This window comes from Streptomyces canus 299MFChir4.1 (assembly GCF_000383615.1).
In the GTDB taxonomy this organism is placed as follows: domain Bacteria; phylum Actinomycetota; class Actinomycetes; order Streptomycetales; family Streptomycetaceae; genus Streptomyces; species Streptomyces canus_C.
Genome location: NZ_KB911595.1, coordinates 113,426 through 171,096, shown reverse-complemented (window position 1 = coordinate 171,096; position 57,671 = coordinate 113,426). Strand labels below are relative to the sequence as shown.

The window sequence follows — 57,671 nt, the reverse complement described above, 5'->3', positions numbered from 1 at the left end:
TCCCACGGAGGAGTAGCGAGGAGCCGCGGTTGAAGGCCACCCGATCGGCGCATACCAGATGCATACGGGTGGCCGGGGCGCATTCGGGCAACCGTCGACGACCGCTGCCCGTGGAAGCCTTCTGCGGCCTACTGTTGAGATGTGCGCCTGCCGTGCCCAGCTGCGGTCGGGGCATCCCCTTGCTCCTCATGAGCCGGGGGAAGGGTTTCCAACGCGGCGCCGTCGAAGGTTTTGTCGGGCGAACGAGCCGCGTGGCGTGGGCACCGCCGGCTGTGAGAGGGACGGGAATGGAACCGACCGAGAGCGCCGCCCCGGACTCACGGCTGCGCCGGCTCACCGGCGCCTTGCGGGCGAGCCGGTGGGCCGGGCGGCCTTCGGAGCATCCGGGCGCGGAGGGCCGCGCCGCCGGACCGTACGCGGCCGGACAGTACAGCGCGGCCGGCGGCCCCGGCGCCGCACAGCTCACCGCCGAGCGCGCCCCCGGTGTGCCGGACCACGAGACCGAGCGGCACCTGTCCTGGCCCGCACTGCCCACGACGGTCGTCGCGGCGGCCGGATTCGTGCTGGGTGCGGGCTTCTACCGGGCCTTCACCGGCGGCCACGCGCTCTTCCCGTCCGGCACCGTCGGCTGGTCGCTGGCCGTGCTGACCGGTGTCATCGTCGGCCATCTGGTCGCCCTCGGCCGGGCCCGCTGGTGGGGCGGCACCGGCTCGGGCGCCGCCCTGACCCTCGCCGTCCTGCTGCTGTACGGCTGGGTGTCCGCCGGCATGGTCAGCCTCACCGTCGTGCTGCTGGTCGGCATAGCCAGGCGCCACCGCTGGCGGCAGGGCATCCTGCACGGCGCGGTGGACATCCTCGGCATAGCCGCCGGCGCCCTGGTCCTCGCCGCGTTCGGCCAGTCGCCCTCCGTCGAGACCCCCTGGAACCCCGACACCTGGACCTTCTACACCGGTCCCGAGGTGGTCATGGTCGCCGTGGCCTATCTCGCGGTCACCCGGGCCCTGGGCTGGTATCTGCACTCCTCCGGCCACGCCGGACTGCCCACCGTGGCCCGCACCGCCCTGGTCAGACAGGGCCTGGTCGCGGTCGCGCTGCTCGGCATCGCCCCGCTGGTCTGCGTGGTCGCCACCGCCAAGCCGGTGCTGCTCCCGCTGTTCTCGATCCCCCTCATCGCCCTCGACTCCACCCTGTGGATGGCCCGGGCCCGCGCCGAGGAGCAACTGCGTGACCCGCTGACCGGACTGCCCAACCGGCAGTGGCTCCTGGAGCGTATCTGGAGCGCCCTGGACGACGCCGAGCGCATCGATGCCCGGGCCGCCCTCATGCTCATCGACCTCGACCGTTTCCGCTCGGTCAACGACACCCTGGGCCACCTCGCCGGTGACCGGCTGCTCCTCCAGATCGCCGACCGGCTGCGGCTCGCGCTGCCGCGCGGGGCGGAGGCGGCGCGGCTCGGCGGCGACGAGTTCGCCGTCTTACTGCCGATAGCGGACTCCACGACCTCCGCGACCCGGGTCGCCCGCAACCTGGTCGCGGCCCTCAGCTCCCCGCTCGACCTCGACGGGCTCACCCTCGTCCTGGAGGCCAGTGCCGGGGTCGCCGTCTTCCCCGACCACGCCGTGGACGCCGAGGGGCTGCTGCGGCGGGCGGACGTGGCGATGTACCAGGCCAAGCGGGACCGTACGGGCGTAGAGGTCTACGAGTCCAAGCGGGACTCCAACACCCCCGACCGGCTCGGCCTCCTGGGCGATCTGCGCCGGGCCCTGGACGCGCACGAGGTGCAGCTGCACTACCAGCCCAAGGTGCGCTTCGACGGACAGGTCGCCGGCCTGGAGGCCCTGGTGCGCTGGGTGCACCCGGAGCGCGGGAAGGTGCCGCCGGACGAGTTCATCGCGATCGCCGAGTCGTCCGGGCTGATGCCCCACCTCACCGAGTACGTCCTCGACACGGCCCTCGCCCAGGTCGCCGAGTGGCGGGCGCAGGGGCTGTACGTCCCGGTGGCGGTCAACGTCTCCCCGCGTGACGTGCACACCCCGGGCTTCGCCGGCTCGGTGGCCGCGCGCCTCGCCCGGCACGGCGTTCCCGCGGGCGCCCTTCAGCTGGAGATCACCGAACACGTCCTCCTGGAGGACCCCTCTCGGGCCGCGGACACCCTCGCCGCTCTGACCGGGCACGGCGTGAAGATGTCGCTGGACGACTTCGGCACCGGTTACTCCTCCCTGGTCCACCTCCGCCGCCTCCCCGTCAGCGAACTGAAGATCGACCGCTCCTTCGTGGCCAAGCTGGCCGTCGACACCGAGGACGCGGAGATCGTCCGCTGCACGGTGGACCTGGCCCACTCCCTGGGACTCCTGGTCGTGGCGGAAGGCGTGGAGGACGACGAGACCTGGGAGCGGCTGCGCGACATGGGCTGCGACGCCGTACAGGGCTGGCTGGTGGCGGCGGCGATGCCGCCGGAGGAGACCACGGCGTGGCTGCTGGCGCGCGGATCGCGGGGCTGGCAGCGGCCCAGGGCGGCGCTTCCGGCGGCGGAGTGACCTGTCCAGGCATCCCTTGGTGCGGTATCCGGGATCCTTTGGTGCGGTATGGGGAGCACCCGTTGCGGTCGGCTGCTCGAAACCGTTTAACGGCCATCCGGCCGGGACCCATAGGATTGGCCCCAAACCACACACACTCACCCCAGAGGATCGCTGCATGCCTGGCATCACGCGCGAGGAGGTCGCCCACCTCGCCCGGCTGGCGCGTCTGGAGCTGAAGCCCGAAGAGCTCGAGCACTTCGCGGGACAGCTGGACGACATCATCGGCGCGGTCGCACGCGTCAGTGAGGTCGCCGACCAAGACGTACCGCCGACCTCGCACCCGCTCCCGCTGACGAACGTCATGCGGGCGGACGAGGTCCGTCCGTCGCTCACCCCCGAGCAGGCGCTCTCCGGCGCCCCGGCCCAGGAGCAGCAGCGTTTCAAGGTGCCGCAGATCCTGGGGGAGGACTAACCGCCATGACGGACAACGTCACCATCATCAAGCTCACCGCCGCCGAGACCGCCGAGAAGATCGCTTCCGGTGAGCTCACGGCCGTGCAGGTCACCGAGGCCCACCTGGCCCGGATCGAGGCCGTCGACGAGAAGGTGCACGCCTTCCTGCACGTCGACCGCGAGGGCGCGCTCGCGCAGGCGCGCGCCGTCGACGAGAAGCGGGAGCGGGGCGAGAAGCTCGGCCCGCTCGCCGGCGTCCCGCTCGCGCTGAAGGACATCTTCACCACCGAGGGCATCCCGACGACCGTCGGCTCGAAGATCCTCGAAGGCTGGATCCCGCCGTACGACGCGACGCTGACCAAGCGGCTGAAGGCCGCCGACGTGGTCATCCTCGGCAAGACCAACATGGACGAGTTCGCCATGGGGTCCTCCACCGAGAACAGCGCCTACGGCCCGACCGGCAACCCCTGGGACCTCACCCGCATTCCCGGCGGCTCCGGCGGCGGTTCCTCCGCCGCGCTGGCCGCGCACATGGCACCCCTGGCCATCGGCACCGACACCGGCGGCTCCATCCGCCAGCCGGCCGCCGTCACCGGCACGGTCGGCGTCAAGCCGACGTACGGGGCGGTCTCCCGCTACGGCATGGTCGCGTTCTCCAGCTCCCTCGACCAGGGCGGCCCCTGCGCCCGTACGGTCCTGGACGCGGCGCTGCTGCACGAGGTGATCGCCGGGCACGACCCGCTGGACTCCACGTCGATCGACGCCCCGGTCCCGGCGGTCGTCGAGGCCGCCCGCAACGGCAGCGTCGCCGGCATGCGCGTCGGTGTCGTCAAGCAGTTCCGCGGCGAGGGCTACCAGGCCGGCGTCATCCAGCGCTTCGACGAGTCGGTCGCGCTCCTCAAGGAGCTGGGCGCCGAGATCGTCGAGCTGGACTGCCCGTCCTTCGACCTGGCGCTCTCCGCGTACTACCTGATCGCGCCCTCCGAGTGCTCCTCCAACCTCGCCCGCTTCGACGGCCTGCGCTACGGCCGGCGGATCGGCGACGACGGCACGCACTCCGCCGAGGAGGTCACCTCGCTGACCCGCGCGGAGGGCTTCGGCCCCGAGGTCAAGCGCCGGATCATGCTCGGCACGTACGCCCTGTCGAGCGGCTACTACGACGCCTACTACGGGTCCGCGCAGAAGGTCCGCACGCTCATCACGCGCGACTTCGAGAAGGCCTTCGAGCAGGTCGACGTGATCGTCTCCCCGACGACCCCGACCACCGCCTTCCCGATCGGCGAGCGCGCCGACGACCCGATGGCCATGTACCTGGCCGACCTGTGCACCATCCCGACCAACCTCGCGGGCAACGCGGCCATGTCGCTGCCGTGCGGCCTCGCCCCGGAGGACAACCTCCCGGTCGGTCTGCAGATCATCGCCCCGGCCCTGAAGGACGACCGGCTCTACAAGGTCGGCGCCGCCGTCGAGGCCGCCTTCGTGGAAAGGTGGGGCCACCCGCTCCTGGAGGAGGCACCGTCGCTGTGAGCAAGCTGACCAAGGCGAAGGACTTCAAGAAGTCCAAGTCCGGCACGTACCTGTCCATCGCCACCACGGCGTTCGGCGCCATCGGTGTCGCCAAGCGGCTCAGGAAGGCGCGCGCCGAGAGCGACACGCTGGTGCTGATCGACGCCACCGTGTCCGCCGTCGCCGTCGTCACCGGCCTCGCCATCCTGTACCGCGAACTGAAGCGGCTGGGCGACGACGACGTCCTGCTGGGCTGAGAGGGAAGTTACACCGTGACCACCACGACCGACCTGGTGTCGTACGAGGACGCACTCGCGTCGTACGACCCCGTCATGGGCCTTGAGGTCCATGTCGAACTCGGCACCAAGACCAAGATGTTCTGCGGCTGTTCGACCGAGCTCGGCCAGGACGCCAACACGCAGACCTGCCCCACCTGCCTCGGCCTGCCCGGCGCGCTCCCGGTCGTCAACGCGATCGGCATCGAGTCGGCGATCAAGATCGGTCTCGCGCTGAACTGCGAGATCGCCGAGTGGTGCCGCTTCGCCCGGAAGAACTACTTCTATCCGGACATGCCGAAGAACTTCCAGACCTCCCAGTACGACGAGCCGATCGCCTTCAACGGCTACCTCGACGTCCAGCTGGAGGACGGCGAGACCTTCCGTGTGGAGATCGAGCGGGCCCACATGGAGGAGGACACCGGCAAGTCGACCCACGTGGGCGGCGCGACGGGCCGTATCCACGGCGCCTCGCACTCGCTCCTGGACTACAACCGCGCCGGCATCCCGCTCATCGAGATCGTCACCAAGCCGATCGAGGGCGCGGGCGAGCGAGCTCCCGAGGTCGCGCGGGCGTACGTCCGTGAGCTGCGCGAGGTCATCAAGGCGCTCGGCGTCTCGGAAGCCCGCATGGAGATGGGGCAGATGCGCTGCGACGTGAACCTGTCGCTGCGCCCGCACGGCCGCGAGAAGTTCGGCACGCGGTCCGAGACGAAGAACGTCAACTCGCTCAGGTCCGTGGAGCGTGCGGCCCGCTTCGAGATCCAGCGGCACGCGGCCGTACTGAACTCCGGCGGGACGATCGTCCAGGAGACCCGGCACTTCCACGAGGACACGGGGTCCACGACCTCGGGCCGCGTGAAGGAGGAGGCCGAGGACTACCGGTACTTCCCGGAGCCGGACCTCGTTCCGGTGGCCCCCTCGCGCGAGTGGGTCGAGGAGATCCGGGCCGCTCTGCCCGAGCTGCCGCTGGTGCGCCGCAACCGGCTCGTCGCGGAGTGGGGCATCACGGCCCTGGACATGCAGGCGATCCTCAACGCCGGTGCCCTGGACCTGATCGTCGCCACGATCGACGCGGGTGCCGACGCGGCCTCCGCCCGCAAGTGGTGGATGGGCGAACTCGCCCGCAGCGCCAACGAGTCCGGCAAGGCGCTCGACGAGCTGGCCATCACCCCGGAGCAGGTCGCCCGGGTCACCGAGCTGGTCTCCAAGGGTGACCTGAACGACAAGCTGGCCCGCCAGGTCATCGAAGGCGTCCTCGCGGGCGAAGGCACCCCGGACGAGGTCGTCGACAAGCGCGGCCTGAAGGTCGTGTCGGACGACTCGGCGCTGGGCACGGCCGTCGACGAGGCCATCGCCGGCAACCCGGGCATCGCCGACAAGATCCGCTCCGGCAAGGTCGCCGCGGCCGGCGCCCTGGTCGGCGCGGTCATGAAGGCGACCCGCGGTCAGGCCGACGCGGCCCGCGTCAAGGAACTGATCCTGGAGAAGCTGGGCGTCAGCGAAGGCTGAGCCGACGCACGCGGTACGGCCCCGGAGGACATGTCCTCCGGGGCCGTACGGCTACTTACGGCGTGCTACGAGCCGTACGAATCCGAGCGTCCGGCCTTCGTCGGCGTGCATCAGATCAACCGAGTCGCGGGCCATGTCGGCCATCCACGCGTACGGGCTCTCCGCGGCGCAGACCTCGCTCCACAGCAGCCAGTCCTTCCAGCCGTCGGGCTGCCACTCGGCGGTCTCGACCTCGACCGCCCCCGTGCGCGTCCACTGGCGCCGCCACCAGTCGGCGGAGTGGAACGCCCAGAAACCGGGGTCCCAGAAGGGCTTGAGGTGCTCCGGGGGTTCGTCCCCCGTGAGCTCCTCCCGTACCGCGGGCATGACGATCCCGATCTTCCCGCCCGGCTTCAACAGCCGGGTCAGCGTGGGCAGATAGAGGTCGTTCGTGCCGAAGTACTGGTACGCGTCGATGCTCACGATCGCGTCGAAGCTGCCCTCGGCGAACGGCAGGTCGTGCGCCTCGGCGTGCACGGGCAGTACCCGGTCGGCGAAACCGGCCTCGGCGATGCGCTTCGCGTTCTCGTCGGGCTTGACCCACAGGTCGGCCGCGGTGACCTGGACGTCGTACTCCCTGGTCAGGAAGACCGAGGTCATCGCCCGGCCGCAGCCCAGGTCGAGCACGCGGGCGCAGGGGCGCAGGGTGTCCAGGCCCAGGGCGGGCGCGAGCCACTCCAGCAGCCACAGCGCGTTCGGGCCCATCTGGTTCTCGATGACCCAGCGGGCGTCGTAGCTGTTGCTGCGGGGGTAACGGGCTTGGGTCAGCAGCCGGGTGAGGTCCTCATTCGAGGTCTTCGAGGTCCTCGGGGTGATGTCGTCTGGCATCGGTGAACGGGCTCCTTGGGTCCTGAGAGACGGAAAGGGATACGGCGGAGCTCGGTCGGACGCTCAAACAATGCACCTGCTTCGGTCGGGGGCCTGAAGAGGCCCGGCAGTCTCAGCGGAACACGCTACGCTCGCCCGCCATGAACGGTCCTGCGAATTCCGAGCCATCCGACATACGGGAGGAGTACGACGGCCAGGCGCTGGACGCCCGGCGGGCCCGCTGGACGGCCTCCGGCACCGGCGCCCTGCTGGCCCTCGCCGGTCTGGCCGCGGCGGCGCTCCGGGCGGCCGGCTCCGACCCCGCGCTCGTGCCGACGGCCTACGCCTGCGGCGCCGCCGTGTGCGCGCTGGCGGCGGTCCTGGGCTCTCGGGGTCGCACCCGCAGAGCGCTGTGGCTGCTGATCATCGGTGTGATGGTGATGGCGTTGGGCGACCAGTTCGACTGAGGTTCGGCGGACGTGACAGAGTGACCGTTACTGTCCTGTGATCTGCCTCCCACTCCTGTGAATAAGCGCACGATCGCGGTAAACGATCACTTTTGCCTGCAAGAGTGGTCCACACATTGCTCATGCGTTCTTTGCGGGCCGTTCACCACATGAACGACTGTTCCCGGTCAAAGATCCACAATTCACCATCCCTGGGAGCACGTTCGTGGCAGCCCTCGCACGCTGGTGTGTCCGACGACGCCTGGTCGTCGTTCTCCTGTGGCTCCTCGCCCTCGGCGGAGTGACCGCGGGCGCCGCCGTCGCCGGGTCCGCCTACTCGAACGACTACGAGGTCCCCGGCACCGAGTCGGGCCGGGCCACCCAGCTGCTCCAGGACGGCTTCCCGCGACTCGACGGCGACAGCGACACCGTCGTCTGGCACGTCACCTCGGGCTCGGTCCGGGACGCCGACGTCGAGCAGACGATGACCGCGACCTTGGGCAGGATCGCGGACCTGCCCGGCGTGGCCGCCGTGGTCGGCCCGTACGACGACCTGGGCGCCGGCCGGGTCAGCGCCGACGGGCACACCGCGTACGCCACCGTCACCTTCGACGACTCCGCCGAGGACATCGACAAGTCCGAGGCGAAGGCCGTGGTGGACACCGCCAAGGACGCCGAGGCGGACGGGCTCCAGGTGGAGCTGGGCGGCAGCGCCGTCGCCCTCACCGAGTCCTCGGGCGGCCATGTCGCCGAGATCGTCGGCGTACTCGTCGCCTCCCTCGTGCTGCTCCTGGCCTTCGGCTCGCTCGCCGCCTCCCTGCTGCCCATCGCCACCGCGCTGGTGAGCGTCGGCACCGCGTACGCCGGGATCGTGCTGCTCGGGCACGCCATGACCGTCGCCGACTTCGCGCCCATGCTCGGCATGCTGATCGGGCTCGGCGTCGGCATCGACTACGCGCTCTTCATCGTCACCAGACACCGGCGCGGCCTGAAACGCGGGCTGAGTGTCGCCGAGTCCGTCGAGAACGCCGTCACCACCACCGGGCGCGCCGTCGTCTTCGCGGGTGCCACGGTTTGCATCGCCCTGCTGGGGATGCTGATCCTCCGGCTGAGCTTCCTCAACGGCGTCGCGATCGCCGCTTCCCTGACCGTCGTCCTCACCGTCGCCGCGTCGGTGACCCTGCTGCCCGCCCTGCTCTCCCTCATCGGCATGCGCGCGCTGAGCCGGCGCGAGCGGCGCCGGCTCACCGAGCACGGGCCCCAGCCCGAACTGCCGACCGGGTTCGCCCACCGCTGGTCCGCGTTCGTCGAACGGCACCCCAAGCTGCTCGGCGCGATCGCCCTGCTGGTCATCACCGTCCTCGCCCTGCCCACCCTGGGCCTGCGCCTCGGCACCTCCGACCAGGGCAACGACCCGCGGTCCTCGACCACCCGGCAGGCCTACGACCTGCTCGCGGAGGGCTTCGGCCCCGGCGTCAACGGCCCGCTGACGCTGGTGACCCCGGTCGACGGCGCCGAGGACAAGCTCCTCCTCGACAACCTCGACGCCACCCTGCGCACCACCGAGGGCATCGCGTCCACCAGCCCGGTCACCTACGACGCCGGCGGCGACCTCGCCTACTTCACGATCGTCCCCGAGTCCGCCCCGCAGTCCCAGCAGACCAGCGACCTCGTGGACCGGCTGCGCGCCGAGGTGCTGCCGCGCGCCGAGACCGGGACCACGCTCGACATCCACGTCGGCGGGATGACCGCCTCCTACGACGACTTCGCGGACGTCATCGTCGGCAAACTGCCCCTGTTCGTGGGCGTCGTCATCGGCCTGGGCTGTCTGCTGCTCCTGCTCGCCTTCCGCTCCGTCGGCATCCCGCTGAAGGCCGCCGCGATGAACGTCGCCGCCGTCGCCGCCGCCTTCGGAGTGGTCGTGGCGATCTTCCAGTGGGGCTGGGGGAGCGAACTGCTGGGGCTGGGCCGCGCCGGGCCCATCGAACCCTTCCTGCCCGTGATCATGGTCTCTGTCCTCTTCGGGCTCTCGATGGACTACCAGGTGTTCCTGGTCAGCCGGATGTACGAGGAGTGGCTGGAGACCGGTGACAACCGGCGGGCCGTCCGCGTCGGCCTCGCCGAGACCAGCCAGGTGATCAACTCCGCGGCGGTCATCATGATCTCCGTCTTCCTCGCCTTCGTCCTCAGCGGCGACCGCGTAATCGCCATGTTCGGCATCGCGCTCGCCGCCGCCGTGGCCCTCGACGCCTTCGTCCTGCGCACCTTGCTGGTGCCCGCCCTCATGCACCTGCTCGGCGGCGCCAACTGGTGGCTGCCGGGCTGGCTGGACCGCCGGATGCCCCGCATCAGCATCGAACCGCCCGAGTGCCGCGCCGCCCATGAAAGGCTGGACGAGGTCGTGGAGGAGCTGGAGAGGGAGCGGGACGGGGATGTACGCGATATCGCTGGGTGATGACGGGGCCGAACTGCGGCCGCTTGAGCCGTGGCACGCGGAGCAGTTCCTGGCCAACCTGGAGCGGGGCCGCGAGTTCATCGGGCAGTTCATCCCCTTCGGCTCCCAGGCCGTCGACGTGGCCTCCGCGCGCGAGACGCTCCAGCGCTACGCCCGGATGCGCGCCGATGACACCGGCGGCTACCACGGCATCTGGCTGGACGGAAAGCTCGTCGGCGGAGTCCTGACCCTGAACCTCGACGCCGAGCAGGGCAACTGCGAGGTCGGCTGCTGGCTGGAGCCCGCCGCGACCGGTCGCGGACTGATCACCCGGGCCATGCGGGTGCTGATCGACTGGGTGGTCGAGGAACGCGGAATCCACCGGATCGAATGGGTCGCCGCGTCCGGAAACACGGCCAGCATCAACGTCGCCCGGCGCCTGGGAATGACCCGCGACGGAGTCCGCCGTCAGGCGCACCCCTATGGTGGCGTACGCCACGACCTCGAGGTGTGGTCGATTCTCGCCCCCGAGTGGCGTGAGGCACGTACGCGTGCAGTCCGGAACGATCATTAAGAAACCTCTCAGACAGGATCCGTACGGTGCCCGACATGGGAACGAAGACAGCTGACGAAACCGGCGCCGACACGGGCGCCGAGACCACGACCGACGAGCAGAAGGTGAGCGTCGCCAAGACCGACGAGGTGACGGAGGCCGAGGACACCACGGCCGAGGACACCACCGCGGACGAGAACGCCGCCGACGAAGATGTCGCCGACGACATCGACGACGAGGACGACCTGCTCGGGGCCGCCCGGGAGGAGGGCCCCACCGGCGTCGGCCAGGGCGCGGGCGCCGTCGTCTCCGCCGCGCTCGGTCTGGTCTCGCTCACCGGCAGCTGGATCGGCACCGTGGCCGCCGCCCGCGAGACCCTCGTCGGCCAGCTGCAGACCTCGTCCACCGCGAGCGTCGCCAAGCAGGTCAAGGAGGTCTACGGCGACGCCTGGCAGACCACCGCGCTGTGGGGCGGCCTCTTCGCGCTGGTCGCCCTGGTCGTCGGCGTCGGAGTGCTGGCCCGGCCCGCCTTCGGTGCCCCCGGCAAGCCGCAGGCCGTGTGGATCAAGTCCGTCGCCTGGGGCGGTGTCGCGCTCGGGGTCGTCGGCCTGCTCCTGGCCGTCCTCAAGTACACCGGCTTCCTGCTGGACCTGCCCTCCACGAGCTGAACAACCGCAGGTCACGAGGGGTCTTAGGGCAGCCGTAGGTACCTTACGGAGCTCCTGAGGCCCCTCCCTCGCGTCTAAGGCCCCCGGCGCCCCCGAAGATGCGGAACTCTCCCGATGTGGCGGACCCCCCTCGGAGACGAAGGTAGAGGCATCGCAGAAAGCGAAGCCCGAAACCGACTCCGAAGAGGACCACGCCATGTATGCCGAGTACGAACTCTCCCGGTACCGCTCCGCCGAACTCATCCGCCAGGCCGAGCACGAGCGGCTCGTCCGCGAGACCCTGCGCGGCCGCCGCGCCGCCCGTCGTGAAGCCGCCGAACGCAGTGCGGAGACCGATTCGCATACGGGCCGCCCCCGGCGGCACCGGTTCCTCCGCACGGCGTGAGCGCCGGGGGGAGGGAGGACGGCCGTACGGCTCTGCCCGTCCCCGCGGTCACCACGGCGGCCGTCCTCCCGGCAACCGGGGCCGGCCGGGAAACCGGGCCCGCCCCGAAAACAAGTGACGTGCCGTCGGACCCGCGTGCCATGCTCGGGCCTGTGGAGACCAGGTCCGTCAGTCCCGTGTTCGTCGGCCGTATCGAAGAGCTGAACAGCCTGAACGAAGCGCTCTCCCGCGCCGCCGCGGGAGAGCCGCAGGCGTTGCTGCTCGGCGGCGAGGCCGGTGTCGGCAAGACCCGGCTCGTCGAGGAGTTCGCCACCGCCGCCTGCCGGCAGGGCGCGGTCGTCGCCCTCGGCGGCTGCGTGGAGATCGGCGCCGACGGCCTGCCCTTCGCACCCTTCTCCACCGCCCTGCGCGCCCTGCGCCGCGCCCTGCCCGACGAACTGGCCGCCGCGGCCGCGGGCCAGGAGGAGGAACTGGCCAGGCTGCTGCCCGAGGTCGGCGAGGCGATCCCCGCCCGGGGCCCCGGCCGCCACGACGAGGAGAGCCTGGCCCGGCTCTTCGAACTCACCGCCCGCCTCCTGGAACGCGTCGCCGCCGAGCGCACCGTCGTCGTCGCCCTGGAGGACCTGCACTGGGCCGACGCCTCCACCCGTCACCTCCTGGCCTACCTGTTCCGCACCCTACGCACAGGCCGCCTGGTCGTCCTCGCCACCTACCGCGCCGACGACATCCACCGCCGCCACCCGCTGCGCCCCCTGCTTGCCGAACTCGACCGCCTGCGCACGGTCCGCCGCATCGAACTCGGCCGCTTCAACCGGGACGAGGTGGGCCGCCAGATAGCCGGGATCCTCGCCGGCGAACCGAACCCCGCCCAGATCGACGAAATCTTCGAACGCTCCGACGGCAACGCCTTCTTCGTCGAGGAACTCGCCGTCTGCGTCACCGAGGGCTGCGGCACCGGCCTCACCGACTCCCTGCGCGATCTGCTCCTGGTCCGCGTCGAGGGCCTGCCCGAACGCACCCAGCGGGTCGCCCGGGTTGTCGCCGAAGGCGGCTCCACCGTGGAGTACCGGCTGCTCGCCGCGGTCACCGGGCTCGCCGAGGACGATCTCATCGAGGCGCTGCGGGCCGCCGTGAACGCCAACATCCTCCTCCCGGCACCCGAGGGCGACGGCTACCGCTTCCGGCACTCCCTGGTCCGCGAGGCCGTCGCCGACGACCTGCTGCCCGGCGAACGCTCCCGCCTCAACCGTCGCTACGCCGAAGCCCTGGAGGCCGACCCCACGCTCGTCCCCGCCGACGAGCGGGTCATGCGCCTGGCCAGCTACTGGTACCACGCCCACGACGCCGCCAAGGCGCTGCCCGCCGTCCTGGACGCCTCCGTCACCGCCCGTCGCAGGCATGCCTACTCCGAACAACTCCGGCTCCTGGAACGCGCGATGGAGCTGTGGGACACCGCCCCCGAGAACGTCCGGGCCGCCCTGCGCCCCGTCGACTACACCGAGGTCTACCCGCCCTGCGGCTGCGACCCGGCCACCACCCCGTTGCGCTACCTCGACCTCATGGCGGAGGCCGCCGTCGCCGGGCGCCTGGGCGGCGAACGCGAACGCGCCCTGAAGATCACCAAGCGGGCGCTGCACCTCCTGGAGGACGACGGGGACCCTCTGCGAGCGGCCTGGTTCTGGGTCCAGCGCTCCCATCTCGTCCAGGGGCTGGCCCGCGGTGACGGCTGGGCGGAACTGGCCACCGCCGAGGACCTGGTCCGCGGCCTGCCGCCGTCGGAGGTGCACGCGGAGGTCCTGTCCACCGTCGCCAACTGGTCCCATGTGCACGTCCCCGGCCCGGAGGCCTTCTCGGCCGCCGAACGCGCGGTGGACTACGCACGCATGGTCGGCGCCCGCGAGATCGAGATGAACGCGCGCCTCACCCTCGCCGGCCTGGTGGTGGAGTCCGGCAGCGTCGAGACCGGCCTCGACGAGATGTTCGACGTCCTGCGCAGGACCCTCGACGACGGCATCCCCAGCGTCGCCAGCCGCGCCTACGTCAACCTGCCCTCCTCCCTCGAAAGCATCGGCCGCTCCCGGGAAGCCGTGGAGGTCCTCCAGGAAGGGCTGACCCACGCACGACGGCACGGCCTCTCCGACAAGGAGGCCTGGATCTGGGGGAACCTCGCAGAGTCCCTCTACTCCCTGGGCCACTGGGACCGGGCCGCGGAAGCCGCCTCCCAGGCCGAGCGTGTCGGCCAGAGTGCCAAGCCCCGCGGCTTCCACGCCGTGAACCGGGCGGCGCTCTCGCTCGCCCGCGGCGAACTGACCGAAGCCGCACGTCAACTGGCCTCTGCACGCCGCTACTTCGGCTCCCACGACCAGGCCCCCCAGCATGAACTCCCCCTCGCCGACATCACCATCGGTGTCGCCGCCGGCGAAGGCCGTCTCCTGGACGCCCGCGCCGAGCTCGAACGCGTCCTGGACTCCGGCTTCCCGCCCGGCACCCAGCGCTACGCCTGGCCCCTCCTGCTCACCGCCGCCGCCATGGAGGCCGACAGCCTCGGCCTGCCCGTCGCCGAACCGGGCCGCACGAAGATCCTCGACCGCGTCAGGGAAGCCGCCAGGCCCCTCGCCACCAACGCGCCCGTCTGGCTGGCCCACGAACGCTGGCTGCGCGCCGAACTGCTGCGCGCCGAGGGCGCCGACACTCCGGACCACTGGTGCGAGGCCGTCACCGCCGTCGAGCCCCTGGAGCGCCCCTACGCCCTCGCCCGCGTCCGCCACCGGCTCGCCCAGGCCCTCCTGTCCGCACCCGGCGGCGCCGAGCAGCCCGAACGCGACCGGGCCACCGAACTCCTGCGCCTGGCCCATGCCGCCGCCGAGCACCTCGGCGCCCGGCCCCTCGCCGACGCGGTCACGCTGCTCGCCCAGCGCGCCCGCCTCGCCCTGACCGCGGTCCCGGCGCTCGACCGGACCGACCCGGTCCGCTCCCTCGGCCTCACCGGCCGCGAACGCGACGTCCTGAGGCTGGTCACCCTCGGCCGCACCAACCGCCAGATCGCCGAGGAACTCTTCATCTCCCCGAAGACGGCCAGCGTCCACGTGTCCAACATCCTCGCCAAGCTCGGCGTCTCCGGACGGGGCGAAGCGGCGGCGGTGGCGCACCGGCTGGGACTGTTCCCGGCGGCGGCTCTCCACGCGCCGATCACACAGTGAGGCGTACGGTGTAGGAGACCGGCAGGGGAGGCTGCATGTTCAACATGTTCGAGGAACTGTTCGCGCCCGGCCGCAAGCACACCCACGACGAGCAGAAGCGGCTGGAGCTGACCCGCGAGGACGTCGGCGACGGCGACCCCGGACGCGGACCGATAGATCTCACGTCCGGGAAGGTCGTCGTCCGCAGGCCCAAGCCGGACGAGGACTCGAACGAAGACGTGGGCGAGGACTTGGACGAGCGTCCGGCTAGCTGACCTGTATCTCCAGGATCTTGTCGTCCCCCGACTTCGGGCTGCCGCGACCGTCGGTGTTGCTGGTGACGAGCCACAGCTTGTCCCCGCCGGCTGAGACCACCGTGCGCAGCCGGCCGTACTCACCGTTCAGGAACGACTGCGGGTCGGCCGAGGCCGCCGTGCCCTTCAACGGGATGCGCCACAGACGCTGGCCCTTCAGGCCGGCCATCCAGATGGACCCCTCGGCGTAGGCGACACCGCTGGGGGAGGCGTCGTCGGTGTGCCACTGCGCTATCGGGTTGTGGAACTGCTTGTCGTCCGACTTGCCCTCGGCCGTGGGCCAGCCGTAGTTGTCGCCCGGCTTGATCGCGTTCAGCTCGTCCCAGGTGTCCTGGCCGAACTCCGAGGCGAACAGCCGCTGTTTGGAGTCCCAGGCGAGGCCCTGCACATTGCGGTGGCCGTACGAATACACGGGGGAGTCGGGGAGCGGGTTGCCCGGGGCCGGGTCGCCCTCCGGGGTCAGACGCAGGATCTTGCCGCCCAGGGACTTGCGGTCCTGGGCCAGACCGGTGTTGCCGCTCTCGCCGGTGCCCGCGTACAGCATGCCGTCCGGGCCGAACGCGATCCGGCCGCCGTTGTGGATGAAGCCCTTCGGGATGCCCTTGAAGATGGTGTCGGGGGCGCCCAGCTGCTCGCCGGACGACTTCTGCTCGTCGTACACCATCCTGACGACGCGGTTGTCCGAGTCGGAGGTGAAGTAGGCGTAGACCATGTGGTCCGAGGCGTAGTCCGGGGACAGGGCGATGCCGAGGAGGCCCCCCTCGCCGGCCGCGGAGACCCCGGAGACCCGGCCCAGTTCCGTCTTCTTGCCCGACTGTCCGTCGACCCGGATGATCGTGCCCTCGTCCCGGGAAGAGACGAGCAGGTCGCCGTCCGGGAGGGGGGCGAGGCCCCAGGGGGTCTTGAGGCCCTCGGCGACCGTGCGCACCACCTTCACCGAGCCCTTCGCCGGCGGGGTCGCCTCCGCGGCCTGCCGGGTGGGGGAGGACCCCGCGCCCGTACCGCTCGCTGAGGCGCTGTTCGCGCCGTCCGGCAGGACGCCGCCGCCTCCTCCGCCGTCGGAGGAGCAGCCGGCCGTCAGCAGGAGCGTGGTCGCGGCCAGCACGGCCGTCACAGCTCGACGATGCACGATCATGGTCCCTTCGAAGCGGCGGGTTCTACCTGTCATACACCGCTCGCCCCTCCCAGGTTCCCGATCTCCCGGACCCGATGCGCGCACCGGTTTCTCACCAGGCTTGTGACGTGTGCCGCGGCCGGGGGGTTGTGGGTGGGTCCGCTGGTCGACGCCGCGAGTGCTGTGGGTGGGTTCGCCGGGGCCGGCCCGACCGCTGCGGGTGGTCTGCTGGTCGGCGGCGTGTGTGCGGTGGGTGGGCCCGTTGGTTCCGCGTTCCGCGCGTGGCGGCAGGTTCGCTGGTCTGCGTGCCTGGTCCCTGTGGACGGGGCTGCCGACCGGCGGCCCGTGTGCCGTAAGCGGGTCCCCTGACCACCCACCCCCAGCACAGCAGCCCCGCGCAGTGCGCGGACCGCTAGTCCCACGACCCCTGTGCCGGCGGCAGTGTCGCCACCTCCGTGAGGTCCTGGGCCGTCAGCCGCAGGGCGGCCGCCGCCGCGTTCTCCGTCGCCCATCGCTCCCGCTTGGTGCCCGGCACCGGGACCACGTGGTCGCCCTGTGCCAGTACCCACGCCAGTGCCACCTGAGCCGGGGTGACGGACTCTCCGTGGCGGGCCGCGATGCGGCGCAGGCCGGAGACGATGGGCTGGTTCGCGGCCATCATCTCGGCGGTGAAGCGGGGGTGGCGGGCGCGGACGTCGTCCGGTTCGAAGCCCTCGCCCGGGGTGAGGGTGCCGGTCAAGAAGCCGTTGCCGAGGGGCATCGCCGCGAGGAAGCCGATCCCGCGTGCCGCGCACCAGGGCACCAGCGTCTCCAGAGCCTCCGGCGACCACACCGACAGCTCCGCCTCCACCGCGCTCACCGGGAAGACCTGCTGGACCCGCCGCAACTGCCGGATCGTCGCGTCGTACAGCCGGGTTCCGGAGCGGCGACCACCCCGCGCCCCCATCGCGCACAGCCCCAACGACCGTACTTTTCCGGCCTGTACGAGCTCCGCCATCGCGCCCCAGGTCTCCTCGACCGGAACCTCGGGGTCCTCGCGGTGCAGCTGGTAGAGGTCGATCACATCGGTCTGGAGCCGCCGCAGCGACGCGTCGCACGCTCTTCTCACATAGCCCGGGCGGCCGTTGGCCACGATGTGCTGCTCGCCCACCAGCAGGCCGACCTTGGTGGACACGAACGCGTCCCCGCGCCGTTCCTTCAACAGCCGCCCCAGCAACAGCTCGTTGGTGAACGGGCCGTACATGTCGGCCGTGTCCAGCAGCGTCGAGCCCAGATCGAGCGCCCGGTGCACGGCCCTGACCGACTCGTCACCCCACTGCCGCGACCCGCTGTAGGCCCAGCTCATCGGCATGCATCCGAGTCCGACGGCTCCCACCGCGAGCGCCGCCGCGCCGATCGTCCTGCGCTCCACCTGCTCGTGACCCTCCCTCTTCCGGCCCCCAACCTAACCTCTGGGCCCCCGGACGCCTGACATAGCCTCCTGGCATGACTGCTGACGTGTGGCTCCCCATCCCGCCGGACGAGATCGCAGGGCTCCCGGAAGGGCCCCACTACCTCTTCTGGGACGGGGGTGACGACGGCGGACAGGACTTCCCGGGGGACCCCGCGAACTGCGCTGTCTACGTCGTGCCCTACATGAAGCGACAGTCGGTGAAAATCCGGCCGCTGCCGTACATGACCAACCTCCGGCTCGTGCAGACGCTCACGGCCGGGATCGACGACGTCCTGGCCCGGCTGTCCGACATCGTGCCGGGCGTGCCGCTGTGCAACGCGCGTGGTGTGCACGAGGCCAGCACCGCGGAGCTGGCTCTCACCCTGACCCTCGCCTCGCTGCGCGGCATCCCCGAGTTCGTCCGCGCCCAGCAACAGGAGTCCTGGCAGGGCGCTTTCCGGCCCGCGCTCGCCGACAAGACCGTCCTCATCGTCGGCTACGGCTCGATCGGCTCCGCCATCGAGGACCGGCTCGTGCCGTTCGAGGTCGCGCGGGTGGCGCGCGTCGCGCGCTCCGCGCGCACCACGGAGCGCGGCCCTGTGCATCCGCTCGCCGAACTGCCCGCCCTGCTGCCAGAGGCGGACGTCGTCATCCTGTCCACGCCCCTCGACGAGACCACGCGTCACCTGGTCGACGCCCAGTTCCTTGCCCGTATGAAGGACGGCGCGCTCCTCGTGAACGTCGCCCGCGGCGCCGTCGTCGACACCAAGGCGCTGCTCGCCGAGCTGGAGACCGGCCGCGTCACCGCCGCCCTGGACGTCACCGACCCCGAGCCGCTGCCCCCGGGACACCCCTTGTGGCAGGCGCCGGGCGTACTCGTCAGTCCCCATGTCGGAGGACCCACCTCCGCGTTCCTGCCGCGCGCCAAGCGCCTGTTGGTGGACCAGTTGAACCGTTATGTGAACCAGGAGCCCCTGCGCAACGTGATCCTTACGACGGGATCAGGCGGCGCGTGACGCGTACGCAGCGCGCTGTCGGGCGCGGGCGCGCAACAGGCGTGTAATCCGTTTCCGGTACCCTCCGCAACCTTTCGGACGCGGTCCGTACTCACATCGCCGCTGGTCGTCACGGAGCGTAGAGGAACTATGTCCCTGAGTGACGAGACTGGTGTATCGTCCCGACAGGGGCTGCGCCGCGCATCGTTCGGCGCCGGGGATGGACATTGCAGACTGTGAGGGGGGCGACGGGCGATGCACGGCCTATGGACCAACGATCCGACGCGGCGGGGCTGCCGGCTCCGACCCTGGCACACAGCCGCGCGCAGACGCGGCCACCACGCCGGTCACGGCGGTCACCACAGTTCTCATCACCGCAGGCACAACAGCCGCAGGAGGCATGCGCACCCGGCGCACCCGGACCCCCGGGACCCCGGAGCTGCGCGGACCGGGAGGGCCCGGTGAGCTCGCCCCCGTCTCCCACGACCACTCTCGACGGAGCGCTGCGGGCCCGGCCCGCAAGGGGGGCGCTGCCCTCCCGGCCGCCGGCCGCCCGTGGCGGCTCGAGCCTGGTCCACCAACTCCTCCTCGCCCTGGTGTGCGCGGGGTACGCCATCGGTTCCGCGTTCGACTGGGGTTCGCCCGAAGCGGCCCTGATCATGGGCGACTTCGGGCTGAGCGCCGCGGCGGCCATCGCCGCCGTGTCGTGCTTCGTCTACGCCCGCAACCCCCGGGTCCGCTTTCGACCCGCCTGGCTGCTCTTCGGGCTCTCCTCGACGATGGCGTCGCTCGGCAACCTCATCTGGGGGTGGTACGAGGTCGTCCTGGGCCGGGCCGTGCCCGATCCCAGCTACGCCGACCTGTTCTTCCTCTGCTTCGCGCCGCCCGCGATCGTGGGTCTGCTGGTCCTCGCCAAGCGGCCGGTGACGAAGGCGGGCTGGGTCTGCCTCGGCCTGGACGCCTGGCTGATCGGCGGCTCGCTGCTCACGCTCTCGTGGAGCCTCGCCCTCGCCCAAGCGGCGAAGTCCGAGGGGCCGAGCGTCGCGCACACCGCGCTGTCCCTGGCGTACCCGCTGCTGGACATCGCCCTCGTCAGCATGGTCCTCGCACTGCACTTCCGGCGCTCGGCGGTCAACCGCACCGCGGTGAACACCGCGATCGGCGCGCTCGCCCTGACCGTGATGTGCGACGCCCTGTTCACCTCGCCGCTGCTGCACAACAGCTACCGCTCCGGCCAGCTGCTGGACGCCGGCTGGTTCGCCGGCTCCCTGCTCCTCGCCTACGCCCCCTGGGCCGCACCCCGGCGCCCGGAGGGCGAGCCGAAGCGACCCGCCGGGCACACGCGCGTGGTGCGCGAACACCTGCCCAGGCAGCGGTTCGGGATCCAGCACCACCCGTCCGCGCAGGGAGCGCAGGGCGGTGACCACGGTCGGTATCCGGCCACCCGGCCCATCACCGGGTCGCTGGCCGCCCTCACCCCGTATCTCGCCGCCGCCGTCTGCACGCTGGGGATCCTCTACAACGTCCTCAACGGCCGCAGCGTGGACCGAGTGGTACTGCTCACCGGCGGTACCGTCGTCCTCGCCCTCGTGGTGCGCCAGGGCATCATGCTGCTCGACAACATCACTCTCACCCAGGAACTCGCGCAGAAGGAGAACCACTTCCGCTCCCTGGTGCAGGGCTCCAGCGACGTCATCATGATCGCCGCGCCCAACGGCATCCTCCGGTACGTCTCCCCGGCCGCGGCCGGAGTCTACGGACGCCCCGCCGAGGAACTCGTGGGCACGGAACTGGCCGGTCTCATCCACCCGGAGGACCTGGGGTGCGTGGTGCACGAGGTGCGCCGCTTCCTCGCCGCCAACCCGCTCGAAGAACCCACCACCCGCATCGAGTGCCGCTTCCGGTCCGGGGACGGCGGCTGGCTCAACGTCGAGTCCACCGTCAACCGTCACCACGGCGGTCTCATCTTCAACAGCCGGGACGTGACCGAAAGAGTGCGCCTCCAGGCGCAGCTCCAGCACAACGCCGAGCACGACCCGCTGACCGACCTGCCCAACCGGGCCCTGTTCACCCGGCGCGTCCAGCAGGCCCTGTCCGGCCGCCGTTCCTCCGACCGCGGCACGGCCGTCCTCTTCATCGACCTGGACGGCTTCAAGGCCGTCAACGACACGATCGGGCACCAGGCCGGGGACGAGCTGCTCGTCCAGGCCGCCCGCAGACTGCAGGACGCGGTCCGGTACGGGGACACCGCCGCCCGGCTCGGCGGGGACGAGTTCGCCGCGCTGATCGTCGGGGACGGCACCCGCGACCGCACCGCCCGCGAGGGCAACATCCTGGAGCTCGCCGACCGCCTCAGGGTCACGCTCTCGCAGCCGTACCTCATCGACGGCAACGATGTCCGGGTCGCCGCCTCCATCGGTGTCGCCTTCGCCGAGCCCGGCCTCGGAGCGGGCGAGATCCTGCGCAACGCGGACCTCGCGATGTACCGCGCCAAGGCGGGCGGCAAGGGCCGCGTCGAGCTGTACGCGCCCCAGATGCAGCAGGACGTCGTACGCAAGGCGGAGCTGGCCACGCGCCTGCGTGCCGCACTGCACGACGGCGAGTTCGCCCTGCTGCACCAGCCCGTCGTCTGCCTGGAGGACGGCCGGATCACGTCGGTCTCCGCCCAGGCGCGCTGGCGCTCCTCCCAGGGAGTGCTGTTCACGCCCGCCGAGTTCTTGCGGGTGGCCGAGGACAGCGACAGGACGCAGGAGCTGGGCCGCTGGATCCTGGAGGAGGCCGTGGAAAAGGCCGCCGAGCGGGCCGCGGCCGGACTCACCGTGCCCGTGGCGGTCCGGATGAGCGCCCAGCGGCTGCTGGACCGCTCCCTGCCCCTGGGCTCGGTCGAGGCGCTGCTGACCCGGCACGGGCTGCCGTCCGGCTCCCTGGTCATCGAGCTCTCCGACGCCGACCCCCGGGTCTCGCTGGACGAACTGGAGCGCCGGCTGACCGCGATCCGGCGCGTCGGCGTCCGGATCTCCCTGGACGGCTTCGGCAGTGGCTACGCGGCGATCACCGCGCTGCGCAAGCTCCCCGTGGACATGCTCAAGCTCGACCGCAGTCTGGTCGAGGGCGTCGTGGAGTCCGCCAGACTGCACAAGATCACCAGTGGGCTGCTCAGGATCGCCGGAGACCTCGGGCTGCAGTCCGTGGCCGACGGGGTGGACCTTCCCGAACAGGTCGTCGCCCTGCGCGCGATGGGCTGCACCCACGGGCAGGGCATGGCGTTCTCGGGTCCGCTGGACGAGTACCGGCTGCGCAGGGCGCTGGCCTCGGGGCACTATCCGGTGCCGCACGGCCCCGCGGAGCCCGCGTTCGCCGGCGGCGGGGCGGGGGTGTACACCGGGAGCGTGTCCGCCGTACTCGGTGGTGGGACGGCCCTCCGCTCACATAATGAGACTCCCGTCCCACCCACTTGACACCGGGTGCGTGCCGGGGGGAGGGTCAGTCTCATGCGCACCCGAATTCTCGTACTTGGAAAGCGCGTCGGCTGACGCTGAGCCACAGACCGCTCAGCGATCCCCACCCGGCGCGCTCCCCTCGCTTGCCTTCTGGCACGAGGGGTTTTTTGTTGCCCAGCCTCCCCACCTCAGCTTCACACCCTCAGCATCGAGAAGAGAATGACGATGACCGAGCAGGCCACCGGGGCCCATCCGCAGCCGCGGCCCCGATCCGGAGGACAGCAGTCCGCCCCCGAGCACGTCACGGGCGCGCAGTCCCTCATCCGCTCTCTCGAGGAGGTCGGCGCCGAGACCGTATTCGGCATCCCCGGTGGCACGATCCTCCCGGCGTACGACCCGCTGATGGACTCCACCAAGGTGCGCCACATCCTGGTCCGCCACGAGCAGGGCGCCGGCCACGCGGCCACCGGCTACGCGCAGGCGACAGGCAAGGTCGGTGTCTGCATGGCGACCTCGGGGCCGGGCGCGACGAACCTGGTCACGCCGATCGCCGACGCGCAGATGGACTCCGTGCCGCTGGTCGCGATCACTGGCCAGGTGGTGTCCTCGGCGATCGGCACGGACGCCTTCCAGGAGGCGGACATCGTCGGCATCACCATGCCGATCACCAAGCACAGCTTCCTGGTCACCAAGGCCGAGGACATCCCCCGGGTGATCGCGCAGGCGTTCCACATCGCGTCCACCGGCCGCCCCGGCCCGGTCCTGGTCGACATCCCCAAGGACATCCTCCAGACGAAGACCACCTTCTCCTGGCCGCCCGTCATGGACCTGCCCGGCTACCGCCCGGTGACCAAGCCGCACGCCAAGCAGATCCGCGAGGGCGCCAAGCTGATCACCCAGGCCAAGCGGCCCGTCCTCTACGTCGGCGGCGGTGTCATCAAGGCCGGCGCCACCGCCGAGCTGAAGGTCCTCGCGGAGCTCACCGGAGCCCCCGTCACCACCACCCTGATGGGGCTCGGCGCATTCCCCGACAGCCACCCGCTGCACGTGGGAATGCCGGGCATGCACGGTGCGGTCACCGCCGTCACCGCGCTGCAGAAGGCCGACCTGATCGTCGCCCTCGGTACCCGTTTCGACGACCGCGTCACCGGCAAGCTGGACAGCTTCGCCCCGCACGCCAAGATCGTCCACGCCGACATCGACCCGGCCGAGATCGGCAAGAACCGCGTCGCCGACGTGCCGATCGTCGGTGACGCCCGCGAGGTCATCGCCGACCTGGTCCAGGCCGTCCAGAAGGAGCACAGCGAGGGCCACAAGGGCGACTACAGCGCCTGGTGGAAGGACCTGTCCCGCTGGCGCGAGACCTACCCGCTGGGCTACGACCTGCCCGCCGACGGCTCGCTCTCCCCGCAGCAGGTCATCGAGCGGATCGGACAGCTCGCCCCCGAGGGCACGATCTTCGCGGCAGGCGTCGGCCAGCACCAGATGTGGGCCGCGCACTTCATCCAGTACGAGAAGCCCGCGACCTGGCTGAACTCCGGCGGCGCCGGAACCATGGGCTACGCGGTCCCGGCCGCCATGGGCGCCAAGGCCGGCATGCCGGGCAACACGGTCTGGGCGATCGACGGCGACGGCTGCTTCCAGATGACCAACCAGGAACTGACCACCTGCGCCCTGAACAACATCCCGATCAAGGTCGCCATCATCAACAACGGCGCCCTCGGGATGGTCCGCCAGTGGCAGACCCTCTTCTACAACCAGCGCTACTCCAACACCGTGCTGCACAGCGGCCCCGAGGACATCAACCCGGACGCCAAGGGCACGCGCGTGCCGGACTTCGTGAAGCTGTCCGAGGCGATGGGCTGCGTGGGTCTGCGCTGTGAGCGCCCGGAGGACCTGGACAAGGTCATCGCGGAGGCCAACTCCATCAACGACCGCCCCGTCGTCGTCGACTTCATCGTCCACGAGGACGCGATGGTGTGGCCGATGGTCGCCGCCGGCACCTCCAACGACGAGATCATGGCCGCCCGGGACGTCCGCCCCGACTTCGGCGACAACGAAGACGACTGAGAGCCGTAAAGGAAGCAGATCATGTCCAAGCACACGCTCTCCGTCCTGGTGGAGAACACCCCGGGCATCCTGGCCCGGATCGCCGCCCTCTTCTCGCGCCGCGGCTTCAACATCGACTCGCTCGCGGTCGGTGTCACCGAGCACCCCGAGATCTCCCGGATCACCATCGTGGTGACGGTGGTCGAGGCGCTGCCGCTGGAGCAGGTGACCAAGCAGCTCAACAAGCTCGTCAACGTGCTGAAGATCGTCGAGCTGGAACCCGGCTCGGCCGTTCAGCGCGAACTCGTTCTGGTGAAGGTGCGCGCCGACAACGAGACGCGCTCCCAGATCGTGGAGATCGTCCAGCTGTTCCGCGCCAAGACCGTCGACGTCTCCCCGGAGGCCGTCACCATCGAGGCCACCGGCAGCGGCGAGAAGCTGTCCGCGATGCTGAAGATGCTGGAGCCCTTCGGCATCAAGGAGCTCGTCCAGTCCGGCACCATCGCGATCGGCCGCGGCGCCCGCTCGATCACGGACCGCTCGCTGCGCGCACTCGACCGCAGCGCGTGACGCAGGTGTACGGGCGGCCCCGGCCGCCCGTATACCGAGACCCCGAAACTTCATCCCAGTCCGCCGTCATACGGTGGGGCGCAACACCTGCACACCAAGGAGAGAACCCAAAGTGGCCGAGCTGTTCTACGACGCCGACGCCGACCTGTCCATCATCCAGGGCCGCAAGGTCGCGGTCATCGGTTACGGCAGCCAGGGCCACGCCCACGCGCTGTCGCTCCGTGACTCGGGTGTCGACGTGCGTGTCGGTCTGCACGAGGGCTCCAAGTCCAAGGCCAAGGCCGAGGAGCAGGGCCTGCGCGTGGTGACGCCGTCCGAGGCCGCCGCCGAGGCCGACGTGATCATGATCCTGGTGCCGGACCCGATCCAGGCCCAGGTCTACGAGGAGTCCATCAAGGACAACCTGAACGACGGGGACGCGCTGTTCTTCGGCCACGGCCTGAACATCCGCTTCGACTTCATCAAGCCCCCGGCGGGCGTCGACGTCTGCATGGTCGCCCCCAAGGGCCCGGGCCACCTGGTCCGCCGGCAGTACGAGGAGGGCCGCGGCGTTCCGTGTATCGCGGCCGTCGAGCAGGACGCGTCGGGCAACGCCTTCGCGCTCGCGCTGTCGTACGCCAAGGGCATCGGCGGCACCCGCGCCGGCGTCATCAAGACGACCTTCACCGAGGAGACCGAGACCGACCTGTTCGGTGAGCAGGCCGTTCTCTGCGGTGGTACGGCCGCGCTGGTCAAGGCCGGTTTCGAGACGCTGACCGAGGCCGGCTACCAGCCGGAGATCGCGTACTTCGAGTGCCTGCACGAGCTGAAGCTCATCGTCGACCTCATGTACGAGGGCGGCCTGGAGAAGATGCGCTGGTCCATCTCCGAGACCGCCGAGTGGGGCGACTACGTCACCGGCCCGCGGATCATCACGGACGCCACCAAGGCCGAGATGAAGAAGATCCTCGCCGAGATCCAGGACGGCACCTTCGCCCGTGAGTGGATGGCCGAGTACCACGGCGGTCTGAAGAAGTACAACGAGTACAAGCAGCAGGACTCCGAGCACCTGCTTGAGACCACCGGCAAGCAGCTCCGCAAGCTGATGAGCTGGGTCGACGAGGAGGCGTAAGCCTCAGGCCACGGGGTCGGAGCGGACAGCTCCGGCCCCGTTGTCCAACCCGTCGCATCACGGACGGGTGATCCTTCCGCAGAGGCGCAAGACGACCTCCGCCGCGCCACTACACTGGCGCACAACATACGCGTCAGGCCCACAGCGTCGTGCGTCTTCCACGCGGCCAGTACCCTCCACCGCCTGCGGCCGTCGGGACGGCCGTCCGCACGCAATGGACTTGTGAGGACTCACGTGAGCTCGAAACCTGTCGTACTCATCGCTGAAGAGCTGTCGCCCGCGACCGTGGACGCGCTTGGACCGGACTTCGAGATCCGGCAATGCAACGGCGCCGACCGGGCTGAGCTGCTGCCCGCCATCGCCGACGTCGACGCGATCCTGATCCGCTCCGCCACCAAGGTGGACGCCGAGGCCATCGCCGCCGCCAACAAGCTGAAGGTCGTCGCACGAGCCGGCGTCGGCCTGGACAATGTCGACGTCTCCGCCGCCACCAAGGCCGGCGTGATGGTCGTCAACGCCCCCACCTCGAACATCGTGACCGCCGCCGAGCTCGCCTGCGGTCTCCTGGTCGCCACCGCCCGCCACATCCCGCAGGCCAACGCCGCGCTGAAGAACGGCGAGTGGAAGCGCAGCAAGTACACGGGCGTGGAGCTCGCCGAGAAGACCCTCGGCGTCGTGGGTCTGGGCCGGATCGGCGCGCTGGTCGCCCAGCGCATGTCCGGGTTCGGCATGAAGGTCGTCGCCTACGACCCCTACATCCAGCCCGCCCGCGCCGCCCAGATGGGCGTCAAGGTGCTGTCGCTCGACGAGCTGCTCGAGGTCTCCGACTTCATCACCGTCCACCTCCCCAAGACCCCCGAGACCGTCGGCCTCATCGGCGACGAGGCGCTGCGCAAGGTCAAGCCGAGCGTGCGCATCGTCAACGCCGCGCGCGGCGGGATCGTCGACGAGGAGGCGCTGTACTCCGCCCTCAAGGAGGGCCGGGTCGCCGGTGCCGGTCTCGACGTGTACGCGAAGGAGCCCTGCACGGACTCCCCGCTGTTCGAGTTCGACCAGGTCGTCGCCACCCCGCACCTCGGCGCCTCCACCGACGAGGCCCAGGAGAAGGCCGGTATCGCCGTCGCCCGCTCGGTGCGCCTCGCGCTCGCCGGTGAGCTGGTGCCGGACGCGGTGAACGTCCAGGGCGGTGTCATCGCCGAGGACGTCAAGCCGGGCCTGCCGCTCGCCGAGCGCCTCGGCCGCATCTTCACCGCGCTCGCCGGCGAGGTCGCGGTCCGCCTCGACGTCGAGGTGTACGGCGAGATCACCCAGCACGACGTGAAGGTGCTGGAGCTCAGCGCCCTCAAGGGTGTCTTCGAGGATGTCGTCGCCGAGACCGTGTCGTACGTCAACGCCCCGCTGTTCGCGCAGGAGCGCGGTGTCGAGGTGCGGCTGACGACCAGCTCCGAGTCGGCCGACCACCGCAATGTCGTCACCGTGCGCGGCACGCTCGGCAGCGGCGAGGAGGTGTCGGTCTCCGGCACGCTGGCCGGGCCGAAGCACCTCCAGAAGATCGTCGCGGTCGGCGAGTACGACGTGGACCTCGCTCTCGCCGACCACATGGTCGTCCTCAAGTACGAGGACCGTCCCGGTGTCGTCGGCACGGTGGGCCGGGTCTTCGGCGAGGCCGGGATCAACATCGCCGGTATGCAGGTCTCGCGTGCGATCGCCGGTGGCGAGGCGCTCGCGGTCCTGACCGTCGACGACACGGTTCCCGCCGGGGTGCTGACCGAGGTCGCCGAGGAGATCGGGGCGACGTCGGCCCGCGCGGTGAACCTGGTCTGACGTCTCACGGCTTCACGACATGAGGCTGGGCGGACCGAGAACTCTCGGTCCGCCCAGCCTCATGTTCATGCGAGTGACTTGTCCGGCTCGGGCGCCGGCTCCTGCGTCTCATTCCGCACCTCGACGCCTCGCAGTGTCAACGCCGCCAGCCCCGCGGCCAGTGCCAGCAGCACCGCCCCCGCGATCGCCGCGCCCTGCATGCCGCTGGTGAACGCCTCCCTGGCCGTCGTCGCCAGCCCCGGCACCCGGTCGGCCACCGCCAGCGCCCCGCCCAGCGTCTCGCGTGCCGCGTCCGGCGCCGACGCCGGCATCTCGTGGCGGTAGACCGCCGTACCGATCGATCCGAGCACCGCCATGCCGAGGGCGCCGCCGAACTCGGTGCCCGTCTCCAGCAGGGAGGACGCCGAGCCCGCCCGCTCCGGCTGGACCGCGCCCAGGGCCAGATCCGTCATCTGGGAGATGACCATGACGATCCCGGAGGCGAGCACGGCGCAGGCGGTCAGCACCAGCCACAGGGAGTCGGTACCGGCGAAGGCGAGGAGGCCGTAGCCGCAGGCGGAGATGGCGAAACCGGCGGTCACCACGTGGGCGCGGTTCACGCCCTTCTGGACCAGTGAGGTCGTCACCGGGGCCACCATGCCGATCGGCACCGAGGGCAACAGCGCCCACAGGGCGGCTTCCAGCGCGCTCTTGCCGAGCACGGACTGGAGGTACTGGGTGGTGAAGACGGCCGAGCCCATCATGCCGAACGCGGAGATCAGGTTCAGGACGACCGCGGGGGCGAAGCCGCGGCCGCGGAACAGGGCCGGGGAGATCATCGGGTTCGCGGCCGTGCGCTGGCGGTGGACGAAGAGGGCCGTGAAGAGCAGGCCGACGGTGACCGAGACGACGTAACGGACGTTCCAGCCCTCGGAGGGGATCTCCTTCAGGCCGTAGACGACGGGCAGTACCGCCGCCATCGACAGCGGGACGCTCGGCCAGTCGAAGCGGCCGGGGGCCGGGTCCTTCGACTCGGGCAGCAGGATCGGGCCGAGGACCAGCAGCAGCGCCATCGCGGGCAGGTTCACCAGGAAGACCGAGCCCCACCAGAAGTACTGGACCAGGACGCCGCTCATCACCGAGCCGAGGGCGATCCCGGCCGTCATCATGCCCGACCAGATGCCGATCGCTTTCGCGCGTTGGCCGGAGTCGGTGAACATCGTGCGGATCAGCGCCATCGTCGACGGCATCAGGGTCGCGCCGCCGAGGCCGAGCACCGCGCGGGCCGCGATCAGCATCTCGGCGCTGTGCGCGTACGCCGCCACGAGGGAGGCCGCGCTGAAGGCCACCGCGCCGAACAGCAGCAGCCTGCGGCGGCCGATGCGGTCGCCCAGGGAGCCCATCGTCATCAGCAGGCCGGCCAGGACGAAGGCGTAGATGTCGAAGATCCACAGCTGTTGGGTGCCGCTCGGTTCCAGGTCCGCGCTGATCGCCGGGATGGCGAAGTAGAGGACGGAGACGTCCATGGAGACCAGGAGCAGCGGAAGCATCAGGACGCCGAGTGCGGTCCATTCGCGGCGGCCGGCCAGGGAGCCGGCGGGAGTCGGGTTCGTCATGCCAGTGACTATACGAGCGTCTTAAACGCTTGTCTATGACGCTTGTATAAATCGTTTGTCTAGATAGGCTGGGCGTATGGGACATCGCGAGGATCTGCTCGAAGGCGCCAAGCGCTGCCTGCTGGAGAAGGGGTTCCTGCGGACGACCGCGCGGGACATCGTCAAGGAGTCGGGGACGAACCTGGCGTCCATCGGCTACCACTACGGGTCGAAGGACGCGCTGCTGGGGCAGGCGTACATCGCGCTGGTGGAGGACGTGTCCTTCGAGGGGGGCGATGGATTCACCGCCGCTCCCGGCTCGCTGGAGCGCTTCCGGGAGGTGTGGGCCAACATCGTCGACACCATGCGGGGGCCCGGCTCGATGTGGCGGCTCAGTCTGGAGATCATGGGTATGGGCGACCAACTGCCCGAGGTGCGCGACCAGTTGGTCCGCGCACAGCGCGAGGGCGGGCGTGGCCTGGTCTCCATGCTCATGGGCGTGCCGGAGGAGGAGGTGACGGACGAGACCGCCGACACCCTCGGCCGGTTCTATCTGGCGCTGATGACCGGGCTCATCGGCCAGTGGGCCTTCGATCCCAAGAGCGCGCCCGACGCGGACACCCTCACCGAGGGCCTGCGCCAGGTCATCGAGGCCGCCACGCGCGCGTGACCCGCCCCTCCCGCCCGAGGCCCAGTTCGTCCCGGAGGTCGGCGAGGGGATGGAGGCCGACGACCACGACCTACAGCCGCGCTCCCTTCAGCGCCATGTGCAACAACAGCCGGTCCTCCCCGTCGTCCAGGTCCAGGCCGGTGAGCTGTTCGACGCGGGAGAGGCGGTAGTAGAGGGTCTGGCGGTGGATGCCCAGTTCCGCGGCGGTGCGGGCGGCCTGGCCGGCGCAGTCGAGGTAGGTCTCGGCGGTGCGGGCCAGTTCGCGGTGGGCGGGGGAGAGGAGGGGGCGTACGACGGGGTCGTGGGCCGTCTCCGGGGGGAGTGAGGTCAGCAGGCGGTACGGGCCGATGCGGGACCACTCCGCGACGGGGCCGAGCCGGGGTTCCGCGAGGGCGGCCCGGGCCGCGGCCGACGCCTCCTGCCAGGCGGGGGCCAGCTCGGCGAGGCCCACCCGCGCGGGGGCGATCCCGGCCGCCGCCGCGTCCCGCGCCGCGCTCTGGGCCGGCCGGTCGTCGCTGCCGCCCCTGTTCGCCCTGCCGCCCTCCGGCCCGCCGCCCTGGTTCTCGGCCGCGTGCGTCTCACCGCTGCCGCTCACTCCCACGCCCCGGGCTCGCTCCAGCAACCGGACCGCCGCCGCGTTCGCCGGGGTCAGTGTGTCCGTCGCCCGCAGCCGCACCAGCACGGCAAGCGACTGGGCCGAGACGCCCCACGGCACCGTGCACGAGGCCGTCGCGTGCGGGACCGTACGGGCCGACGGGGCGTCCTCCGGGTCGGCGGACGGCCACGGCGCGACGCACACCACGGCGTACGGGCCGTCACCGCGGGAGCCCAGTGCCGTGCGCAGGGCCGCCACCGCCATGTCGGCCTGCCAGCCGCGCTCGGCGGTCAGCACCGCCCGCAGCTCCCGGCTCAGGTCGGCCCCGTGCTGCGCCTCGTCCGCGAGCAGCCCGCCGATACGGGCCGTCACCCGCATGGCCGCCTCCAGCTGCCGGTCGGTCGGACCGGGATCGGAGTCCAGGAGCCAGACGTAGCCGAGGACAACGCCCCGGTGGCGTACGGGAAGACAGATCCGCCCCCGGTACACCCCCGCCTCCGGGGTCGGCGGAATCCGCACCGGGGCGGAGGCCCGCGTGATGCCGAAGCCCTCGAACCACGTCCGGACCGCGGCCGTGGAACGCCGGGTCAGGATCGAGCGGGTGCGCACGGGGTCCAGCGCCGACGGGTCGAGGTCGCCCTCACTGTCGTACGCACCGAAGGAGATGAGCTCGAAGTCGCGGTTCTCCAGGGTCGCCGGTACGCCGAGGAGTTCCGAGATCTCGTCGACCAGCTCCTGGTAGTCACCTGCGCGGTGGAAGGCTGCGGCATCGGACGTCACCCGGGCATTCTCCCGCAATTCCGCGGCTCTTCATACATCTGTCTGAGATCTGCGGCACGGATGCGTGACAGCTGTCGATGGCCGACGATCGGAGGGATCCTTAGGTTTCACGGTGGTTCTATCTGCTGGTTTGTGGAGGTGCCCCGTGCTGGGTCCCGTGATTCTTGCCGCGTCGCGCAGCGACCGGATGCGACGCCTGATCTCGGCGGCCCCGGTCACCAAGCAGGTGGTCGACCGCTTCATCCCCGGCGAGACGGTCGACGAGATCGTCCCGATCGTCCAGGAGCTCACCTCGCGGGGCCTGGAGCTGACCCTGGACGTGGTCGGCGAGGACATCACCACGCCCGAGCAGGCGGAGGCCGCCCGGGACGCCTACCTCGCGCTCGTCGACCGGCTCGGGACGCTCGAACTGGGCACCAGGGCCGAGATGTCCGTGAAGCTGTCGATGTTCGGCCAGGCGCTTCCCGGGGGACACGAGCTGGCGCTCGCGAACGTCCGGCCCGTCGTCGAGGCCGCCGCCGCCATCGGGACGACCGTCACGCTCGACGCCGAGGACCACACCACCCTCGACTCGATGTTCGCCATCCACGAGGAACTGCGGCAGGACTTCCCGCAGACCGGCTGTGTGATCCAGGCCTATCTCTTCCGCACCGAGGCCGACGCCCGCCGGCTCGCCGCGGCGGGCAGCCGGGTGCGGCTGGTGAAAGGCGCGTACAAGGAGCCCGCGGAAGTCGCCTACCAGCAGAAGCACGAGATCGACAAGGCGTACGTCCGGGCCCTGCGCATCCTCATGGAGGGCGAGGGATACCCGATGGTCGGCTCCCACGACCCGCGCCTGATCTCCATCGCCCAGGAACTCGCCCGGCAGGCGGGCCGCAAGCCCGACGAGTACGAGTTCCAGATGCTCTACGGCATCCGCGGCGACGAACACCTGCGCCTGGCCGCCGAGGGCCACCGCATGCGCGTCTACACCGCCTACGGCACCGACTGGTACGGCTACTTCATGCGGCGGCTCGCGGAGAAGCCGGCCAATCTGCGCTTTTTCGCCCGCAGCATGATCAGCAAGGGCTGAGCCCGAACACCCGCTCAAGTTCAAGGAGTTACGGATCTCATGGACGCTGTGACCCAGGTCCCCGCCCCCGTCAACGAGCCGGTGCACGGCTACGCCCCCGGCTCGCCCGAGCGGGCCCGGCTGGAGGTGAAGCTCAAGGAGCTGGCCGAGAACCCGGTCGACCTGCCGATGACCATCGGCGGGGAGAAGCGCCTCGGCGGCGGTGAGGCCTTCCAGGTCGTACAGCCGCACAACCACAAGGCCGTCCTCGGCACCCTCCGCAACGCCACCCAGCAGGACGCCCGCGACGCCATCGACGCGGCCCTCGCCGCCGCCCCCGCCTGGCGCGCGATGTCCTTCGACGACCGTGCCGCGATCATCCTGCGCGCCGCCGAACTGCTCGCCGGCCCCTGGCGCGAGACGCTGGCCGCCTCCACCATGCTCGGCCAGTCCAAGACCGCACAGCAGGCCGAGATCGACACCCCCTGCGAGCTGGTCGACTTCTGGCGCTTCAACGTCAAGTACGCCCGTGACCTGCTCGCCGAACAGCCCCCGGCCAACGCCCCGGGCGTCTGGAACCGCCTCGACCACCGGCCCCTCGAAGGCTTCGTCTACGCGATCACGCCGTTCAACTTCACGGCGATCGCGGGCAACCTGCCGACCGCGCCCGCGCTCATGGGCAACGTGGTCGTGTGGAAGCCGTCCCCCACGCAGACCCACGCCGCCGTCCTGCTGATGCAGCTCCTGGAGGAGGCTGGCCTGCCCAAGGGCGTCATCAACCTCGTCACCGGCGACGGCATCGAGGTCTCCAAGGTGGCCCTGGAGCACCGGGACCTCGCGGGCATCCACTTCACCGGATCCACCAAGACCTTCCAGCACCTGTGGAAGACGGTCGGCGCCAACATCGAGAAGTACCGCACCTACCCGCGCCTGGTCGGCGAGACCGGCGGCAAGGACTTCGTGGTCGCTCACCCCTCGGCCGACCCCGCCATCCTCAAGACCGCCCTGACCCGCGGTGCCTTCGAGTACCAGGGCCAGAAGTGCTCGGCGACCTCCCGGGCCTACATCCCGGCGTCGATCTGGAACAGCGGTTTCCGCGAGGAGTTCGCCGCCGAGGTCGACGGCATCGCCATGGGTGACGTCACCGACCTGTCCAACTTCATCGGCGCGGTCATCGACGAGCGGGCCTTCGCCAAGAACAAGGCCGCCATCGACCGCGCGCAGTCCGACCCCACCTGCACGATCGTCGCGGGCGGTTCCTACGACGACTCGGTCGGCTGGTTCGTCCGCCCGACCGTCGTCGAGTGCACGGACCCGGAGAACGAGGTCTTCACGACCGAGTACTTCGGCCCCTTCCTCGCGGTGTACGTCTACGAGGACGACCAGTACGAGGAGATGCTGACCCAGATGGAGTCGGCGTCCGACTACGCCCTGACCGGCTCGGTCATCGCGCAGGACCGCGCGGCGGCCGCGTACACGATGGAGAAGCTGCGCTACGCGGCCGGCAACTTCTACATCAACGACAAGTCGACCGGCGCCGTCGTCGGCCAGCAGCCCTTCGGCGGCGGCCGCGCCTCCGGCACCAACGACAAGGCCGGCGCCCCGCAGAACCTCCAGCGCTGGACCCTGACCCGCGCCATCAAGGAGACGCTCGTCCCGCCGACCGACTACGGATACCCGCACATGGGCTGACGGTTCACCAGCCACTTCGAGGGGCCGGACGAACGTCCGGCCCCTTCGTGTACCCGCTCGCTACTTGCGCGTCCGCTTCTCGATCAACCCCTGGACGACGACGATCGCGGCTCTCGCGGCCTCGAGCCTGACCCCCTGCATGCGGGCGAGAGCGAGGTAGCCCTCCAACAGGGAGTCGTCCACGGCGAGTTTGGCGGCGTAGTCCGGCGGCAGCAGGTTCGCCCGGTACGCCTCCAGTTCCGCGACGATCACCCCGAACGGCAGCTTCGGGGAGCGCTGTTCGGCGATCCTGAGCTTGCTGACGAGGTCGACCAGCACCGGCAGTTCGGCCGTGACGCCCTCTACCGCAGTGGTGAGCGACAGCCGGTCCAGCAGGATCCGCGTCTCGCTCGCCGTGTCGTAGCCGGGCTGGAGCCACTTGGCGAGTCGGTCGCGACGGCGGTGGTTGACAGTGAGCCAGGTGCCGACGAGCAGTGCGGCCAGGGCGATCACCGCTGCCCACGACCAGGTGGAGGAGAACCCGCCGCCAGCGGTGTCACCGGCTTTCGCCAGCAAGAGGGGTGAAACGCGGGGCGCCATGGTGGTCTCCTTCAGGTCGCCTCTTGCACGGGGGCTGGTGGAGCGAGGTCTAGGAGGTGCGCGAGCCGCGCATCATCGGGGGGTAAAGCACATGGGCCGAGCCCCGGCGGAACAGGGCGGGCGGCTTGCCGGGACCCGACCTGCGCACCTTGTTGGTCCTGACCACGAACCCGGTGGTCTCCTCCACCACCTTGCGGTGGAAGTTCCCCGGGTTGATCTCGACGCCCCACACGGCCTCGTAGACCTTGCGCAGGTCGGTGATGGTGAAGAGGTCGTCGCAGAAGTCGGCCGCGACGGTCGTGTGCTCCAGCAGACTCCGGGCGTGTTCGAGACCGTTCCGGAGAATCTTGCCGTGGTCGAAGCCGAGACGGCCGTCGTCGCCCCACAGCGATTCCTCGACCTCGAGCCAGTCCGCCCGGTACACGTCGGTCGCACCGGTGGCCTCGGGCAGGTTCGGGGTGATCGCCAGAAAGGCGGTTGAGACGACCCGGCCCCGGGGATCCCGCTCCGGATGCGAGTAGGTGTGCAGCTGCTTCAGCTGGATGCGGGGACCGCTCAGGCCGGTCTCCTCCTTGAGCTCGCGTCGCGCGGTGTCCTCCAGGGACTCCCCCGGTCGGACGAATCCGCCGGGGAGGGCCAGCTTCCAGCGGAAAGGCTCCTTGCCGCGTCTGACGAGCAGGACGTTCAGCCGTTCTTCGCGGATGGTGAAGATGACGATGTCGGCCGTCAGTTGCGCGGAGACCCGTGGCCGCCGGATCGGTGACGGCCCCGGGTCGTTCCCGGCGATGATCCGAACCAGGCGGCGCGGGTCGACGACAGTGCCCTCGGCGATGTCGATGGGCAAGTCCTTCGGTGGCTCCGCGTAATAGACGGCGAGGCCTCGCTCGTGGGCGCGTCCCAGTTCGTATGCGGTGGTACGGCCGACGTACCCACCGGGGTTCACGACGTACACCAGGTCCGAGGTGAAGATCCTCTCCATGGTCGCTGCCTGGATGTCGTGGTCCGAGGACTCCGGAGGGTCGGACGCGAAGCGCACGAACTCGTGCCCGTGGTTGATGATCCGGGACATCGGCGGTGTCTTCACGGTCAGCCCGCCGTCCATGAAAATCCTGGCGGCCGCCAGGACCTCGGGGTAGTGCTGCCGAAAGCTCCCGATGAGTGCGATGGACGGCTGGAGCATGGGATTGCGCATAGCGGGACTGTGCCACCCTGGCCGCACCGCCGCTAACTCCCGATAGCGCCGTCCTGACAAGAACCTCGGAGTCGTCCGAGGTAGGAGCCGGTTTCCTGGCAATGTGTCAGAACGAATAGAACCAGGTCCGATTCAGGGCCCGTTTCCAGGAGGTCCTACTCCGGGAAGTGCGGCGCATCCCATGCGTCGTCCCGCGGGTATCACGGCCACAAGTGGAGCGGACTCAGTTGCATCGGCAGTGCGGGTGTATCCGTCCATCATGGCGAGCACCCGGTCGCCCGACGTCTCCATGATGTGGTCGAAGTCGTCCATGACCGTCTCGTCGGGGGTGAGGGCCGGTCGCCGAGGAGGGCGGCTTCTCGGCGGCGGGTGTCCGGCTCGGTGCGACCCGGTCGGCCGTCTCGCACGCCATGCGCGGCATCGAGGGCGAGCTGGACGTCGTGCGGTTCGAGCGGAGCCGGTTCGGTGTCCGGCCCACCCCGGCCGGGGAACGGGCAGTGGCAACGGGACGCCCACAGCACCCCGGCATCGAGGCGAGCGTCAAGGGCGTGCGGGAGATCGGTCCCGGAACGGCCGGTGAGGCGGCCGAGGGGGGCTGACACCGGGATCGCCCCGCTGGACACGCAGGACATCCGTGCGCCCGTTCCGCCGGGGCTCGTCGGGGACGTAGTCCTGGAAGAGGCGTACGCGCTCGTGCACCCGGCCGGGCATCCCGATCCGCGGGCGCTGCCGTTGGCCGACCGGTGGGAGAACTGCTCCTCCTCCACCCGGCGCTGGTGGGCCGCGCAGGACTGGATCCCTGCCGCGACGGTCCGGGCCGAGGACGACGGGGCCGTGCTGTCGATGGCGGGCAGCGGGCTCGGCATGGCGATCATGCCTGAGCTCTCCCTCACCGCGCCCCCAACCGGCACCGAGATCACCGACCTGGGGCCCGAGCGGCCCAGTCGCCGGGCCGGGAACTCAGGGCTTCGACGAAACCGCAGGTCAGCGTGGTGTGATCCACTCCGCCGTCTCAGATAGTAGGAAGTCCGAGTAATTGTGGAGACAGACTGGCCCTCCTCCCTTAGCTTTGTAGGAGCCGAACGTCTCGCTCGATCAAGCGAATGGCGGTCGTGAGCCGGGCCCCGCGCAGGCAACCCCTGCGGTCCGTCGCTCCCCGCCCCTTCCGGCGTCTCGTTGTCCCCTTCCCGGAAATTCGAAGGAGTCGATTTCTCATGGCCGAGACGACCGCCCGCCGTCGAGTCCGTCACACCTCCCGTACGAGCGAGTCCGACCGCAAGAACGCCGCCGCAGCCCTGCAGCGCGCCCTCGACCGCCGTGACAACGGCGGCTCGACCGGTCACTGACCGGGTCCCTCACAGTCGGGAGCCGCCCCCGTACGAGGTGTGGCGCGGGTCCGTCAGGCCTCGCGCCACACCTCGAAACGGTCGATGCGCTCCCCGCTCTGCGCGAGCGCCGACACCGTCAGCCGCGGCCTGGCCCCGCCCTCCGCCTCCACCGAGAGCAGCGAGAACCCGCGGTAGCGCACCCGTGACCACTCCACGGTCTCCTTGTCGGGCTGCTGCGACTTCGTCCACCGGAAGGTCTCGACGGACTCGTGGTCGTGCACGCGCCCCTCGTAGCTCTCCTTCACCCCCGCGGGGAAGCCGTACAGGTCACGGCCGCCCCCGCCGGCCGTGACGTACACGATCCCGTCCCGCGTCGGGTCGGTGGCGCCGCCGACCGGTACCGCCCGGCCGACCTCGCCGCCGCGGATCGCGTCCGTGCGCTCGTACACGTGGTTGTGCCCGTTGATCACCAGGTCCACCTGGTGCTTCTCGAACAGCGGCAGCCACTCGGCGCGCACCCCGCCGTCGGAGGCGTGCGAGGACATCGAGTACGCGCAGTGGTGGAAGAAGACGACGACGAAGTCGATCCCCTTGGCGGCCCGCAGCTCACCGAGCCGCTCCTCCAGCCACCTCGTCTGCTTCCCGTCCGTGTGGCCGAAGTTGGCGGGGATCTCGTACGACACGTCGTTCGCGTCCAGGGCCACGACGCCGACGTTGCCGTAGGTGAAGGAGTACACGCCCGGAGCCGAACGCGGGTCGAAGCCGCTGTCCGGGAGGGACCAGCGGGCGAGCTGGCCGCCGTAGCCGTCGGGGGAGTACCAGGCCTCCATGTCGTGGTTGCCGGTGGTGACCATCCAGGGCACGCTCCGCGCGACCTCCTCGTTCTGCTTGAGGAACAGGTCCCAGAAGCCCGGGTCGTAGCCGTCCGACTTCAGACCCTGGCCGTTGCCGTCGGCGTAGCAGATGTCACCGGCGTGCAGGTGGAAGGCGGGCTTCTGGCGCAGCAGGAGGTTGTCGTTGGCGGCCGCGGCGGTGCCCACTCCCTGGTCGCCGAAGGCGGTGAAGACGAACTTCTCCGGGCTCTCCGGGGCCGTACGGAAGCTGGTGATGGTCGAGCGGTGCTTCGCGTCCGCCGGGTCGAAGCCGTCGTGGCCGACGCCGTAGTAGTACGTCGTGCCGGGGCGCAGTCCGTCCAGGGCCGCGTGCAGGTAGTACTGGTCGAGGGCGAGGCGTACGCCGGTCTGCCCCGGGGTGTGCAGGTCGCGCAGCTCGGCCTCGATCCTGCGGCTCAGGTCGTCGGGGCTCAGGCCGACGCGGACGTACGGCTTCCTGACCGCGAGCGGGACCTGCCACGAGATCCGCATCCGGGTCCTCGGGTCGGCGCCGAAGGCGAGATGGCGGCCGAAGGGGGAGAGGGCGGAGCCGTGCACCTTCGTCGTGGGGGAGGGCGCGGGGGAGGACGTGGAGCCGGCGGTGGACACCCCGGCGCTCGAACAGCCCGTCAGCAGGCCGCCCGCCACCGCCCCCGCGGTCACCAGCGTGCGGCGCCGGGTCAGCTTCGTCCGCAGGTACTCGTGCTGCTCGGCCATGCTGAGGCGGCGCGCGAGCCGGGGCGGAATGCCGAAGTCGGGGAGGTCCATGGCTGTGAAGTTCCCAGGGGACTCCAACAACCGCCATACCTACGGGTGAACGCCAGTCGAATGGCTGACACCCGGAGCCACGCCGATGTCCGTATCGCGGACAGTCGGTGTCATCCCATGGGACGAGGAGTAGGGTTCCCGCATGTCTCGCAGCATCAATCTCGCAGTGATCCCCGGTGACGGCATCGGCCAGGAGGTCGTGGCCGAAGGTCTCAAGGTCCTCTCCGCCGTCCTTCCGCAGGATGTGAAGCTGGAGACCAAGGACTTCGACTTCGGCGCCCAGCGCTACCACGCCACCGGTGAGACCCTCACCGACGCCGACCTCGACGCGCTGAAGCAGCACGACGCGATCCTGCTGGGCGCCATCGGCGACCCGTCGGTCCCCTCCGGGGTGCTGGAGCGCGGCTTCCTCCTCAAGCTCCGCTTCGCCTTCGACCACCATGTGAACCTGCGTCCGTCGAAGCTGCTCCCCGGTGTCGACACGCCCCTCAAGGGTGAGCCGGCCATCGACTTCGTGGTCGTCCGCGAGGGCACCGAGGGCCCGTACACCGGCAACGGCGGCACCATCCGCAAGGGCACCGAGCACGAGGTCGCCACCGAGGTCTCCGTGAACACGGCCTTCGGTGTCGAGCGCGTGGTCCGTGACGCCTTCGCCCGCGCCAAGGCCCGTCCGCGCAAGAAGCTCACGCTGGTCCACAAGAACAACGTGCTGACCTTCGCCGGACACCTGTGGACGAACATCTTCAACAAGGTGGCCGCGGAGTTCCCCGAGGTCACCACCGACTACATCCACGTGGACGCGGCCACCATCTACCTGGTCACCGACCCGGCCCGGTTCGACGTGATCGTCACCGACAACCTCTTCGGCGACATCATCACCGACCTCGCCGCGGCCGTCTCCGGCGGCATCGGCGTCGCCGCCTCCGGGAACATCAACCCGAGCGGCGAGTTCCCGTCCATGTTCGAGCCCGTCCACGGCTCGGCCCCGGACATCGCCGGCCAGGGCAAGGCCGATCCCACGGCCACGGTCCTGTCCGTCGCGCTGCTCCTGCGTCACCTCGGCTACGAGGCCGAGGCCGCCCGCATCGAAGAGGCGGTCTCCGCCGACCTCGCCGAGCGCACCGGCAAGCCCGCCCGCAGCACCGCCGAGATCGGCGACGCGCTGGCCGTACGAGTAGCCGGCTGACCGGGCGGATCACTCGAAAAGCATTCGAAGCCGCCGGGTCACTCGCACCCGGCGGCTTTCGCATGTCCCCCGCCGGGTGTCACCATCATCCCCTGGGTCGCATTTCACGCCGTTTCTTCCCCGGCTCCCCGCTTGCGATAATCGAACGTGGAGCCGCGGAATGAGGGAATGCTCGGACGTCCTAGCACTGGTCACTGACAGTAAAGGGGCGTGAGCGCGGCCCGTCACTACACAACCGGTGAAGGACAACCACTCATGACGACGCCCACGATCGAGCTCAAGCCCTCCGCCAGCCCGCTCTCCGCCACCGAGCGAGAGGCGATCCTGGCCAACCCCGGGTTCGGCCGCCACTTCACCGACCACATGGTGACGATCAAGTGGACCGAGGGGCGCGGCTGGCACGACGCGCAGCTCGTCCCGTACGGCCCGATCTCCCTCGACCCCTCCACCCACGTCCTGCACTACGGGCAGGAGATCTTCGAGGGGCTCAAGGCGTACCGCCAGGCCGACGGCTCGGTCGCCGTGTTCCGGCCCGAGGCCAACGCGCGCCGCTTCCGCAACTCCGCCCGCCGGATGGCGATGGCCGAGCTGCCCGAGGAGCTGTTCATCGAGGCCCTCGACGCGCTGATCGGCCAGGACGCGGACTGGGTCCCGCCGCACGGTGGCGAGGAGTCGCTCTACCTGCGCCCGTTCATGTTCGCCACGGAGGCCGCGCTCGGCGTCCACCCGGCCAACGAGTACCTCTTCATGCTGATCGCCTCCCCGTCCGGCGCCTACTTCGCCGGGGGCGTCAAGCCGGTCACCATCTGGGTCTCCGAGGACTACGTCCGCGCGGTCCCCGGCGGCACCGGTGACGCCAAGACCGGCGGCAACTACGCGGCCTCCCTCCTCCCGCAGGCCGAGGCCGCCGCCAACGGCTGCGACCAGGTCGTCTACCTCGACGCGGTGACCCGCACCAAGGTCGAGGAGTCCGGCTCCATGAACATCGCCTTCGTCTACGGCGACCGGATCGTCACCCCGTCGCTCACGGGCTCGATCCTGGAGGGCATCACCCGCGACTCCCTCCTCCAGGTCGCCCGCGACCTCGGTTACACCGCCGAGGAGGGTGTGATCACCCTCGACCAGTGGCGCGCCGACGCGGCCTCCGGCGCCCTCACCGAGGTCTTCGCCTGCGGCACCGCGGCCGTCGTCACGCCGATCGGTCACGTCAAGACGAAGACGGACGCCTGGAGCCACGGCGACGGCACGCCCGGCGAGGTCACCCTGAAGCTGCGCGAGGCCCTGCTCGGCCTCCAGCGCGGGGTCAGGGAGGACAAGCACGGCTGGATGCACAAGCTGGGCTGAGCTCCGCGAACGCGCCACGGGCCCGCTCGGACATGTTCCGGGCGGGCCCTTCTTTTGTTTGAGCGCTGCTCGATGTGATCCGGTCGACTCGCTCTGACCTTTTACTGGCTCGACACCCTCGTTTAGAGTGCTGCTCTAAAGGAGGGAACGACATGCGGCTGACCCCCACCGAACGCGACCGGCTGCTGCTCTTCGGGGCCGCCGAGCTGGCCCGGGCACGCAGAGGGCGCGGACTGCGGCTGAACGTCCCGGAGGCGACCGCGCTCATCGCGGACACCGTGTGCGAGGCGGCCCGGGACGGGGTCCGGCTGGCCGAGGCCGTCGAGCGCGCCCGGTCGGTGCTCGGACCCGACGACGTCCTGCCCGGTGTCGCGGACGTCGTCACCGAGGTGCATGTCGAGGCGGTCTTCGAGGACGGTTCACGGCTCGCGGTCGTCAGCGACCCGATCGGCGGCGGGCTCGGCGAGCGGGCCCCCGGCGCGCTGCTGCCGGGCCCCGAACACGCCGAACCGGAGGCGGTCCTGCGGTTGACGGTCACCAACACCGCCACCGTGCCCGTCTCCGTCACCTCCCACTTCCACTTCTTCGAGGCCAACCCGCGCCTGCGGTTCCCCCGGGCCGAGGCCTACGGCATGCGGCTCGCGATACCCGCCGGCTCGTCGGTGCGGTTCGGACCGGGGGAGTCGGGCGAGGTCGGCCTGGTGCCGATCGGTGGGGCCCGGGTGGCCGTCGGTTTCGCCGGTCTGGTCGACGGGCCGTTGGACGCGCCGGGTGCTCGGGAGGAGGCGCTGCGGCGGGCTGCGGCGTGCGGCTATCTGGGCGCGGGGGAGCGGAGCGGCGTGCCGGAAACGCCCGACGAGGGGGCCGTCCGATGAGCCGTCCCGGAGGCCACCCCGCCGGGGCCCGGCACCTCACCCCCCACGAGTACGCCGCCACCCACGGCCCCCGCGCCGGAGACCGCGTGCGCCTCGGCGACTCCGGGCTGGTGATCCGGGTCGAGGAGGACTCCCAGCGCTACGGCGACGAGTTCCTCGCGGGGTTCGGCAAGACCGCCCGTGACGGGCTGCACCTCAAGGCCGCCGCCGTGCGGGAGACCTGTGACGTCGTCGTCAGCAACGTCGTCGTGATCGACGCGGTACAGGGCATCCGGAAGGTCTCGATCGGCATCCGCGAGGGGCGGATCTGCTCGATCGGGCGGGCCGGCAACCCCGACACCCTCGACGGCGTGGACGTCGTCGTCGGCACCGGTACCTCCATCGTGTCCGGCGAGGGGCTCATCGCCACCGCCGGGGCCGTCGACACCCACGTCCATCTGCTGTCCCCGCGGATCATGGAGGCCTCGCTGGCGTCCGGGGTGACCACGATCATCGGGCAGGAGTTCGGGCCGGTCTGGGGCGTCGGGGTCAACTCGCCCTGGGCGCTCGGGCACGCGTTCGGCGCCTTCGACGCCTGGCCGGTCAACATCGGTTTCCTGGGCCGGGGTTCGTCGTCCACGCCGGACCCCCTGATCGAGGCCCTCGCGGAAGGCGGCGCCTGCGGCTTCAAGGTGCACGAGGACATGGGCGCCCACACCCGCGCGCTGGACACCGCCCTGCGGGTCGCCGAGGAGCACGACGTCCAGGTCGCCCTGCACAGCGACGGACTGAACGAGTGCCTGTCCGTCGAGGACACCCTGAAGGTGCTGGAGGGCCGCACGATCCACGCCTTCCACATCGAGGGCTGCGGCGGCGGACACGTGCCGAACGTGCTGAAGATGGCCGGAGTCCCCAACGTCATCGGCTCCTCCACCAACCCCACCCTGCCCTTCGGCCGGGACGCCGTCGCCGAGCACTACGGCATGATCGTCTCCGTCCACGACCTCAAGACCGACCTGCCCGGCGACGCCGCCATGGCCCGCGACCGCATCCGCGCCGGGACCATGGGCGCCGAGGACGTGCTGCACGACCTGGGCGCGATCGGCATCACCTCGTCCGACGCGCAGGGCATGGGCCGGGCCGGCGAGACGGTCCGCCGTACCTTCGCGATGGCCGGGAAGATGAAGGCCGAGTTCGGTGCCCCGGACGGCGGCCACGACAACGAGCGCGTCCTGCGCTACATCGCCAAGCTGACCATCAACCCGGCCATCGCGCACGGGCTTTCGCACGAGGTGGGCTCGATCGAGGTCGGCAGACTGGCCGACCTCGTGCTGTGGCGGCCGGAGTACTTCGGCGCCAAGCCGCAACTCGTCCTGAAGTCCGGGTTCCCGGCCTACGGCGTGGTCGGTGACCCGGGTGCGGCCACCGACACCTGCGAACCCCTCGTCCTGGGACCGCAGTTCGGGGCGCACGGCGCCACCCCCGCCGAGATCTCCGTCGCCTTCGTCGCCCGGGCCGCCCTCGACCAGGGCGACGACCGGCTGCCGACCCGCAGGAGACGGGTCGCCGTGCACGGCACCCGCGGTATCGGACCGGCCGACCTGCGCCGCAACTCCCGTACCGGAACGGTGGACGTGGACCAGCGCACCGGCCTGGTGACGCTGGACGGGGAGCCGCTCACCTCCGCACCCGCCGACTCGGTCTCCCTCAACCGCCTGTACTTCCTCTAGGACTCCCAGGACCCCCGATGATCTACCGCATGCCGCCCGAGTGGGCCCCGCACGAACGCACCTGGATGGCCTGGCCCGGCCCCAACCCGACCTTCACCGACGACGGGGAACTGGCCGCGGCCCGGGCCGCCTGGGCGTCCGTGGCCCGCTCGGTGCGCCGCTTCGAGCCGGTGACGATGGTGCACGGGCCCGGCCACGCCGAGTCCGCGCGCGCACTGCTCGGCCCGGACGTCGAACTGGTGGAGCGCGAGCTCGACGACGCGTGGATGCGCGACATCGGCCCGACGTTCGTCAAGGACGAGGAAGGCCGACTGGCCGCCGTGGACTGGGTGTTCAACGGCTGGGGCGGCCAGGACTGGGCCCGCTGGGAACACGACGCGAAGATCGCCCGCCAGGTCGCCGACCTCGCCGGCGTGCCGGTGCTGAGCAGTCCGCTGGTCAACGAGGGCGGCGCGATCCACGTCGACGGCGAGGGCACCGTCCTGCTCACCGACACCGTCCAGCTCGGCGCAGGCCGCAACCCCGGCTGGATCCGCGAGCAGGTCGAGGCGGAGATCCACGAAAGGCTCGGCACCACCCGGGCCGTCTGGCTCCCGCGCGGACTGACCGGCGACTACGGCACGTACGGCACCCAGGGCCATGTCGACATCGTCGCCGCCTTCGCCCGCCCGGGGGTGGTCGTGGCCCACGTCCAGCCGGACCCGGCGCACCCGGACCACGAGGTGACCAAGGAGGTCGTGGGCCTGCTGAAGTCCGCGACCGACGCCCGGGGCCGCCGCCTTGAGGTCGTCGAGGTGCCCGCACCGACCGTCCTGGAGGCCGACGGGCACTGGGTGGACTACTCCTACATCAACCACTACCTCTGCAACGGCGGCGTCGTGCTCTGCGGCTTCGACGACCCGCGCGACGAGCTCGCCGCCGGCATCTTCCGGCGGCTGTTCCCGGGGCGCACGGTGACGCTGGTGGACGCCCGTACGATCTTTGCGGGCGGTGGCGGCATCCACTGCATCACCCAGCAGCAGCCGAGGATCTAGTGCGAGGAGCAGCGCATGGCCGGTGGGCGCAGACAGGCCCCGCCCCGCGAGGAGGTCCTCGCCGCGGCCATGGAGATGATCGCCGAACGGGGTCTGGAGAAGCTCACCATGGCCGCGCTCGGCCGCGAGGTCGGCATGAGCAGCGGGCATCTCCTCTACTACTTCCGCTCCAAGGACGAACTGCTGCTCCAGACCCTGGAGTGGAGCGAGGGGCGGCTCGGCGCCGAGCGCTCCCGGCTGCTCACCCGCCCGGCGACCGCCCGCGAAGGGCTCGACGCGTACGTCGACCTGTACGTCCCGGACGGGCACCGCGACCCGCACTGGACCCTCTGGCTGGAGGTCTGGAACCGCTCGCAGAACGCCGACGCAGACGCGCGTGACCGGCAGGCCGCCATCGAGGGCGCCTGGCACCGCGATCTGGTCGCCCTGCTCGCGCAGGGGGTCTCGCGGGGGGAGTTCCGGGCCGTGGACCCGGACCGCTTCGCGACCCGGCTGCGGGCCCTGCTCGACGGGTTCTCCATCCACGTGGCGATCGGGCTGCGGGGGACGGACCGGGCGATGATTCTCGGCCATGTGAGGGAGTTCCTCGACGAGAGCCTCCTCGCGGACGCGTGACCTCCCGCCCGGGTTGTACGCAATAAGGCCGATTGACCCTGTGGTCGGTGGTGCGTTTGCCTCGATGGCAGCCCTCGGCGCGGGGCCGGGGGCAGTGCGTCAACGGGGATCACAGGGGGATACATGTCCAGAGCCGCCGCATGTCCGTCGAGCGGGGCCTTACGCGCCTCAAGAGCCCTGCTGGGAGCGGCAGTCGTCCTGGCCCTGGCCGCCACGACCGCCCAGGCCCAGGCGAAGCCCCAGGCCCAGTCCCGCCCGGAGGCGTCGCGTACCCAGCGGGTGAGCACCGCCGCCGACGGCAGCCAGGCCGACGGATCGTCGGACGACGCCGCGATCAGTGCCGACGGCCGCACCGTCGCGTTCGTGTCCGCCGCGGCGAGCTTCGGCTGCGCGGACTTCACCCCGTGCCTGCTGGTGAAGGACGTGACCGAGGGCGGGGTCACCAGGATCGACCTCGGCGACGGGTACACCTACGGCACACCGGTGCCGAGCGCCGACGGCAGGCGTATCGCCTTCTCCGCGGGCACCCGCTTCCTGGCTCCCCACCTGTACGACCGCGCCACCGGCCGCGCGGAGAAGCTGTGGCCCCAGGACCCGCCCGGATCCAACGAGTTGGGCCGCGCGGAGTCGATCAGCCCGGACGGCACGCACGTCGCGTACACCCTCGGGAACCGCGACGGCGACGGGAGCGCCCGACTGCTGTACGTCCGCGACACGGCCACCGGCACCGACGCACTGATCTCGCCGGCCGAGGAGGGCCAGAAGAACGGGGCCTCGGTGAGCGGCGACGGGAACCTGGTCGCGTACGGTCTGCGCACCGACAGCGAGGACGACCCGGCCGACGTCTACGTCAAGGACCGGACGACCGGCGAGCGCACCCAGGTCGACGCGGGCCTCGGCGCCGCCTACCTCGTCCGCATCACCGCGGACGGCCGCCGGGTCCTCCTCGACGCCCAGAGCGGCCTGTACGTCCATGACCTGCGCACTGGACAGTCGCGGCGAGTGGCCGAGGGGCGGCCGCTCTCGGTCACGGCGGACGGCCGGTACGCGGTGGTCGCCGGCGAGGACGGCACCCGGGTGCGGGACCTGCGGACCAGGGCCCGCGGTGCCGCTCTCCCGAGGGACGCCCAGGTGATGGACAACGCGCTGACCGCCAAGGGCCGTGCGGTGGCGTTCAGTTCGCCCGCCTCCCATCTGGTGCCGGGCGACACCAACGCGGAGTACGACGTGTTCGTCTTCTCCGGCGAACTGCGCGGGAACCCGGCGCCGATGCCGTCCGTCACCGAGCGGATCGCCAGGCCCGCCGGCGCGTCCCACGACCCGGTGATGGGGGAGGACAAGGTGGTCTCCTTCACGTCGGAGGGCGATGTGTTCGTGAGCACCCCCGGCTGGTTCTCGAAGGTCAACTCGGACAACCAGAAACCCTCGTCCGAGGGCACGCCCTGCTACAGCGGCCGCATGGTCGGCTATGTGGCCCCCTTGGCCGACGGCGGCCCGGGCGTCCACGTCCGCAACCGTGCTGTCGGCAAGCTCACCAGCCTGGGCTCCTACCAGGGCGTCCGTTTCACCTGGATGGGACAACCCGTGGTGAACCCCACCTGCCAGTGGCTCACCTACGCGGCGACCCTGCCCGCCACCGGCACCGACCCGGATCCGCAACCCCGTGTGTACCGCTTCAAGTTCAACGGCGGCGACACCGACGTGGTCAGCGCGCCCACCGGCGAGGCCGCGGGGCATCCGTCGATCGACTACTCCGGCCGGTACGTCGCCTTCGAGCAGGGCGGTGCCGTGTACGTCCGTGACCTGGACACCGGCGCCCTGGAGAAGGCCGCGGCGCACGCGACGGCACCCTCGCTCGGCGCGGACGGCCGCAAGATCGCCTACCAGCAGGGCCGCACGTCCGCCGTCCGTGATCTCGACACCGGCACCACGACCCGGGTCGCAGGCACCGAGCCCTCGCTGTCGGGAGACGGCACCCGGGTGGCGTACACCTCGGGCCGGACCGTATACGCGCTCGAACTCGCCACAGGAAAACGTCAGTTGGTCAGCGTCGACCGCTGGGGCGGCCGCAACGACCTGCCGGCCGGGCACCCCTCGGTCAACGCCGACGGCACGGTCGTCGCGTTCGAATCGGCGTCACCCGATCTGGTGGAGGGGGACACCAACGGGGTGTCGGACGTGTTCCTGCGGACAGTGCAATGACAACGAACGATCACGGGGGATCAACCATGCACAGCACAAAACGTCTCGCGGCCGCGCTCCTGGCGGCCCTCGCCACCGCGGCACTCACGGGCCCCGCGGCGAGCGCCGCGCCCAAGGCCCCGTACACCGAGCCGGTCAGCGTCACCCCGGAGGGAAAGGCGGGCAACGGCGTCACGCACACCGCGGTCATCAGCCGCAACGGCCGTCACATCGCCCTGACGTCGGACGCCGAGGACCTGGACCCGAACGTCCGGCACGGCGGGATGTACCTGCGCGACCCGCACACCGGCAAGCTCCGCTTCGCGGGCTTCGGGGACCTGGTGGCGGTCCTGAACGACGGCCGCTACGTCTACGCCGAGTACGGCCCGGAGTCCGCGGAGGTGTGGATCCACGACATCGCCACGGGCAAGCGGGTCGGGTTCGGCATCGAGGTCCCCGAGGGCTTCACCGGGCAGCCCGCCGAGATCTCCATCAGCCCCGACGGCCGCTACGCCGTCTACACCCTCCAGGACACCGCCGAGCACACCAGCGTGGTCTTCCTGCGCGACCGCACCAAGGGCACGACCGAGCGGATCAGCCACCCCAGGCCGACGTGGGAGCCGCGCAACGCCTTCCAGCCGACGGTCAGCGACGACGGGCGCCGGATCGTGTACCAGTACACCTACGCCAACGGCCCGCGCGGCGACGACTGGGGCGACGTCTGGATGTACGACCGCGGCACCGGCGAGCACACCCAGATCGACCGCTCCTACGACGGCTCGGGGACCGAGAGGGAGTCGCTGAACCCGTCCGTCAGCGGCGACGGCCGTACGGTCGTCTTCGAGTCCCGGGGCACCCACCTGGTCCCCGGCGACACCGACGCGAGCTGGAACGTGTTCGTGCACACCCTGCGCACCGCCACCAACCAGCGCATCCACGGCACCCAGGGCGGCCCCGGCGAGGTCTACACCCGGGGCGCGGCGATCAGCGCCGACAGCCGCTACCTCACCTTCACGTCGGAGGTGGCCGAGCCCGGCAGCCGGTACGGCAAGGAGTACCCCGTCTACCTGCGGGACCTGAAGAAGGGCACCACCACCCTCGTCACCCCCGACACCACGGGCGGCACCGCGACCGCCGACGTCCTGCCGGGCCGGATCGCCGACGGCGCCCGCCGGATCCTGTTCCGGTCCTCCGACCCGACGCTGATCCCGGCCGGCGACACCAACGACGGCCCCGACGCGTTCGTACGACACCTCCGATGAGCAGCACAGTGCTCGCATCCTGAGACGGAGGGTGAGCACGGGGGCGGTCTGTGCCAGACTTCCCCCGTGCTCTCGTTCGCCATGATTATTGGCAGCAGGCGCGCCGGTCCGCAGTGACCGCCACGTACGACCAGGTACGGGTGGACACCGTCGTCCTCGACCCGCGCGCAGACCTCTCGCACCCGCGAGGGGTTTTTCGCATTTCTGGCCCACCCGCAGCCGGAGGCGAGAGCGCGAGGGACTATGTGGGGGCGGTGGAGCCGGTCATTCCGGTACGACCGAGATCCAAATCCTCAGGAGCCTTGAGACCATGACCGCAACCAGCGAGCTCGACGATCAGTTCCACGTCTTCGACACCACCCTGCGCGACGGCGCTCAGCGGGAGGGCATCAACCTCACCGTCGCGGACAAGCTGGCCATCGCACGGCACCTGGACGACTTCGGCGTGGGCTTCATCGAGGGCGGCTGGCCCGGCGCCAACCCGCGGGACACCGAGTTCTTCGCCCGCGCCCGTCAGGAGATCGATTTCAAGCACGCCCAGCTCGTCGCCTTCGGCGCCACCCGCCGCGCGGGCGCGAAGGCCTCCGAGGACCCGCAGGTCAAGGCCCTCCTGGACTCCGGCGCCGAGGTGATCACCCTGGTCGCCAAGTCGCACGACCGCCACGTCGAGCTCGCGCTCAGGACGACGCTGGACGAGAACCTGGAGATGGTCCGCGACACCGTGTCGTACCTGGTGTCGCAGGACCGGCGGGTCTTCGTCGACTGCGAGCACTTCTTCGACGGCTACCGTGCCAACCCCGAGTACGCGAAGGCCGTCGTACGGGCGGCCGCGGAGGCCGGCGCCTCCGTCGTCATCCTCTGCGACACCAACGGCGGCATGCTCCCGGCCCAGGTCCAGGCGGTCGTCGCGACCGTCCTCGCGGACACCGGCGCCCGGCTCGGCATCCACGCCCAGGACGACACGGGCTGCGCGGTCGCCAACACCCTCGCCGCGGTGGACGCGGGCGCGACCCACGTCCAGTGCACGGCGAACGGCTACGGCGAGCGGGTCGGCAACGCCAACCTGTTCCCGGTGGTCGCGGCCCTGGAGCTCAAGTACGGCAAGAAGGTGCTGCCGGACGGCAAGCTGCGCGAGATGACGAGGATCTCGCACGCCATCGCCGAGGTCGTCAACCTCACCCCCTCCACCCACCAGCCCTACGTCGGGGTCTCGGCCTTCGCCCACAAGGCCGGCCTGCACGCCTCCGCCATCAAGGTCGACCCGGACCTCTACCAGCACATCGACCCCGAGCAGGTCGGCAACACCATGCGGATGCTGGTCTCCGACATGGCCGGCCGCGCCTCGATCGAGCTCAAGGGCAAGGAACTCGGCATCGACCTCGGCGGCGACCGCGAGCTGGTCGGCAGGGTCGTCGAGCGGGTCAAGGAGCGCGAGCTCAAGGGCTACACGTACGAGGCGGCCGACGCCTCCTTCGAACTCCTCCTCCGCGCCGAGGTCCAGGGCAGGCCCCTGAAGTACTTCGGGGTCGAGTCCTGGCGCGCGATCGTCGAGGACCGCCCCGACGGCAGCCACGCCAACGAGGCCACGGTCAAGCTCTTCGCCAAGGGCGAGCGCATCGTCGCCACGGCGGAGGGCAACGGCCCGGTCAACGCCCTCGACCGCGCCCTGCGCGTCGCCCTGGAGAAGATCTACCCCCAGCTCGCCAAACTCGACCTCGTCGACTACAAGGTCCGCATCCTGGAGGGCGTGCACGGCACCTCCTCCACGACCCGCGTCCTGATCTCCACGTCCGACGGCACGGGCGAGTGGTCGACGGTCGGCGTCGCGGAGAACGTGATCGCGGCGTCCTGGCAGGCGCTGGAGGACGCGTACACGTACGGTCTGCTGCGCGCGGGCGTCGAGCCGGCGGAGTAGCCCGCGGCGGGAGGCGGGAGCCCTCGGCGAGCTCCACTCGGACCCGCCGGGGCTACGCGTGTCCGTCCCGCCGCGCGAGCGTGAGGAACGCGACCCAAGTGCCGGGTGCCACGGTGAGGTCGGGGCCGGTGTTCTTGGAGTCGCGGATGTGGACGGCGGACGGCTGGGTGGCGACCTCGATGCAGTTGCCGCCCTCGCTGCCGCTGTAGCTGGACTTGATCCAGTTGTGGAGGTCCACCACAGCGGCTCGGGCGAGATCAGGACCCCGGACTGCTGCTCGTCGCCGCGCTGGCCGACGACTGGGGTGTGCGGGCACGGGACCCGGGCAAGGTCGTGTGGTGCGACTTCGTGATCAGGTCACCGGAGGACTGACGGCGGTGCCGGGGGCGGCCTGGCCGGACGCGACGTCTTGACGGACGCGGGTGCTCTCAGTTCACTCACGCCGTGAGGTAAGTCCTGTGTGACCCCTGAGAGCCGAGGGAAGGTCCATGCGAAGAACCGCCCTGCTCGTCTCCGCCGCCCTGCTCACCTCCCTGCTGCCCCTGGCCGTCGCCCGCGCGGCCGACGATCCGCCCCCGGTCCCCGTGGACCGCTTCGAGGGCGAGGTCCCCTTCGCGAACCCGCCGGCAGGCGGCCTGTTCACCTGGGGCGGCGACACCGACGATCCGCCGACTCTCGGGCTCAGTGCCCGAGATGACGCCCCCGAGGGGGGCCAGGTCCTCTCCGGCACCTACGACATCAGCGGCTACGGCGGCTTCACGCACGACTTCGCCTTCGCCGAACCCGCCCCCGACTGGTCCGCCCGCAAGGGCATCCGCTTCTGGTGGGAGGGACAGGACAACGGCAAGAAGGTCGCCTTCGAGCTCAAGGACGGCGGCGCGAACGGCGAGGCCTCCGAGCTGTGGACGACGTCCTTCACCGACGACTTCACCGGCTGGAAGCAGATCGAGATCCCCTTCACGGACTTCGTGTACCGGACCGACTACCAGCCCGTCGGCGGCATCGACCACGTCCTGGGACTGACGCGGATGTGGGGGTACGCCGTCACCCTGCCGGTCGGCGCACCGGGCCGCTTCGCCATGGACGGCGTCGAGTTGTACGGCAGGGCCGACCAGTCGCTGCGCGCCTCGGTGCTCACCGACTCCGCCGTGTACCCGGTCGGCGAGGGCGGCACGGCCACCGTGAAGGTCACTCTCGCCACCACCGGCTCCGCGCCGATCGACGAGCCCGTGACCGTCGCCTACGAGACCGCCGGCGGCTCCGCCTCGACCTCCGACTACAGCCCCGTCAAGGGCGAGTTCACCTTCCCCGCGGGCACCGCCTCCGGCACCACACGGACCGTCCGGGTGCACACGCTCAAGGACAAGGCGGCCTCCGAGACCGCCGAGACCATCCCCCTCAAGCTCACCGTCACCGGCGCCAAGGCCCCCGCCGAGACCCCGCAGGTCGTCATCGACGCGCACGGGCTGCCGTATCTGAACAGCGAGCTCCCCGTGCGGAAGCGGGTCGCGGACCTCCTGTCCCGGATGAGCCTCGCGGAGAAGACCGGCCAGATGACCCAGGCCGAGCGCGGAGCCGTCGGGACCGGCGCCGACATCGCCGCGGACGACCTCGGCTCGCTGCTCTCCGGCGGCGGCTCCACCCCCACGCCCAACACCGCCGCGGCCTGGGCGAAGATGATCGACTCCTTCCAACTCCGGGCGCAGGCAACCCGGTTCCAGATCCCGCTCGTCTACGGCGTCGACGCCGTCCACGGCCACAACAACCTGGTCGGCGCCACGGTCATGCCGCACAACATCGGCATCGGAGCGACCCGCGATCCCCGGCTCGCCCAGCGGACAGGGGCCGTGACCGCCGCCGAGGTCCGTGCCACCGGCATCCCCTGGGACTTCGCGCCCTGCCTCTGCGTCACCCGGGACGAACGCTGGGGCCGTTCCTACGAGTCCTTCGGCGAGGACCCGGCCCTCGTCGAGTCCATGGAGACGGTCATCCAGGGCCTCCAGGGCGCCCGCGACGGACGGGACCTGAAGCACGACGACAAGGTCCTCGCCACCGCCAAGCACTTCGTCGGCGACGGCGGCACCGCCTACGGCTCCTCCACCACCGGCACCTACACCATCGACCAGGGCGTCACCACGGTCACCCGAAAGCAGCTGGAGGCGATCCACCTCGCCCCCTACCGGACGGCCGTGGACCGGGGAGTCGGCACGGTCATGCCGTCGTACTCCTCGCTCGACATCGTCGGCGACGGCCAGGGCCCGGTGAAGATGCACGCCCGCGCCGACATGATCAACGGGGTCCTGAAGGACAAGCTCGGCTTCGACGGCTTCGTCATCAGCGACTGGAACGGCATCGACCAGATCCCCGGGGACCACGCCTCCGACGTCCGGACCTCCGTCAACGCCGGCGTCGACATGGTCATGGCCCCCTACGCCTACAAGGACTTCCACACCGCGCTGATCCAGGAGGTGCGGGCAGGGCGGGTCGGTGAGCGGCGGATCGACGACGCGGTGTCCCGCATCCTCACGCAGAAGTTCAGGCTGGGGCTCTTCGAGAAGCCGTACGCCGACACGAGCGGCGCCTCGCGGATCGGTTCCGCCGGACACCGGGCCGTGGCCCGCGAGGCGGTGGCCGAGTCGCAGGTGCTGCTGAAGAACAGCGGCGGGCTGCTGCCGCTGAAGAGGTCGCAGAAGGTGTACGTCGCCGGGTCCGACGCGGACGACATCGGCAACCAGAGCGGCGGCTGGACCGTCACCTGGCAGGGTTCCTCCGGCGACATCACGCCCGGCACGACGATCCTGGAGGCCATGCGCAAGAACTCCGCGCAGCTGACGTACTCCAAGGACGCCTCCGCCCCGACCGGCGGCTACGACGTCGGAGTGGTCGTCGTCGGCGAGACCCCGTACGCCGAGGGTGTCGGAGACGTCGGCAACGGCCACGACCTGGAGCTGTCGGCGGCCGACAAAGCCGCCGTCGACAAGGTGTGCGCGGCCATGAAGTGCGCGGTGCTGATCGTCTCCGGGCGGCCGCAGGTCATCGGCGACCGGCTCGGCGCCATCGACGCCCTGGTCGCCTCCTGGCTGCCGGGCACCGAGGGCGACGGCGTCGCGGACGTCCTCTACGGCAGGCGTGCCTTCACCGGCCGGCTGCCCGTCACCTGGCCCAGGTCCGAGGCCCAGCTGCCGATCAACGTGGGCGACCCGACGTACGACCCGCAGTTCCCGTACGGCTGGGGCCTGACCACCCGCACCAAGGTCCCGGAGGGCGGGGCGGCCACGCTCACGGCGCTCGGGACCGCGGCCGGTGCGGCCGAGCGGGCCGGTGCCGGCGACCGGGGCCGCGCGCTCGTCGAGAAGGCCCGGCTGATCGTGCAGCGGAAAGCGGGCCCGCGGATGACGGCCGCCGTAGCGGCGCCCTTCGCCGACGCCGAGCACCTCCTTCTGACCGGACGCTACGGAGAGGCGGTGCGGAAGCTGACGCAGGCCTACCGGGCGGCCTGAGGGGGCGGGCGGAGAGGTCGCTTTTGGGGGGCTTCGGGTAGCGTCGAGGTATGAAGGCCACCGCGCAGGCCGTAGTACGGACCCGAAGCCTTCCGGGGCTGCTGTTCGCCCTGGTGCTCGCGGCCCTGGCCGCCCTGGCGGCGACCGCCCCGCCCGCGTCGGCCTCGACGGGCGACCCGACCGCCACGAGCGTCTCGGCGATCGGCCGGGCCCTCCGTAAGAGTCCGGTCTACGTCGATCCGGCCGCCGCGGCCCAGCTGTCCGCCAAGGACGCCGACGCCCTGGCGGACCGGATCACGAAGGCGGACAAGCCGCTGTTCGTCGCGGTGCTGCCCGCCGACTACCCGAAGCAGGACCTGTTCACCAAGCTGCGCACGGCGACCGGCATCACCGGGGTCTACGCGGTCCGGCTCGGCGACGCCTTCGACGCCCGCGCCGACTCCTCGGTCCTGCCGAAGGCGGCCGTACGGAACCTGGTGACGACCGTCCAGGGCGAGGACACCCGCGCCCAGCTGACCGACTTCACCGCCGCCGCGGTCACCAACATGGGCGGCTCGGCACCGTCGACCTGGCGGTCCGCGGACGACGGCGGCGGGGTGTCGAGCACGGCACTGATCACGGTCGGCGCGGTGCTCGTGGCCGGTGGCGCGGGCGCGTACACCCTGGTGCGCCGCAACCGGCGCCGGCACGCCGAGGAGCAGCGGGCCGCGCTGGAGAAGCTGCGGGTGGTGGTGGACGAGGACATCACGGCGTTCGGCGAGGAACTGGACCGGCTGGACTTCCACCCCGCCGAAGCGGGCGCCGACGACGCGATGCGGGCGGACTACGAGCGGTCGCTGGACGCGTACGAGCAGGCGAAGTCGCTCATGGGGGCGGCCACCCGACCCGAGGACGTACGAGGCGTTACCCAGGCCCTGGAGGACGGCCGCTTCTCACTGGCCCAGCTCGCGGCGCGCCGCGAGGGCCGGCCGCTGCCCGAGCGCCGGGCCCCCTGCTTCTTCGACCCCCGCCACGGCCCCTCCGTCACCGACGCCGCCTGGACGCCGCCGGGCGGTGCCCCGCGCGAGGTCCCGGTCTGCGCCGCGGACGCCACCCGCCTGGCCGACGGCCGCGACCCGGTGATGCGCGAGGTCGACACCGACCAGGGCCGCCGGCCCTACTGGGACGCCGGCCCGGCCTACGGCCCCTGGGCCGGCGGCTACTTCGGCGGCGGCCTCCTCCCCGGGCTCCTGGTCGGCACGGTCCTCGGCAGCATGATGGCCACGCCCGCCTACGCGGCCGACTACGGCTCCGGTTACGGAGACTTCGGCGGCGGCTACGAGGGCGGCGACCTGTCCGGCTCGGACTTCGACTCCGGGGGCTTCGGGGACTTCGGGGGCGGTGGGGACTTCGGCGGCGGGGGCGATTTCGGTGGTGGGGGAGGGGACTTCGGGGGTGGGGGGTTCTGAGCGGGGGTCTGAGCCGCCCGGGGGCCGGAACCGGGTTTTCTTCGCAGGGGGCGCTGCCCCCAACGGGGGCGACAGCCACGGGTCCGCCGCACAACGCACCGGACCCGCGGCCCACCGCCCCCGTCTCACCTCACGTCACAGCGACGAGGCCGCCGAAGCGATCGCCGAGGCGAACGTGGAAACCTCGGTGTAGACACCGGGCGCGTTGGGCCGGGCGCAGCCTATGCCCCAGCTCACGATGCCCACCTGCACCCACGCGTTCGCCGAGTCCCGCCGGAACATCGGCCCGCCGGAGTCCCCCTGGCAGGTGTCGACCCCACCGGAGGAGTACCCCGCGCAGATCTCCTCGTTGGCGATGAGCCCGCTGTACCCGCTGTATCCCCGGCAGGCCGCGTCGCTCACGAACGGCACGGTGGCCTTCAGCAGATACCGCTGCTGGGCCCCGCCCTCGGTGGCCGCACCCCACCCGGCGACCGTGAAGGTCCCGGTGTTGTACTGCGTCGTCGTCGCGATCTTCAGCGTGGAAAGGTTGATCGGCGAGGCGAGCTTGATGAGCGCCCAGTCCTTGCCGTCGCCGTTGTAGCCGGGCGCCCGGTAGACGTACGTCGACCTGACCTGCACCCGCCCGGTGCCGGACTGGAGGTCCACGACACCCGCGGTCGCGGTGATGCCGGTGTTCGCCCCGGTCCCGTTCACGCAGTGGGCGGCGGTGAGCACGATCTGCTGGGTGTACAGCGCCCCGCCGCACCCCATGGACAGCCGCACCATGAACGGGAACTCGCCCTGCGCGGCACGGCTGCCGCCGACGACGGGCGAGGGCGCGGCCTGCGCGGCCGACACGGGCTGGAGGCTGGCGATCGCGAGCGCGGCGGCTCCGACCGCCAGACATCTCTTGACGGCAGTGAGGAGTTTCTTCAAAGTGATGCCTCTTCCAGGTGGGGGCTGGTTTTGACGAGTTCATGCCAAGTCTGGGCATCAAAAGGTTCGCCCAAGTTCTGACATGGGCCGGTCAAATCTGTTGATGGATTATGGGAATCCTGTGAACTCGCGCACAAGGGGTGCGATTCAGCCGCCGGTCACGGTGTCGTTCAGGACACCTGACGCGTCAGGGCGTACCGCTCCCCGGCGGCCCCCGCCACCGCCCGTCCGACCCGGGCCCGCACGCGAGACCGAACCGCACCTCGTGCTCGATGTCGAAGGGCATCCAGTCGATCCCGCGCTCCCGCAGTCAAGCCCGCACGGCGGCCAGAGGGGTCGGGCGGCCGTGGACGTTCTCGTAGGACGCGACGGTGATCCAGGCGGGAACGTTGGTCATGCGATCCATGATGCGCCCGTACGACCCAGTGGTGCGCGCTCGATCACCGTGCCGCCGAGCCAAAGGCCGCACGCGGCGCCGGTCGAGGCAGCACAGGGCGCCGCTCCCCGCCCCCGCGGCCGGTCGGCATGCCGCCCACCGGCCCGCACCCCGCGAACGCCCCGAGACCGAACAGTGCGAGCACCGCCGGCGGGCACCCCGCGCTCGTCCAGCCGCATGACATCGGTGACGAGGGGCGCGAGGCAGGTGAAGGTGCAGAAGGTCGTGCCGTTCACCGGACCGGCCGGCAGCGGCACCGGCGCCGGCACGGACACCGCGGCCACCGCCCAGCGGCATGGACCTCGCCCGCCCCTTGGCGTCCGGCGCGACCATGGCCATGGCGGTCGCCAACGAGACGGCGAGGAACCGGCGTTGGTGAGCGCTCCCACCCCCCGGATGGCCGGCAGCTCCCCGAAGCCGTCGGTCAGCGAACCGACGGCATGACCGCCGACGAAGACGACATCGTCTGATCACCGAGCTCTGCGAGCGCGCCGGTTCGGGTCTTTCCGGGTCCGTCAGGAA

At 71.0% G+C, this 57,671-nt stretch carries 44 protein-coding genes and 2 pseudogenes (1 of these 46 cut by a window edge); 36 read left to right on the top strand and 10 right to left on the bottom strand.

Annotated elements, in window-relative coordinates:
- The 6 genes from ligA to gatB form a co-directional block, all read left to right on the top strand.
- Positions 1 to 16 carry the 3' portion of an NAD-dependent DNA ligase LigA gene (gene ligA, locus H293_RS0127650; protein ID WP_020121072.1) on the top strand. 2,177 nt of this gene lie to the left of the window's left edge, so the window shows 16 of its 2,193 coding nt (coding positions 2,178–2,193); its start codon lies beyond the left edge, outside the window; it ends in the stop codon at positions 14 to 16.
- Positions 17 to 287: 271 nt separating this feature from the next.
- On the top strand, positions 288 to 2,537 hold the full coding sequence (locus tag H293_RS0127645) for a putative bifunctional diguanylate cyclase/phosphodiesterase (protein WP_020121071.1): 2,250 nt from the start codon (positions 288 to 290) through the stop codon (positions 2,535 to 2,537).
- A gap of 157 nt (positions 2,538 to 2,694) precedes the next feature.
- Positions 2,695 to 2,991 (top strand): Asp-tRNA(Asn)/Glu-tRNA(Gln) amidotransferase subunit GatC, encoded by a 297-nt coding sequence (gene gatC / locus H293_RS0127640; protein WP_007384860.1) that lies wholly within the window; start codon positions 2,695 to 2,697, stop codon positions 2,989 to 2,991.
- Between the two features lie 5 nt (positions 2,992 to 2,996).
- Positions 2,997 to 4,499, top strand: coding sequence for an Asp-tRNA(Asn)/Glu-tRNA(Gln) amidotransferase subunit GatA (gene gatA, locus H293_RS0127635; RefSeq protein WP_020121070.1), 1,503 nt, complete (start codon positions 2,997 to 2,999; stop codon positions 4,497 to 4,499).
- Positions 4,496 to 4,735, top strand: a complete 240-nt coding sequence (locus tag H293_RS0127630; RefSeq protein WP_020121069.1) for a hypothetical protein — start codon at positions 4,496 to 4,498, stop codon at positions 4,733 to 4,735. The genes gatA and H293_RS0127630 overlap by 4 nt, the downstream gene beginning before the upstream one ends.
- Before the next feature lie 15 nt (positions 4,736 to 4,750).
- Positions 4,751 to 6,265, top strand: coding sequence for an Asp-tRNA(Asn)/Glu-tRNA(Gln) amidotransferase subunit GatB (gene gatB / locus H293_RS0127625; protein ID WP_020121068.1), 1,515 nt, complete (start codon positions 4,751 to 4,753; stop codon positions 6,263 to 6,265).
- 51 nt (positions 6,266 to 6,316) lie between these two features.
- On the opposite strand, the gene H293_RS0127620 is transcribed toward gatB, so the two are convergent.
- Entirely contained in the window at positions 6,317 to 7,132 is an 816-nt protein-coding gene (locus H293_RS0127620; protein WP_020121067.1) for an SAM-dependent methyltransferase, read from the bottom strand.
- Positions 7,133 to 7,272: 140 nt separating this feature from the next.
- On the opposite strand from H293_RS0127620, the gene H293_RS0127615 reads away from it, so the two are divergent.
- From H293_RS0127615 to H293_RS0127585, 7 genes are all read left to right on the top strand, one after another.
- On the top strand, positions 7,273 to 7,578 hold the full coding sequence (locus H293_RS0127615) for a hypothetical protein (RefSeq protein ID WP_020121066.1): 306 nt from the start codon (positions 7,273 to 7,275) through the stop codon (positions 7,576 to 7,578).
- A 205-nt stretch (positions 7,579 to 7,783) separates the two neighbouring features.
- On the top strand, positions 7,784 to 10,012 hold the full coding sequence (locus H293_RS0127610) for an MMPL family transporter (RefSeq protein ID WP_020121065.1): 2,229 nt from the start codon (positions 7,784 to 7,786) through the stop codon (positions 10,010 to 10,012).
- Positions 9,990 to 10,565: a GNAT family N-acetyltransferase gene (locus tag H293_RS0127605; RefSeq protein WP_020121064.1), complete on the top strand. Its 576-nt coding sequence runs from the start codon at positions 9,990 to 9,992 to the stop codon at positions 10,563 to 10,565. The genes H293_RS0127610 and H293_RS0127605 overlap by 23 nt, the downstream gene beginning before the upstream one ends.
- Before the next feature lie 26 nt (positions 10,566 to 10,591).
- Entirely contained in the window at positions 10,592 to 11,212 is a 621-nt protein-coding gene (locus H293_RS0127600; protein WP_020121063.1) for a hypothetical protein, read from the top strand.
- Between the two features lie 196 nt (positions 11,213 to 11,408).
- Positions 11,409 to 11,597 carry a hypothetical protein gene (locus H293_RS0127595; protein ID WP_020121062.1) on the top strand — a complete coding sequence of 63 codons (189 nt, stop codon included), beginning with the start codon at positions 11,409 to 11,411 and terminating at the stop codon, positions 11,595 to 11,597.
- Between the two features lie 140 nt (positions 11,598 to 11,737).
- Positions 11,738 to 14,797, top strand: coding sequence for a helix-turn-helix transcriptional regulator (locus H293_RS0127590; RefSeq protein WP_020121061.1), 3,060 nt, complete (start codon positions 11,738 to 11,740; stop codon positions 14,795 to 14,797).
- 35 nt (positions 14,798 to 14,832) lie between these two features.
- On the top strand, positions 14,833 to 15,051 hold the full coding sequence (locus H293_RS0127585; RefSeq protein WP_020121060.1) for a DUF6191 domain-containing protein: 219 nt from the start codon (positions 14,833 to 14,835) through the stop codon (positions 15,049 to 15,051).
- Here the strand turns inward: H293_RS0127585 and H293_RS0127580 are convergent.
- Both H293_RS0127580 and H293_RS0127575 read right to left on the bottom strand, forming a co-directional pair.
- Complete coding sequence (locus tag H293_RS0127580) at positions 15,044 to 16,225, bottom strand: PQQ-dependent sugar dehydrogenase (RefSeq protein WP_106968417.1); 1,182 nt, start codon at positions 16,223 to 16,225, stop codon at positions 15,044 to 15,046. The two genes, H293_RS0127585 and H293_RS0127580, sit on opposite strands and share 8 nt — an antisense overlap.
- Positions 16,226 to 16,616: 391 nt before the next feature.
- Positions 16,617 to 17,615, bottom strand: a complete 999-nt coding sequence (locus H293_RS0127575) for an aldo/keto reductase (RefSeq protein WP_020121058.1) — start codon at positions 17,613 to 17,615, stop codon at positions 16,617 to 16,619.
- 74 nt (positions 17,616 to 17,689) lie between these two features.
- Between H293_RS0127575 and H293_RS0127570 the strand changes: the two genes are divergently transcribed.
- From H293_RS0127570 to serA, 6 genes are all read left to right on the top strand, one after another.
- Positions 17,690 to 18,652, top strand: coding sequence for a 2-hydroxyacid dehydrogenase (locus H293_RS0127570; RefSeq protein WP_199790203.1), 963 nt, complete (start codon positions 17,690 to 17,692; stop codon positions 18,650 to 18,652).
- A gap of 440 nt (positions 18,653 to 19,092) precedes the next feature.
- Positions 19,093 to 22,089: a putative bifunctional diguanylate cyclase/phosphodiesterase gene (locus tag H293_RS0127565; protein WP_020121056.1), complete on the top strand. Its 2,997-nt coding sequence runs from the start codon at positions 19,093 to 19,095 to the stop codon at positions 22,087 to 22,089.
- A gap of 207 nt (positions 22,090 to 22,296) precedes the next feature.
- Positions 22,297 to 24,141 carry an acetolactate synthase large subunit gene (locus H293_RS0127560; RefSeq protein WP_028808246.1) on the top strand — a complete coding sequence of 615 codons (1,845 nt, stop codon included), beginning with the start codon at positions 22,297 to 22,299 and terminating at the stop codon, positions 24,139 to 24,141.
- A 21-nt stretch (positions 24,142 to 24,162) separates the two neighbouring features.
- Entirely contained in the window at positions 24,163 to 24,690 is a 528-nt protein-coding gene (gene ilvN, locus H293_RS0127555) for an acetolactate synthase small subunit (RefSeq protein WP_020121054.1), read from the top strand.
- Between the two features lie 112 nt (positions 24,691 to 24,802).
- Complete coding sequence (gene ilvC, locus H293_RS0127550; protein ID WP_007384880.1) at positions 24,803 to 25,801, top strand: ketol-acid reductoisomerase; 999 nt, start codon at positions 24,803 to 24,805, stop codon at positions 25,799 to 25,801.
- Positions 25,802 to 26,035: 234 nt separating this feature from the next.
- Positions 26,036 to 27,625, top strand: a complete 1,590-nt coding sequence (gene serA / locus H293_RS0127545) for a phosphoglycerate dehydrogenase (protein ID WP_020121053.1) — start codon at positions 26,036 to 26,038, stop codon at positions 27,623 to 27,625.
- 65 nt (positions 27,626 to 27,690) lie between these two features.
- On the opposite strand, the gene H293_RS50075 is transcribed toward serA, so the two are convergent.
- Positions 27,691 to 29,220, bottom strand: a complete 1,530-nt coding sequence (locus H293_RS50075; RefSeq protein WP_020121052.1) for an MFS transporter — start codon at positions 29,218 to 29,220, stop codon at positions 27,691 to 27,693.
- 76 nt (positions 29,221 to 29,296) lie between these two features.
- Here H293_RS50075 and H293_RS0127535 point away from each other — a divergent pair, with 76 nt between their 5' ends.
- Positions 29,297 to 29,869 carry a TetR/AcrR family transcriptional regulator gene (locus H293_RS0127535; protein WP_020121051.1) on the top strand — a complete coding sequence of 191 codons (573 nt, stop codon included), beginning with the start codon at positions 29,297 to 29,299 and terminating at the stop codon, positions 29,867 to 29,869.
- Positions 29,870 to 29,939: 70 nt separating this feature from the next.
- Here the strand turns inward: H293_RS0127535 and H293_RS0127530 are convergent, their stop codons facing one another.
- A complete protein-coding gene (locus H293_RS0127530) occupies positions 29,940 to 31,244 on the bottom strand; it encodes a PucR family transcriptional regulator (protein WP_020121050.1) in 1,305 nt (434 codons plus the stop codon).
- Positions 31,245 to 31,389: 145 nt separating this feature from the next.
- Between H293_RS0127530 and H293_RS0127525 the strand changes: the two genes are divergently transcribed.
- Positions 31,390 to 32,316 (top strand): proline dehydrogenase family protein, encoded by a 927-nt coding sequence (locus H293_RS0127525; protein ID WP_020121049.1) that lies wholly within the window; start codon positions 31,390 to 31,392, stop codon positions 32,314 to 32,316.
- Between the two features lie 39 nt (positions 32,317 to 32,355).
- On the top strand, positions 32,356 to 33,987 hold the full coding sequence (gene pruA, locus H293_RS0127520; protein ID WP_020121048.1) for an L-glutamate gamma-semialdehyde dehydrogenase: 1,632 nt from the start codon (positions 32,356 to 32,358) through the stop codon (positions 33,985 to 33,987).
- A gap of 60 nt (positions 33,988 to 34,047) precedes the next feature.
- Here pruA and H293_RS0127515 read toward each other — a convergent pair whose 3' ends face one another.
- Both H293_RS0127515 and H293_RS61450 read right to left on the bottom strand, forming a co-directional pair.
- The gene (locus tag H293_RS0127515) at positions 34,048 to 34,566 is read right to left on the bottom strand and encodes a hypothetical protein (protein WP_158694442.1); all 519 of its coding nucleotides are present in this window, start codon (positions 34,564 to 34,566) and stop codon (positions 34,048 to 34,050) included.
- A 49-nt stretch (positions 34,567 to 34,615) separates the two neighbouring features.
- Positions 34,616 to 35,758, bottom strand: a complete 1,143-nt coding sequence (locus tag H293_RS61450; protein WP_020121046.1) for an NUDIX hydrolase — start codon at positions 35,756 to 35,758, stop codon at positions 34,616 to 34,618.
- Positions 35,759 to 36,096: 338 nt separating this feature from the next.
- Between H293_RS61450 and H293_RS52890 the strand changes: the two are divergent.
- Positions 36,097 to 36,715: pseudogene (locus tag H293_RS52890) on the top strand (LysR family transcriptional regulator); the annotation flags it as partial.
- A gap of 257 nt (positions 36,716 to 36,972) precedes the next feature.
- The gene (locus tag H293_RS60290) at positions 36,973 to 37,104 is read left to right on the top strand and encodes a hypothetical protein (RefSeq protein WP_020121043.1); all 132 of its coding nucleotides are present in this window, start codon (positions 36,973 to 36,975) and stop codon (positions 37,102 to 37,104) included.
- A 53-nt stretch (positions 37,105 to 37,157) separates the two neighbouring features.
- On the opposite strand, the gene H293_RS0127495 is transcribed toward H293_RS60290, so the two are convergent.
- A complete protein-coding gene (locus H293_RS0127495) occupies positions 37,158 to 38,726 on the bottom strand; it encodes a purple acid phosphatase family protein (protein WP_020121042.1) in 1,569 nt (522 codons plus the stop codon).
- A gap of 142 nt (positions 38,727 to 38,868) precedes the next feature.
- Between H293_RS0127495 and H293_RS0127490 the strand changes: the two genes are divergently transcribed.
- From H293_RS0127490 to cimA, 9 genes are all read left to right on the top strand, one after another.
- Positions 38,869 to 39,912 carry a 3-isopropylmalate dehydrogenase gene (locus H293_RS0127490; protein WP_020121041.1) on the top strand — a complete coding sequence of 348 codons (1,044 nt, stop codon included), beginning with the start codon at positions 38,869 to 38,871 and terminating at the stop codon, positions 39,910 to 39,912.
- Positions 39,913 to 40,167: 255 nt separating this feature from the next.
- Positions 40,168 to 41,256, top strand: a complete 1,089-nt coding sequence (locus tag H293_RS0127485) for a branched-chain amino acid aminotransferase (protein WP_020121040.1) — start codon at positions 40,168 to 40,170, stop codon at positions 41,254 to 41,256.
- 152 nt (positions 41,257 to 41,408) lie between these two features.
- A complete protein-coding gene (gene ureA, locus H293_RS0127480) occupies positions 41,409 to 42,131 on the top strand; it encodes an urease subunit gamma (protein WP_020121039.1) in 723 nt (240 codons plus the stop codon).
- A complete protein-coding gene (locus H293_RS0127475) occupies positions 42,128 to 43,840 on the top strand; it encodes an urease subunit alpha (protein WP_020121038.1) in 1,713 nt (570 codons plus the stop codon). The genes ureA and H293_RS0127475 overlap by 4 nt, the downstream gene beginning before the upstream one ends.
- 17 nt (positions 43,841 to 43,857) lie before the next feature.
- A complete protein-coding gene (locus H293_RS0127470; protein ID WP_020121037.1) occupies positions 43,858 to 44,874 on the top strand; it encodes an agmatine deiminase family protein in 1,017 nt (338 codons plus the stop codon).
- 15 nt (positions 44,875 to 44,889) lie between these two features.
- Positions 44,890 to 45,489, top strand: coding sequence for a TetR/AcrR family transcriptional regulator (locus H293_RS0127465; RefSeq protein ID WP_020121036.1), 600 nt, complete (start codon positions 44,890 to 44,892; stop codon positions 45,487 to 45,489).
- Positions 45,490 to 45,612: 123 nt separating this feature from the next.
- The gene (locus H293_RS60285; RefSeq protein ID WP_028808244.1) at positions 45,613 to 47,691 is read left to right on the top strand and encodes a PD40 domain-containing protein; all 2,079 of its coding nucleotides are present in this window, start codon (positions 45,613 to 45,615) and stop codon (positions 47,689 to 47,691) included.
- 26 nt (positions 47,692 to 47,717) lie between these two features.
- Positions 47,718 to 48,932 carry a TolB family protein gene (locus tag H293_RS0127455; RefSeq protein WP_020121034.1) on the top strand — a complete coding sequence of 405 codons (1,215 nt, stop codon included), beginning with the start codon at positions 47,718 to 47,720 and terminating at the stop codon, positions 48,930 to 48,932.
- 310 nt (positions 48,933 to 49,242) lie between these two features.
- Positions 49,243 to 50,847, top strand: a complete 1,605-nt coding sequence (gene cimA, locus H293_RS0127450) for a citramalate synthase (protein WP_020121033.1) — start codon at positions 49,243 to 49,245, stop codon at positions 50,845 to 50,847.
- 52 nt (positions 50,848 to 50,899) lie between these two features.
- Here the strand turns inward: cimA and H293_RS0127445 are convergent, their stop codons facing one another.
- Positions 50,900 to 51,088 carry a DUF397 domain-containing protein gene (locus H293_RS0127445; protein WP_020121032.1) on the bottom strand — a complete coding sequence of 63 codons (189 nt, stop codon included), beginning with the start codon at positions 51,086 to 51,088 and terminating at the stop codon, positions 50,900 to 50,902.
- A 23-nt stretch (positions 51,089 to 51,111) separates the two neighbouring features.
- On the opposite strand from H293_RS0127445, the pseudogene H293_RS60280 reads away from it, so the two are divergent.
- The 3 genes and pseudogenes from H293_RS60280 to H293_RS0127435 all read left to right on the top strand — a co-directional run.
- Positions 51,112 to 51,219 (top strand): annotated as a pseudogene (locus tag H293_RS60280) (ATP-binding protein); the annotation flags it as partial.
- 116 nt (positions 51,220 to 51,335) lie between these two features.
- A complete protein-coding gene (locus H293_RS0127440) occupies positions 51,336 to 54,347 on the top strand; it encodes a glycoside hydrolase family 3 protein (RefSeq protein ID WP_020121031.1) in 3,012 nt (1,003 codons plus the stop codon).
- 50 nt (positions 54,348 to 54,397) lie between these two features.
- A complete protein-coding gene (locus tag H293_RS0127435) occupies positions 54,398 to 55,795 on the top strand; it encodes a hypothetical protein (RefSeq protein ID WP_020121030.1) in 1,398 nt (465 codons plus the stop codon).
- A gap of 135 nt (positions 55,796 to 55,930) precedes the next feature.
- On the opposite strand, the gene H293_RS0127430 is transcribed toward H293_RS0127435, so the two are convergent.
- A complete protein-coding gene (locus tag H293_RS0127430; protein WP_020121029.1) occupies positions 55,931 to 56,713 on the bottom strand; it encodes a serine protease in 783 nt (260 codons plus the stop codon).
- Positions 56,714 to 57,671: the final 958 nt, after the last annotated feature.

Coding starts and splice junctions, on each gene's coding strand:
- H293_RS0127495 (WP_020121042.1), bottom strand. CDS start 38,726: ATGGACCTCCCCGACTTCGGCATTCCGCCCCGGCTCGCGCGCCGCCTC.
- H293_RS0127470 (WP_020121037.1), top strand. CDS start 43,858: ATGATCTACCGCATGCCGCCCGAGTGGGCCCCGCACGAACGCACCTGG.
- H293_RS0127605 (WP_020121064.1), top strand. CDS start 9,990: ATGTACGCGATATCGCTGGGTGATGACGGGGCCGAACTGCGGCCGCTT.
- H293_RS0127585 (WP_020121060.1), top strand. CDS start 14,833: ATGTTCAACATGTTCGAGGAACTGTTCGCGCCCGGCCGCAAGCACACC.
- H293_RS60290 (WP_020121043.1), top strand. CDS start 36,973: ATGGCCGAGACGACCGCCCGCCGTCGAGTCCGTCACACCTCCCGTACG.
- H293_RS0127590 (WP_020121061.1), top strand. CDS start 11,738: ATGCTCGGGCCTGTGGAGACCAGGTCCGTCAGTCCCGTGTTCGTCGGC.
- H293_RS0127455 (WP_020121034.1), top strand. CDS start 47,718: ATGCACAGCACAAAACGTCTCGCGGCCGCGCTCCTGGCGGCCCTCGCC.
- H293_RS0127440 (WP_020121031.1), top strand. CDS start 51,336: ATGCGAAGAACCGCCCTGCTCGTCTCCGCCGCCCTGCTCACCTCCCTG.
- H293_RS0127475 (WP_020121038.1), top strand. CDS start 42,128: ATGAGCCGTCCCGGAGGCCACCCCGCCGGGGCCCGGCACCTCACCCCC.
- pruA (WP_020121048.1), top strand. CDS start 32,356: ATGGACGCTGTGACCCAGGTCCCCGCCCCCGTCAACGAGCCGGTGCAC.
- H293_RS50075 (WP_020121052.1), bottom strand. CDS start 29,220: ATGACGAACCCGACTCCCGCCGGCTCCCTGGCCGGCCGCCGCGAATGG.
- ilvN (WP_020121054.1), top strand. CDS start 24,163: ATGTCCAAGCACACGCTCTCCGTCCTGGTGGAGAACACCCCGGGCATC.
- gatC (WP_007384860.1), top strand. CDS start 2,695: ATGCCTGGCATCACGCGCGAGGAGGTCGCCCACCTCGCCCGGCTGGCG.
- ureA (WP_020121039.1), top strand. CDS start 41,409: ATGCGGCTGACCCCCACCGAACGCGACCGGCTGCTGCTCTTCGGGGCC.
- H293_RS61450 (WP_020121046.1), bottom strand. CDS start 35,758: ATGCGCAATCCCATGCTCCAGCCGTCCATCGCACTCATCGGGAGCTTT.
- gatA (WP_020121070.1), top strand. CDS start 2,997: ATGACGGACAACGTCACCATCATCAAGCTCACCGCCGCCGAGACCGCC.
- H293_RS0127490 (WP_020121041.1), top strand. CDS start 38,869: ATGTCTCGCAGCATCAATCTCGCAGTGATCCCCGGTGACGGCATCGGC.
- H293_RS0127465 (WP_020121036.1), top strand. CDS start 44,890: ATGGCCGGTGGGCGCAGACAGGCCCCGCCCCGCGAGGAGGTCCTCGCC.
- H293_RS0127595 (WP_020121062.1), top strand. CDS start 11,409: ATGTATGCCGAGTACGAACTCTCCCGGTACCGCTCCGCCGAACTCATC.
- H293_RS0127570 (WP_199790203.1), top strand. CDS start 17,690: ATGACTGCTGACGTGTGGCTCCCCATCCCGCCGGACGAGATCGCAGGG.
- H293_RS0127645 (WP_020121071.1), top strand. CDS start 288: ATGGAACCGACCGAGAGCGCCGCCCCGGACTCACGGCTGCGCCGGCTC.
- H293_RS0127580 (WP_106968417.1), bottom strand. CDS start 16,225: ATGATCGTGCATCGTCGAGCTGTGACGGCCGTGCTGGCCGCGACCACG.
- H293_RS0127435 (WP_020121030.1), top strand. CDS start 54,398: ATGAAGGCCACCGCGCAGGCCGTAGTACGGACCCGAAGCCTTCCGGGG.
- H293_RS0127615 (WP_020121066.1), top strand. CDS start 7,273: ATGAACGGTCCTGCGAATTCCGAGCCATCCGACATACGGGAGGAGTAC.
- H293_RS60285 (WP_028808244.1), top strand. CDS start 45,613: ATGTCCAGAGCCGCCGCATGTCCGTCGAGCGGGGCCTTACGCGCCTCA.
- H293_RS0127560 (WP_028808246.1), top strand. CDS start 22,297: ATGACCGAGCAGGCCACCGGGGCCCATCCGCAGCCGCGGCCCCGATCC.
- cimA (WP_020121033.1), top strand. CDS start 49,243: ATGACCGCAACCAGCGAGCTCGACGATCAGTTCCACGTCTTCGACACC.
- H293_RS0127620 (WP_020121067.1), bottom strand. CDS start 7,132: ATGCCAGACGACATCACCCCGAGGACCTCGAAGACCTCGAATGAGGAC.
- H293_RS0127535 (WP_020121051.1), top strand. CDS start 29,297: ATGGGACATCGCGAGGATCTGCTCGAAGGCGCCAAGCGCTGCCTGCTG.
- H293_RS0127515 (WP_158694442.1), bottom strand. CDS start 34,566: ATGGCGCCCCGCGTTTCACCCCTCTTGCTGGCGAAAGCCGGTGACACC.
- H293_RS0127485 (WP_020121040.1), top strand. CDS start 40,168: ATGACGACGCCCACGATCGAGCTCAAGCCCTCCGCCAGCCCGCTCTCC.